Annotated in this window: 52 protein-coding genes and 4 pseudogenes (2 of these 56 cut by a window edge); 31 read left to right on the top strand and 25 right to left on the bottom strand. The window is 49.2% G+C overall.

All coding sequences use genetic code 11. The features are described 5' to 3' along the window. Window positions 1–288 carry the 3' portion of a carbonic anhydrase gene (locus Q4491_RS09495; protein ID WP_303456920.1) on the top strand. 462 nt of this gene lie to the left of the window's left edge, so the window shows 288 of its 750 coding nt (coding positions 463–750); its start codon lies beyond the left edge, outside the window; its stop codon occupies window positions 286–288. 103 nt (window positions 289–391) lie between these two features. Here the strand turns inward: Q4491_RS09495 and Q4491_RS09490 are convergent, their stop codons facing one another. After that, complete coding sequence (locus Q4491_RS09490) at window positions 392–877, bottom strand: heme-binding protein (RefSeq protein ID WP_303456917.1); 486 nt, start codon at window positions 875–877, stop codon at window positions 392–394. A 155-nt stretch (window positions 878–1032) separates the two neighbouring features. Between Q4491_RS09490 and Q4491_RS09485 the strand changes: the two genes are divergently transcribed. Beyond that, window positions 1033–1710: a response regulator transcription factor gene (locus Q4491_RS09485; protein ID WP_218384940.1), complete on the top strand. Its 678-nt coding sequence runs from the start codon at window positions 1033–1035 to the stop codon at window positions 1708–1710. Continuing rightward, the gene (locus tag Q4491_RS09480) at window positions 1688–3136 is read left to right on the top strand and encodes a sensor histidine kinase KdpD (RefSeq protein ID WP_303456914.1); all 1449 of its coding nucleotides are present in this window, start codon (window positions 1688–1690) and stop codon (window positions 3134–3136) included. The genes Q4491_RS09485 and Q4491_RS09480 overlap by 23 nt, the downstream gene beginning before the upstream one ends. 73 nt (window positions 3137–3209) lie before the next feature. Here Q4491_RS09480 and Q4491_RS09475 read toward each other — a convergent pair. The 4 genes and pseudogenes from Q4491_RS09475 to Q4491_RS09460 form a co-directional block, all read right to left on the bottom strand. Beyond that, a pseudogene (locus tag Q4491_RS09475) lies at window positions 3210–3329 on the bottom strand (site-specific integrase); the annotation flags it as partial. Window positions 3330–3512: 183 nt separating this feature from the next. Next, window positions 3513–4478: a TDT family transporter gene (locus Q4491_RS09470; protein ID WP_192017285.1), complete on the bottom strand. Its 966-nt coding sequence runs from the start codon at window positions 4476–4478 to the stop codon at window positions 3513–3515. A gap of 833 nt (window positions 4479–5311) precedes the next feature. Further along, on the bottom strand, window positions 5312–5644 hold the full coding sequence (locus Q4491_RS09465) for a YegP family protein (protein WP_218384934.1): 333 nt from the start codon (window positions 5642–5644) through the stop codon (window positions 5312–5314). A gap of 219 nt (window positions 5645–5863) precedes the next feature. Then, complete coding sequence (locus Q4491_RS09460; RefSeq protein ID WP_303456907.1) at window positions 5864–6262, bottom strand: hypothetical protein; 399 nt, start codon at window positions 6260–6262, stop codon at window positions 5864–5866. Window positions 6263–6878: 616 nt separating this feature from the next. Here Q4491_RS09460 and Q4491_RS09455 point away from each other — a divergent pair. From Q4491_RS09455 to Q4491_RS09430, 6 genes are all read left to right on the top strand, one after another. Beyond that, window positions 6879–7580, top strand: coding sequence for a dienelactone hydrolase family protein (locus Q4491_RS09455; RefSeq protein WP_303457035.1), 702 nt, complete (start codon window positions 6879–6881; stop codon window positions 7578–7580). A 78-nt stretch (window positions 7581–7658) separates the two neighbouring features. Beyond that, a complete protein-coding gene (locus Q4491_RS09450) occupies window positions 7659–7973 on the top strand; it encodes a YbjQ family protein (RefSeq protein WP_046221044.1) in 315 nt (104 codons plus the stop codon). Between the two features lie 127 nt (window positions 7974–8100). Then, entirely contained in the window at window positions 8101–9507 is a 1407-nt protein-coding gene (locus Q4491_RS09445; RefSeq protein WP_303456893.1) for a DNA-3-methyladenine glycosylase 2 family protein, read from the top strand. Next, a complete protein-coding gene (locus Q4491_RS09440) occupies window positions 9504–9995 on the top strand; it encodes a methylated-DNA--[protein]-cysteine S-methyltransferase (protein ID WP_218384836.1) in 492 nt (163 codons plus the stop codon). Before Q4491_RS09445 ends, Q4491_RS09440 begins: the two co-directional genes overlap by 4 nt. A gap of 33 nt (window positions 9996–10028) precedes the next feature. Continuing rightward, the gene (locus tag Q4491_RS09435; RefSeq protein WP_303456889.1) at window positions 10029–10367 is read left to right on the top strand and encodes a hypothetical protein; all 339 of its coding nucleotides are present in this window, start codon (window positions 10029–10031) and stop codon (window positions 10365–10367) included. Between the two features lie 237 nt (window positions 10368–10604). Continuing rightward, window positions 10605–11231 (top strand): hypothetical protein, encoded by a 627-nt coding sequence (locus Q4491_RS09430; protein WP_303456885.1) that lies wholly within the window; start codon window positions 10605–10607, stop codon window positions 11229–11231. 514 nt (window positions 11232–11745) lie between these two features. Here the strand turns inward: Q4491_RS09430 and Q4491_RS09425 are convergent. Beyond that, the gene (locus Q4491_RS09425; protein WP_303456882.1) at window positions 11746–13329 is read right to left on the bottom strand and encodes a DHA2 family efflux MFS transporter permease subunit; all 1584 of its coding nucleotides are present in this window, start codon (window positions 13327–13329) and stop codon (window positions 11746–11748) included. Further along, window positions 13322–14416: an HlyD family secretion protein gene (locus Q4491_RS09420; protein WP_303456880.1), complete on the bottom strand. Its 1095-nt coding sequence runs from the start codon at window positions 14414–14416 to the stop codon at window positions 13322–13324. Before Q4491_RS09420 ends, Q4491_RS09425 begins: the two co-directional genes overlap by 8 nt. A 163-nt stretch (window positions 14417–14579) precedes the next feature. Here Q4491_RS09420 and Q4491_RS09415 point away from each other — a divergent pair, with 163 nt between their 5' ends. Further along, window positions 14580–15491: a LysR family transcriptional regulator gene (locus Q4491_RS09415; protein ID WP_303456877.1), complete on the top strand. Its 912-nt coding sequence runs from the start codon at window positions 14580–14582 to the stop codon at window positions 15489–15491. Here Q4491_RS09415 and Q4491_RS09410 read toward each other — a convergent pair. Next, complete coding sequence (locus Q4491_RS09410; RefSeq protein ID WP_192017227.1) at window positions 15463–16440, bottom strand: DUF3187 family protein; 978 nt, start codon at window positions 16438–16440, stop codon at window positions 15463–15465. The genes Q4491_RS09415 and Q4491_RS09410 overlap by 29 nt on opposite strands. A 404-nt stretch (window positions 16441–16844) precedes the next feature. Between Q4491_RS09410 and rimK the strand changes: the two genes are divergently transcribed. The 11 genes from rimK to Q4491_RS09355 all read left to right on the top strand — a co-directional run bounded on the left by rimK (window position 16845) and on the right by Q4491_RS09355 (window position 26481). Further along, window positions 16845–17750 (top strand): 30S ribosomal protein S6--L-glutamate ligase, encoded by a 906-nt coding sequence (gene rimK, locus Q4491_RS09405; RefSeq protein ID WP_192017226.1) that lies wholly within the window; start codon window positions 16845–16847, stop codon window positions 17748–17750. Beyond that, window positions 17737–18780 carry a succinylglutamate desuccinylase/aspartoacylase family protein gene (locus Q4491_RS09400; protein WP_192017225.1) on the top strand — a complete coding sequence of 348 codons (1044 nt, stop codon included), beginning with the start codon at window positions 17737–17739 and terminating at the stop codon, window positions 18778–18780. The genes rimK and Q4491_RS09400 overlap by 14 nt, the downstream gene beginning before the upstream one ends. Window positions 18781–18830: 50 nt before the next feature. Further along, a complete protein-coding gene (locus Q4491_RS09395) occupies window positions 18831–19787 on the top strand; it encodes a CorA family divalent cation transporter (protein ID WP_192017224.1) in 957 nt (318 codons plus the stop codon). Next, window positions 19787–20383: a mechanosensitive ion channel family protein gene (locus Q4491_RS09390; RefSeq protein ID WP_192017223.1), complete on the top strand. Its 597-nt coding sequence runs from the start codon at window positions 19787–19789 to the stop codon at window positions 20381–20383. The genes Q4491_RS09395 and Q4491_RS09390 overlap by 1 nt, the downstream gene beginning before the upstream one ends. 17 nt (window positions 20384–20400) lie before the next feature. Next, on the top strand, window positions 20401–21783 hold the full coding sequence (locus Q4491_RS09385; RefSeq protein ID WP_303456866.1) for a magnesium transporter: 1383 nt from the start codon (window positions 20401–20403) through the stop codon (window positions 21781–21783). Between the two features lie 158 nt (window positions 21784–21941). After that, on the top strand, window positions 21942–22337 hold the full coding sequence (locus Q4491_RS09380) for a DUF2391 family protein (RefSeq protein WP_237795693.1): 396 nt from the start codon (window positions 21942–21944) through the stop codon (window positions 22335–22337). Between the two features lie 184 nt (window positions 22338–22521). Beyond that, window positions 22522–22854 carry a DUF3332 family protein gene (locus tag Q4491_RS09375; RefSeq protein WP_218387053.1) on the top strand — a complete coding sequence of 111 codons (333 nt, stop codon included), beginning with the start codon at window positions 22522–22524 and terminating at the stop codon, window positions 22852–22854. 115 nt (window positions 22855–22969) lie between these two features. After that, window positions 22970–23410 (top strand): NUDIX hydrolase, encoded by a 441-nt coding sequence (locus tag Q4491_RS09370; protein WP_303456862.1) that lies wholly within the window; start codon window positions 22970–22972, stop codon window positions 23408–23410. A gap of 147 nt (window positions 23411–23557) precedes the next feature. Next, the gene (locus Q4491_RS09365; RefSeq protein ID WP_303456857.1) at window positions 23558–25162 is read left to right on the top strand and encodes a mechanosensitive ion channel family protein; all 1605 of its coding nucleotides are present in this window, start codon (window positions 23558–23560) and stop codon (window positions 25160–25162) included. Between the two features lie 88 nt (window positions 25163–25250). After that, window positions 25251–25544 carry an antibiotic biosynthesis monooxygenase gene (locus Q4491_RS09360; RefSeq protein WP_192017217.1) on the top strand — a complete coding sequence of 98 codons (294 nt, stop codon included), beginning with the start codon at window positions 25251–25253 and terminating at the stop codon, window positions 25542–25544. 280 nt (window positions 25545–25824) lie between these two features. Beyond that, a complete protein-coding gene (locus Q4491_RS09355; protein WP_218387069.1) occupies window positions 25825–26481 on the top strand; it encodes a Qnr family pentapeptide repeat protein in 657 nt (218 codons plus the stop codon). 141 nt (window positions 26482–26622) lie between these two features. Here Q4491_RS09355 and Q4491_RS09350 read toward each other — a convergent pair whose 3' ends face one another. From Q4491_RS09350 to Q4491_RS09340, 3 genes are all read right to left on the bottom strand, one after another. Beyond that, a complete protein-coding gene (locus Q4491_RS09350; protein ID WP_237795697.1) occupies window positions 26623–26835 on the bottom strand; it encodes a hypothetical protein in 213 nt (70 codons plus the stop codon). A gap of 60 nt (window positions 26836–26895) precedes the next feature. Then, window positions 26896–27363 (bottom strand): hypothetical protein, encoded by a 468-nt coding sequence (locus Q4491_RS09345; protein WP_303456853.1) that lies wholly within the window; start codon window positions 27361–27363, stop codon window positions 26896–26898. A 426-nt stretch (window positions 27364–27789) separates the two neighbouring features. After that, window positions 27790–28956, bottom strand: a complete 1167-nt coding sequence (locus Q4491_RS09340) for a glutathionylspermidine synthase family protein (protein WP_192017214.1) — start codon at window positions 28954–28956, stop codon at window positions 27790–27792. 170 nt (window positions 28957–29126) lie between these two features. Here Q4491_RS09340 and Q4491_RS09335 point away from each other — a divergent pair, with 170 nt between their 5' ends. From Q4491_RS09335 to Q4491_RS09315, 5 genes are all read left to right on the top strand, one after another. Further along, on the top strand, window positions 29127–29339 hold the full coding sequence (locus tag Q4491_RS09335) for a ParD-like family protein (RefSeq protein WP_027251232.1): 213 nt from the start codon (window positions 29127–29129) through the stop codon (window positions 29337–29339). 28 nt (window positions 29340–29367) lie between these two features. Further along, entirely contained in the window at window positions 29368–30099 is a 732-nt protein-coding gene (map, locus tag Q4491_RS09330) for a type I methionyl aminopeptidase (RefSeq protein ID WP_237795752.1), read from the top strand. 115 nt (window positions 30100–30214) lie between these two features. Beyond that, window positions 30215–30724, top strand: a complete 510-nt coding sequence (locus tag Q4491_RS09325; protein WP_303456842.1) for a GNAT family N-acetyltransferase — start codon at window positions 30215–30217, stop codon at window positions 30722–30724. 31 nt (window positions 30725–30755) lie between these two features. Continuing rightward, window positions 30756–31337, top strand: coding sequence for a sugar O-acetyltransferase (locus Q4491_RS09320; RefSeq protein WP_161442600.1), 582 nt, complete (start codon window positions 30756–30758; stop codon window positions 31335–31337). Between the two features lie 15 nt (window positions 31338–31352). After that, window positions 31353–31742: a VOC family protein gene (locus tag Q4491_RS09315; protein ID WP_303456838.1), complete on the top strand. Its 390-nt coding sequence runs from the start codon at window positions 31353–31355 to the stop codon at window positions 31740–31742. 77 nt (window positions 31743–31819) lie between these two features. Here the strand turns inward: Q4491_RS09315 and Q4491_RS09310 are convergent, their stop codons facing one another. Continuing rightward, window positions 31820–32206, bottom strand: a complete 387-nt coding sequence (locus tag Q4491_RS09310) for an alkyl sulfatase C-terminal domain-containing protein (RefSeq protein WP_303456835.1) — start codon at window positions 32204–32206, stop codon at window positions 31820–31822. Between the two features lie 46 nt (window positions 32207–32252). Next, window positions 32253–33899 (bottom strand): GMC family oxidoreductase, encoded by a 1647-nt coding sequence (locus Q4491_RS09305; RefSeq protein WP_303456832.1) that lies wholly within the window; start codon window positions 33897–33899, stop codon window positions 32253–32255. 262 nt (window positions 33900–34161) lie between these two features. On the opposite strand from Q4491_RS09305, the gene Q4491_RS09300 reads away from it, so the two are divergent. Then, window positions 34162–34434, top strand: a complete 273-nt coding sequence (locus tag Q4491_RS09300) for a hypothetical protein (RefSeq protein ID WP_303456829.1) — start codon at window positions 34162–34164, stop codon at window positions 34432–34434. Window positions 34435–34546: 112 nt separating this feature from the next. Here the strand turns inward: Q4491_RS09300 and choV are convergent, their stop codons facing one another. The 6 genes from choV to betI all read right to left on the bottom strand — a co-directional run bounded on the left by choV (window position 34547) and on the right by betI (window position 41663). Next, the gene (choV, locus tag Q4491_RS09295) at window positions 34547–35755 is read right to left on the bottom strand and encodes a choline ABC transporter ATP-binding protein (RefSeq protein WP_303456826.1); all 1209 of its coding nucleotides are present in this window, start codon (window positions 35753–35755) and stop codon (window positions 34547–34549) included. A gap of 2 nt (window positions 35756–35757) precedes the next feature. After that, window positions 35758–36606, bottom strand: coding sequence for a choline ABC transporter permease subunit (gene choW / locus Q4491_RS09290; RefSeq protein WP_192017205.1), 849 nt, complete (start codon window positions 36604–36606; stop codon window positions 35758–35760). Window positions 36607–36674: 68 nt separating this feature from the next. Further along, window positions 36675–37619, bottom strand: a complete 945-nt coding sequence (locus Q4491_RS09285) for a choline ABC transporter substrate-binding protein (RefSeq protein WP_237795704.1) — start codon at window positions 37617–37619, stop codon at window positions 36675–36677. 156 nt (window positions 37620–37775) lie between these two features. Continuing rightward, on the bottom strand, window positions 37776–39470 hold the full coding sequence (gene betA, locus Q4491_RS09280) for a choline dehydrogenase (protein ID WP_303456822.1): 1695 nt from the start codon (window positions 39468–39470) through the stop codon (window positions 37776–37778). A 56-nt stretch (window positions 39471–39526) separates the two neighbouring features. Then, window positions 39527–40987: a betaine-aldehyde dehydrogenase gene (gene betB / locus Q4491_RS09275; RefSeq protein WP_303456819.1), complete on the bottom strand. Its 1461-nt coding sequence runs from the start codon at window positions 40985–40987 to the stop codon at window positions 39527–39529. 85 nt (window positions 40988–41072) lie between these two features. After that, window positions 41073–41663, bottom strand: coding sequence for a transcriptional regulator BetI (gene betI / locus Q4491_RS09270; protein ID WP_192017201.1), 591 nt, complete (start codon window positions 41661–41663; stop codon window positions 41073–41075). A 748-nt stretch (window positions 41664–42411) separates the two neighbouring features. Between betI and Q4491_RS09265 the strand changes: the two genes are divergently transcribed. Then, a complete protein-coding gene (locus Q4491_RS09265; RefSeq protein ID WP_237795707.1) occupies window positions 42412–43725 on the top strand; it encodes a cytochrome c peroxidase in 1314 nt (437 codons plus the stop codon). Window positions 43726–43751: 26 nt separating this feature from the next. Here Q4491_RS09265 and Q4491_RS09260 read toward each other — a convergent pair whose 3' ends face one another. From Q4491_RS09260 to Q4491_RS09240, 5 genes are all read right to left on the bottom strand, one after another. Continuing rightward, window positions 43752–44375, bottom strand: coding sequence for a site-specific integrase (locus tag Q4491_RS09260; protein ID WP_218387011.1), 624 nt, complete (start codon window positions 44373–44375; stop codon window positions 43752–43754). 98 nt (window positions 44376–44473) lie between these two features. After that, window positions 44474–46201 carry an aldehyde dehydrogenase family protein gene (locus Q4491_RS09255; RefSeq protein ID WP_218387009.1) on the bottom strand — a complete coding sequence of 576 codons (1728 nt, stop codon included), beginning with the start codon at window positions 46199–46201 and terminating at the stop codon, window positions 44474–44476. Between the two features lie 13 nt (window positions 46202–46214). After that, the gene (locus Q4491_RS09250; protein ID WP_303456805.1) at window positions 46215–47111 is read right to left on the bottom strand and encodes an SDR family oxidoreductase; all 897 of its coding nucleotides are present in this window, start codon (window positions 47109–47111) and stop codon (window positions 46215–46217) included. A gap of 1 nt (window position 47112) precedes the next feature. Further along, window positions 47113–48315 carry an FAD-dependent monooxygenase gene (locus Q4491_RS09245; RefSeq protein ID WP_303456802.1) on the bottom strand — a complete coding sequence of 401 codons (1203 nt, stop codon included), beginning with the start codon at window positions 48313–48315 and terminating at the stop codon, window positions 47113–47115. Next, window positions 48312–55475, bottom strand: coding sequence for a non-ribosomal peptide synthetase (locus Q4491_RS09240; RefSeq protein ID WP_303456799.1), 7164 nt, complete (start codon window positions 55473–55475; stop codon window positions 48312–48314). Before Q4491_RS09240 ends, Q4491_RS09245 begins: the two co-directional genes overlap by 4 nt. Before the next feature lie 302 nt (window positions 55476–55777). On the opposite strand from Q4491_RS09240, the gene Q4491_RS09235 reads away from it, so the two are divergent. From Q4491_RS09235 to Q4491_RS09225, 3 genes and pseudogenes are all read left to right on the top strand, one after another. After that, the gene (locus Q4491_RS09235; protein ID WP_237795713.1) at window positions 55778–56458 is read left to right on the top strand and encodes a TetR/AcrR family transcriptional regulator; all 681 of its coding nucleotides are present in this window, start codon (window positions 55778–55780) and stop codon (window positions 56456–56458) included. 99 nt (window positions 56459–56557) lie between these two features. Further along, a pseudogene (locus Q4491_RS09230) lies at window positions 56558–57254 on the top strand (IS4 family transposase); the annotation flags it as partial. Continuing rightward, window positions 57236–57505 (top strand): annotated as a pseudogene (locus tag Q4491_RS09225) (transposase); the annotation flags it as partial. The pseudogenes Q4491_RS09230 and Q4491_RS09225, both read left to right, overlap by 19 nt. Before the next feature lie 52 nt (window positions 57506–57557). On the opposite strand, the pseudogene Q4491_RS09220 reads toward Q4491_RS09225, so the two are convergent. Next, window positions 57558–57671: pseudogene (locus Q4491_RS09220) on the bottom strand (IS3 family transposase) (it continues 1118 nt past the right edge of the window).

Genomic DNA, 57671 nt, shown 5'->3' with positions numbered 1-57671 from the left:
AATCACGCACTGGCTTCGATCTGGCCGCACATTCCGGCACAGGTTGGGGCAACGGCGGCGCTGAAACAGCCAGTCGATGCCAGCCAGCTTCTTCCCGCACAACAGGATTATTATCGCTTCAGCGGCTCGCTGACCACACCGCCCTGCTCGGAAGGGGTGCGCTGGCTGGTGATGAAAGCGCCTCAGTCACTATCGGCCAGTCAGATAACCGAGCTGATGAAAATCATGAAGCACAGCAATAACCGTCCTGTGCAGCCGCTGAATGGCCGTGTGGTGGTGGCTTCATAAATTAGCATTTCTGGTCTCGTTACAGATAAAAGTGACAATAACCGGCCAGATGAACCGGTTATTGTCAGAGGTAAATCGTTATCGGCAGGGCTTTTTACTGTGATTATTTGAGTACAGCTTTGATCGCCGCTTCGGCGCAGGCTACATCCAGGTGACCACCAGGCGCGCCACCTACTCCAATGGCCGCGACGACCTGATTATTGATATTAACGGGCAGGCCGCCAGCCAGGAACAGTAAATTGTCATCCATGTCTTTCAGCGGTGCCATCAGCGGCTTATCGTTCACCAGCGTCATCAGGTTCGCCGTCGGTTGCTTCATGCTGACCGCAGTGAAGGCTTTCTTGCGCGAGCTGTCCAGGGTGTGCGGTCCGGCATTATTCTGGCGCAGTTGTGCCAATACCCGGCCTGAGCGGTCAACCACAGTGGCAGTGACGGCATAGTTATCTTTGGCGCACTGCGCAACAGCGGCTTGTGCCAGTTCAAAAGCGGTGCCGGACTCAAGCTGGGTCTCGGCAACTGTGGTTGCTGCGGATGCAGACGCGGCGAAGACAGAGAATGCCAGGCAAAGCTGAGGTGCGAGAGTTTTCATGTCATATCCTTTGATGGGATGGGGGAATGACGCTACTTTACTGGGTCTCAATTGCCGCAGACTTGCCCGAAGATTACCAAACTGTAATCATCAGGCCATGATCCGTCATGGTATTATCTGTGGTTTGGCTAACACGGGCGCACTCAGGAATAAGCATGCATATCTTGGTGATAGAAGACGAACCCTCTATTCGTGAGTTTGTACGGCAGGGGCTGGAAGAACTGGATTTTCAGGTCACAGTGTGCGCCGATGGCAAGCTGGGGTATCAGCTTGCCAGCCAGGAAAGTTATGATTTGATCATTCTTGATTTGATGCTGCCCGTCATGGATGGCATGGCGATTTTGCGGCAATTACGGGGCGAAGGGCATTCAACTCCGGTGCTTATTCTCAGTGCCCGTCATTCGGTCGATGAACGGGTGCTGGGGTTACAGTCCGGTGCCGATGATTATCTGGTCAAGCCATTCGCGTTTGCCGAGCTGGCGGCTCGCTGTCAGACTTTGCTCAGGCGTCAGAGCGCGGCTTCAGGTACGGATGTCCTCAGTTATCAGGGGCTGACGCTGGACTTATTGTCGCGGGAAGCCCGGCGGGACGGCGTGCTGATTGCATTGAAACCCAGGGAGTTTTCTTTGCTGAAATTGCTGATGACCCAGCCGGGGCGGGTGCTATCAAAAACCGTGATTCTGGAGCAGGTCTGGGGCTTTCAGTTTGACCCGCAGACCAATGTGGTGGATGTACTTATCTGCCGTCTGCGCAGAAAAATCGACAAAGGCTATGCGACGCCGCTGCTGCACACAATTCGCGGAGTGGGTTATGTGCTCAGACATCAGGGCTGAACAGGCTACACGTGGTGCCCAGCGTGCACTGTTCCGCCGTTTTTTGCTGACATTGTTGGTCTGCTTTTTGCTGATAGTGACTGTGATGGCGCTGGTGCTGACTTGTCAGCTGGATTATCAGGAAAGGAAGCTGCTCGAATCGTACGGGCAGGAATACCAGCGCATCCTCACTTTTGAGTCAGATACTAAATTCGAGCACGTGGTGGTCAGTAATCCCAACCGACTGATTGAAAACGCCGTCAGTGTATCAAAAGAGACGATTACGGGTCAGCTTGAATGGGTCAGCGGCGCAGAGCTGACAGTATTGCCAGACGGCCCCTCGGCCTACCGGTTAGCGAATCGTTTGTGGTATCACTTATTCAGTGATGCCCCTTATCTTACTCTTGAACTCAGCGGTAAACCGGCCCGCTACTGGCTGGTGATGGATGGTGGCCCGCGGCGCAGTCAGTTACTCAGGCAGGGCAGTTGGCTGATTGTGGCGCTGGCTGTTATGGTTGCTGTGATGTCACTGGTGGTCTGGCAGTTACTGAGCCGCACACTCTTGCCTTTGCATAATCTGGCCAAAAGCGTGGATCAGATCAGCAACGGCTCTTTGGATGCCATGCTGGATACTGATCTGCCGCCTCCTGAAGCCAAAGGGCAGTTCGGGCAGCTCAGCCGGAGCGTGCAGCAGGTGATGAATCGTCTGAAGGAGGCCGTCCGGGGAATGGATAATACCGTGGATGCGATTGCTCATGATGTCAGAACACCGCTATCCCGTATCATACTGACCACAGAAGCCGCGCTCAGCGAACACAGCGGCAAACAGGAGAGTGAGCAGTCACAACATAAACTGGCCGCCGCGTTATCAGACTGTGCGGAATCAGCACAAAAAGCCAGTCAGATGCTCACTACCCTGATGCGTATTCATGATGAGCAGGTCGGCCGTCATCCCTGCCAGTTGGCGTCGGTTAATCTGGCATCGTTACTGACCGAAGTCGCCGCATGGTATGAGGAAGTGGCCGAAGATGCCGGTATGACGCTGAATGCGTCGGCCCTTCAGCCAGTGCTACTGCAGTCCGATCCTAAACGCCTGACACAAATCGCCGTTAACTTGCTGGATAACAGTCTGAAATACAGCCAGCCCGGCGGTGAAATCACTCTGCTGTGCGGCGAAGAGGATGATGAGGTGTGGTTCAGTGTCCGGGATCAGGGGATCGGGATTGCACCAGCGCATCAGAGTCTGATTTTTCAGCGTCTGTACCGGGTGGAAGCGAGCCGTCATCAGCCCGGCTACGGTCTGGGTTTGCCGTTCGTAGCGGCTATGGTTAAGACCTTGCAGGGACATATCACACTGGATTCAGCGCCGGGCAAAGGCAGCCGCTTTACCGTCCGGCTGCCCAAAGCGCTGGCAGCTGGAGCTATCAGTCCCGCTCAGCGTCAGTGAATTTGCTTCGCAATAGTCTTCGAGAGACAGAGCTTTTCTGCAATAAGACCCAGAAACGTTCAGGTTTCGGTGCTGTCACCTGTGCCATATCCTCAATACTGTAGCCCCTCTCAAACAAGTGGCTTGCACCTTCCCGTCGTAAGTCGTGGTAACGCCAATCCTCAATCCCGAAGCTGTTCCTGACACGCTGAAAGCAGCGAGGACTTTAAGGGATTACCTAAACGATTTTTTGCTTGGGGAGTGACGATCCCCAGGGCCTAATCCAAAAGCAGTCATATTAAAACCCGTGGCCACAATGTGGACGCACACTAGTTTTAGTCAAGTTAAAACAGCAGCTTACGTTTAAAAACAAGGCCCATTATGGGCCTTTACGCGTTTAGTGGCTGGCTTTTGATGGCTCTCTGAAATAGGAATTCCAGTAATACAGCGCATAGTTAGCACCAACCCAGCACATCAGCAGGGTCGCGACGCTGATTTCGATCACGCCTGCCAGGTTGAGGTATTTTGACAACGCATGATCATCCGGCAGCCACTCTGTCAGTCGGTGCATAGCCACGGCGCTGATCACCGAAGGAAAGGTAATCGCTGCCATAGAAGGCTGGAACCTGTATTTGAGGATGTCGATATAGCACAGGTAGACAAAGATCGTCATCGTGATGCCAATGCCTGCCAGCGCACCGGTAAGAATAGGATCGGGGCTTGCCAGATTCGTCAGGTACGCCGTCAGCGACAGGTTCACCGGGGCGGCCATAATGGTCAGAGTGGGGCGAGCGACCCGGGGCAGGCGACCGGCAAAGCACAAGCGGTACAGCACCACGGGTAGCATAAAGAAGTAAATTGCCACACAGACATTGGTCATAAAAATGGAAAATTCAGCGTGACCGAGTTGTGAGCCTGCCAGCGTGCCACTGATAGCGCCAACGGGATAAAGGAACCAGCTCGGATACAAATGTATCATGCGGAATTTATTAATCTGAAAACTGAAAAACAACATCATCATGGTGAGGTGCAATACCAGTGCCGGATACCACAGAATACGGGCGCTGGCAGGGTGAACACCTGCCAGATAATCGGCCAGCACCAGCATTGTCATCGACATAGGCGCCATCAGGCTGCCGTACAGCGGATGGTGCAAATCTGAAAAGAACAGCTTGGGATTGAGCAGGTATTTCATCACCACAGGAATGAGCAGGCAGGCGCCGATCAGCGCACAAACAGAGCGGACTTGGATACCAAATTCAGGATAAAACAGTGACCAGGCAAGCCCGGTGCCTGTAATGGCTAACGCCAGAGCTGCCTGGGCGGTGGGGACCTGAATAAATGCTTTGCCGAGTGCCACAATTTCTCCTCTTTTTCTGTCCTGCTAGCAGGTGTTGACCCTGAAGTTAAGCGGAGGATTCTACACTATATAGTGAAAAAAGGATGCTGCTTGCTGACTGTTATTGAGCGGTTTGCCAGTCGTTTGGGCTGCCTGTGAAAAGCGGATACTTGTCAGGAAAATTTATCCGAAAATTGCTGCAAAAGTTGCGAAATACAGGATTTGATCCCATAGTAATAGTGAAGCGTGTGAAGTGAGAGAGTTTCATGCTCTAGCTTCTGGAGGATTAAGCTGTTCTTCGATACTCTCATGTTCCTGCTTCTTGGTTGTTTCCGGCTTCAGAGGACGCAACCGCTAAAGCACCAAGACACTAAGACGGTGAAAACTTAGTGTTACAATTTGGAATGCAACAACACAAGACAATTAGTACTTCTTCGCCAAATAACCAGAATGCTCGATTGAAATGAATGACGATTATCGAGTACGGCATACTCAACGTAATGAGTGGCGAAGCCCGCGTTAAGAAAGGCCCTCAGTGTGCTGAGTAGGTAGACTGAAGGTAGTAAAAGAGTACACAAGCCGCACGCAACGTGCGGCTTTTCTTTTGCGCGTTATGGCTGGAAATTGCCATCAAATCCCTGTTTTCACTTGTCTTCAAACAAGATCACAATGAGTCGCGCGGGCCATGCGCACTATAGGCGAGAAATCGCAGTTCTTGAAATGTCACGATGCTGGTGGCAGCAGGCGCGGGCGAACAGAAAAAAATGAAAAAGTGTCGTGCCAAAGCCATGAAAAGGGTCATCTCCATTCGCACCCGCCAATGGAGATGACGGAGTGAAGTCCCAGATCTTCGGGGTTCAGACAGTGAGATCTTTGATCTTGTCGCTTGGCCCATTCTTCTGTACCGACTTTATACCGTTGTCAGCACCGGACTTGGATTTGTACATCTCACTGCTGCCAATAACCTGGTGGTTTTTGGCCTTGAGATTGAAGTGGAATTGACCGTTTGCGGCTTCTTTTAGTTCGTACTGCTCAGCATTGGGAGAATTCGTCTGAACAGACTTGATCCCGTTATTGGCTGCCGCCTTGGTGGTATACATTTCACTTTTGAGGATAACCTCGCCATTCGCCGCCTTCAGTACAAAATAAATCTGATCATTTTTTGCTTTTTTCAGCTCATAACTGCCCATGTCCAACTCCTTGTTGTGTCGTGAATTTAGATAAAGATTAGTCCTGTTTTCACAAAAAAGAGTGATATTTGTCGTAGAGTGGCAGTTACTCGACTGTTCGCGGTTGTAAACACCGAAAAAGCAGAAAGGAAAAGTTGTCAGACAGCTTTACACCATCTGCAAAGAAGCGTGTTGGAAGGATGGTTCATGCGACAAACCATCCTTAATTAGTATTCAGCATTACAGTGCAGATTGGATCATCAGAACCAGAGGCCCGCCGGTTTCAGTAACGCCAGGCTCAATCAGACATTGCAGCAGGTTCGGCGTAGTCAGAATGATTTCTTCTATGACTCGGCTACCAAGAAAAAGCCCCTCTGTGACAGTCGCATTGACAGTGTAGGTTTGCGTACTCAAAGTCGTGGTGATGATGACATCATCACTGGACCAGCTCATGATGCTGTATTGGCCATTATCCCAGTCAATTCTCTGAGAGCCTGCTGTCTCTTCACCAATTAAGGTCAGGCAAGATGCCTCGCTGATTGCAGAACCTACCGTGATACCTGATGTGATGTTATGGCTGTTAGGCAAACAGGTACTGTAACGATCAATCCAGGATAGTTGAACTTCTTGTGGTGTCATTAGTAAGCCTGGACTGTAACTAGTCTCTGCTGTCCCGATACAGGAAAGAAACGGGGTTTCTGCCTGGCTCGCTGCAGTGAAAAAGATACTCAAAATTGAAAAGAGCACAGGTAGTAAATATTTGGTGGGAAGGAAGAGTGAGGGTTTCATTGATATCTCCTTGTGTATGAGGATGCAGGCATCGATGTTAATAATTTTAGGTGTGATTTGATGTGTTGGATGAGTTTGTGCCTTTTCATTTCAGGCGGTTTCGTTTTTCACGCATCGCGGCGCGCTAGATCAGGACATTCTCCGGCAAAAAAAGATTCATAATTTTGACGTAAAAGGCATTTGCATTTTTTAAACGACTGTTTTGGAAAGAAGAAAAAAGTTTATCCACAAAAACAGTGGGTAACTTTGGGGATGACGGGTGCCGTAGTCGGCGATTATTTCATCGGTTGAGTGAGGGTATTGAGGGTAAGCGTAATATTGGCTTTTCCGGTTCTCTAAGTGTATCGATTAGCGGGTTTTTATACTTGTCCTACACTTGTAATCAGTCGTTTTTCAACAAGATGAGGATAATCGCATGAAAGTAACGGCAGTGCTGGGAACCGCAGCGATACTGGCAGGTGCACTGATGGCACCGGTTGTGGTTGCCGATGAAGGCAAAGCAGTGCGTTATAAAGTAGATGGCGCTGAGTACGAGGGTTACTACATTTCACCGGCCAAAGATGCGCCGCTGGTATTGATGATTCATGATTGGGATGGCCTGACCGATTATGAAGTTAAACGGGCGCAGATGCTGGCAGATAAAGGGTATGCGGTGTTCGCGGCTGACTTGTTTGGTGCCGGTGTTCGTCCGGAGAAAGTGGAAGACCGGAGGAAGCTGACCGGCGAGCTATATCAGAACCGCGATAAAATGCGCAGTCTGATGCAAGGGGCGATGGCACAAGCCAGGCAGATTGGCGGCAATACCGCAAATGCGGTGGCAATGGGATATTGTTTCGGTGGCGCCGCAGTATTAGAGCTGGCCCGCTCCGGGGCAGACATGAAAGGCTTTGTCAGTTTCCACGGTGGCCTCGATACACCGGAAGGCCAGAATTACAGCCAGACGAAAGGCAATGTACTGGTGTTCCATGGCGCGGCCGACACCTCGGTGACTATGGAGGATTTTGTCAATTTGAATAAAACGCTCGAAGGCGCAGGCATTGACAATGAGATGATAGTTTACAGCGGAGCACCTCATGCTTTCACTGTTTTCGGATCGGAACGTTACCGTGAAGACGCCGATAAAAAATCCTGGCAACGTTTTCTGGAATACCTGAGTGAACAGCGGTAACTTATTGCTCTTAAATTAATTTCTGTGAAATAACAATAATGGGGCAGAATATTCTGCCCCGCCGATTGAGGGCTTTCTATGTTATGTGTAACAACACCGGATGTGGCACATCGTCCCATTAAAGAAGTACTGGGGACTGTCAGTGGCAGCGTAGTGCAATCCAAGCATGTCGGCCGCGATATTATGGCGGGCTTCAAATCCATTTTTGGTGGGGAAATCCGTGGTTATACTCAAATGCTGGTGGAAGCCCGTGAAGAAGCCATGCACAGAGCCATCGCTGAGGCTGAACATATGGGAGCGGATGCCATTGTGAATATGCGCTTTACAACCAGCACTATCATGCAAGGGGCATCTGAGATTCTGGTGTACGGCACAGCGGTCAGGCTGAGCTGATCTCGTTTTACCTTCCTATTGAGTTCCGATTCTGGCTAGTTTTGCCCGGCCAGAGGCGTACACTTAGCGCATGGATGAAGAGTGGCGTGATTTACGAAATTGCGTCTGCGTAATACAGGCTGAGTGTATGAGTTTATCGCCAACCCAGTGTCAGCAGGCCAGACTGGCCAAAGATCCCCGTTATGACGGGCTGTTTTTTACTGCGGTGAAAACCACCGGCATATACTGCCGTTCGGTATGCCCGGCGCCTGCACCAAAAGAAGTGAATGTGGAATACTACCGCACCGCCATTGAAGCGGCTCAGGCTGGCTACCGCCCTTGCCTGCGCTGCCGTCCGGACAGTGCTCCTGGTTCCCCGGCATGGCTGGGAACCGGGGCGACAGTGCAGCGTGCTTTGTCACTGCTGGATGAAGGGGCATTGATGTCTCAGTCCACCGAGCATCTTGCGGCTCGCCTGGGCGTGACCGACCGTTATCTGCGTCAGTTGGTGACTCAGGCCACAGGGCTTTCTCCCAAAGCTTACAGCCTGTATCAGCAATGCCTGATGGCAAAAAAACTCCTGCATGAAACCCGGTTGCCCGTCACAGAAGTGGCGTTTGCCAGTGGTTTTCACAGCGTGCGCCGGTTCAACGACTGTTTTCAGAAGCAGTTTTCGCTTTCACCTTCCCAATTGCGTAAACAGGGTAGAGCCGAACAAGGGGCGGGGCAGGGCATTCGTCTGCAACTGGCCTACCGGCCGCCTTATGACTGGCGACAAGTGCAGGGCTTTTATGCCGCCCGGCTTATTCCAGGGCTGGAGTGGCAAACAGAAAACAGCTACGGCCGCACTTTTTATTCGCGTACAGGTGATGCGACTAGACATTATCAGGGACACTTTACTGCAACTCACTGCCCTGAAAAATGCTGTTTCGATGTAGATATTCAGATTGATAACCTCAGTGGGCTGATACCTGTGATCCGAAACATCCGTCGCTGCCTGGACCTGGATGCAGACAGTGAGCGTATCGCAAACGCGATTTGTCAGGCGACCCTGTCCATGCCTGCCTCACAACCGGATGCAGGAATACGCCTACCCGGTATCTGGAGTCCGTTTGAAGCCGGTATGCGTGCGGTATTGGGGCAACAGGTATCGGTGAAAGCGGCGCGGAACCTGGTGGAAAAACTGGTCGCGCTGAATCCGGACAGCGGCGAGGATCTCAAGTATTTCCCCACGCCAGCTCAGGTGCTTGAGATGGATTTACAACAACTTGGTATGCCACAGAAACGCAGGGAAACCCTGAAAAATCTGGCCGGTTTTGCCCAGACACACCCGCTCGGTATGGATGCCCCTGAGAAAGAAATGCTGGCGCTGCCCGGGATTGGCCCCTGGACGGTACATTACATGCGTATGCGGGGTCACAGCGACCCGGATATCTTTCTTTCAGGTGATTTAGGTGTGAAGAAAGCGCTGGCGGCACTGGATAATCCGGTTGATGAAACCGCCGCCGCCCCCTGGCGCAGTTACCTCACTTTGTATTTATGGAGTTTGTTATGACCTCAACCACGACGCGCACTATCCAGCGATTCCGGCAACGGATTGATACACCGATTGGCTGGCTGGCCGTGGTCGCCGATCATCAGGCCATCACGACCATTGAGTTCGATGCACAGCCCGCCCCTGACGATGTCAGTAACGCCGTCACCGAGTTGGGTGTGCAGCAACTGAACGAGTATTTCGCCGGTCAGCGCAAGCACTTTGACTTACCTCTTTCCATGCCGGGCACCGCTTTTCAGCGCGAGGTCTGGCAGGCACTCACGGATGTGCCTTTTGGTGTCACCTGCTCTTATTCAGATGTTGCGCTGCAAATCGCCCGGCCTAAAGCCGTCCGGGCCGTGGGCGCCGCAAATGGCAAGAATCCAATCCCTATCGTGGTGCCTTGCCACCGGATTATCGGCCGCTCCGGCACCCTGACCGGCTATGCTGGCGGGCTGGATAAAAAACGCTGGCTGCTTGAGCATGAAGGATTAAGTATCAAGGCGTAATTTACAATGTAAATGGGGCGGTGCTCGCCCCTTATGTTGTCTTTGCGCGGCTTTTTATTCAATGAACTGCATGTCTGGTTCAAAAAACGAGAAAATTTTCCAACTTCTTGGCAAGTCTGGTCTTGCCAATCCGGTAACATACTGATTTATAAAGCGCTGGTTATTGGCGCGAAAATTGCTGGAATCCCTGAATTAAACAGCATTCAATCAAGACGAGCGTCAGTATGGCAGATCCCAAGTTTCCTTACCCACCCCGGCATTCCATGTTCTGGGATGACCACCAATACACCTACGATGAAGCAAAAGCCTTGTATGAACAGGGAACAGTTGCCCGTTTCTGTACCAGAGAGTCGTATTTTCATAGAAGGTTAAAGAGAAATGGAACAGGTTAGCAGGCCAGGGCGAGAGCACGAGTTAATAAATTGTAAAATCACTACTTAAATAGCATGTGTGGAGCTATAAGAAGAGTGATTTTTAGCCATCTACCACAGGTTCTAAACATATGAGTTGTTCAATAATTGTTCGGATGTTTCGAGAGAATTTATTAGTGGGCAAAAAGTGAGCATACGTGCTCTCACCCTGGTTAGCAGGCCATTAACGAAAGTTCAGGTGCCAACAGAAGAAGAAGTCCAGGAACTGTATAACAAGATAAAGTCTGATCCGGATAAGATTGAGTGGGAAGTTATAACTTCTGATCAAGCTTATCCAAGTCGGCGAAAATATTATATTGCTTGTACAACGGTATTGTTTGTTTTATTAATGTTTATGATTAATCTATTCGTATCATCATTTGATGTAGTTGAGACTATAACGCATCCTCTCACGTGGATGATGTCAGGTGCTGCAGTATTTGCAAATCTCACCATTGGAAGAATAACAATGTTTCCATTGTTTCGGTATCATTACATCTTAAGCCGGTATGGTCTGATTACTGAAGATCATGTTCATTCATCAAAAACAGGAAACGTTATTCTAAGACAGTTGCTGGCTGTTGCCGCTGTTGCCGCTGTTGGCTCACTGGCGGCGGTGTTTATCATTGGTCCGTCGGCGTTAGCGGGTTTTGCGGGACTGGGGGTGACCTGGCTGGTATTGAGTGGAACGAACTTAGACAAGTATATGCTGTCGCAGCAGGGTGAGAGCACGTATGCTCACTTTTTGCTCACTAATAAATTCTCTCGAAACATCCGAACAATTATTGAACAACTCATATGTTTAGAACCTGTGGTAGATGGCTAAAAATCACTCTTCTTATAGCTCCACACATGCTATTTAAGTAGTGATTTTACAATTTATTAACTCGTGCTCTCGCCCTGGCTGTCGCAGCGGGTCAGTAAGCATGAAGATATTTTTTTCTTACGGGAACACAATGATTATGACGAGCCAAGAGATTATTTTTTGATTCATCATAGGTATTGCAGTTTTAATGAAACAGAAGAGAGTGAAATTGAATTAATTGAGTATGACTTTTTTGCAACGAGTATATTTTATGAAAAAGGAAAGAATTCATCATTAATAAACTTAATGAATTTCATCCCTATGGGAAAATACCTTCTGAGAAAATAGATTTATTCTCGGGGGCAGTTAGGTTTTTCCCACCAGAAGACGTTATTGAATTAGAAGCACAAACCTCACCGCATCGTGATGATGCTGAGCAATGCAGTTAATCGTTTTCTTCATTGAAAAGCGCCCTGTCAGTGAACAAATTGACAAGGCGCACATGATACCAACATGTTGTCTCAGCTTTAATGGATCAACCCTTAACCGGCTCTGCATCCGGTAAAGACAGCACCAAAATGGCGGCAAAGACCAGGAAGCCTGTCATCATCATGAACACATCGTTATACGCCATGATGTAGGCGTCGGTTTGCATGCTTTGTGCCAGGCTGGCTTTGGCTTTCAGCATCGCGGTTGTTGGATCTGTACCCTGTTGCAGATAATGCCCGGCTTGCTGTGCCAGTTGATGCCACGCGTCATTACTGACGCTGGGTAAGCTTGCCTTGATGTGAGCCAGATGTTCCCGCGCTTTGTTGTCCAGCATGGTGGCTATCAGTGCGATGCTGAAAGCGCCGCCCAGGTTACGTAACACATTGGTGATGGTCGAGGCATCCGGTGTCTGGTGCTTTTGTATGGTCTGCATCGCGACCAGCGACAGCGGCACAATGATAAAGGGGCTGCCAATGGCTCTCAGTAACATCGACAGTATCATCTGCTGTCCGCCAAAATCCTGATTCATATGGGTATTCACATAACAGCTGATGCCGAACATGATGAAACCAAATGCCACCAGAAACTTGGGCTTAACAACTTGCGTCAGTTTGGGGATCAGAGGGAAAAGCAATAATTGAGGAAACCCCATCCACATCAGTACTTTCCCGATCTCCAGCGCGTTGTACTGATGGATCTGCGTCAGATACATGGGCAGAACAAAAATGGAACCCAGCAGTGCCATGCCCAGGATCAGATAAGCCAGCCCTGACATTGCAAAGTGCGGATTAGTGAGCAACCTCAGGTTCACCAGGGGTCTGGGATGCCGCAGTTCATTGATAACGAACGCCACTAAGCTCAGAACGGCGATAACGGTTAGCCCTATGATAAAGTGCGAACTGAACCACTCTTCCCGGTTTCCTTCTTCCAGCATGACTTCCAGACAGCCTAAGCCGACCGCCATGGTCGCGATGCCAGCCCAGTCGGCATTTTTCAGGCTGCTGATATTCATTGGCTGATCATCCAGACCATAGCGAAGCATGGCCAGCATCAGTAAAGCCGGAGGCAGGTTGATGTAAAAAATGTAATGCCACGACAGATGCTCTGTCAGCCAGCCACCCAGAGTCGGGCCGATAGACGGCGCGAAAGTGGCCGTGACGCCGAACATCGCCATACCTATGGCCCGTTTATGAACCGGTAACAGCTGGACCACCAGTGAAAATGCCATCGGAATCAGCGCGCCGCCACTGAAGCCCTGCATGGCGCGAAAGGCAATCATTGAGCTCATACTCCAGGCGATGGAGCACAGCAGCGAGGACACAGTGAAAATCACCGTTGTGCCAATCAGGTAGCGTCGAGCCCCCAATGCCGTTGATAACCATCCGCTCAGGGGAATCGCGATCATTTCTGCCACCAGATACGAGGTGGAAATCCACGAACTTTCATCCAGGGTGGCGGACAGCGCGCCCTGAATATCTTTCAGGGATGAGTTGGTGATCTGAATATCAAGGATCGCCATAAACGCGCCCAGCATTCCGCCCAGCAGGGCAATCCAGTGCCGGAGCGGGACGTCATTCTCGGAGCGCTGATCAAGGGCTGGATTTGTCTGAGGCAGGGCCTGTTCACTCATGAGCGACCTCAACACTTGCCAGTGTTTCAGTTCCCTGCGCTGACTGTGAGCGGGTATCTATGGTCGCAACCACAGACAGGCCCGGCAGTAGCTGACCGGCGAGCTGCTCAGGGTGTGGGATCACAATTTTGACCGGCACCCGCTGAACAATTTTGGTGAAGTTGCCTGTGGCATTCTCGGGCGGCAGTAACGCAAACTTTGCCCCGGTGGCGGGCGAAAAGCTGTCGACAACACCGTCCAGAGTCTGGCCCGGATAGGCATCCAGCTCAAATTCCACATGTTGTCCCTGATGAATACTGGCAAGCTGAGTTTCTTTAAAATTGGCTTCAATCCAGACTTCCCGGGTAGGCACCAGACTGAGCAGCGGCATGCCCGGCTGGACATACAGTCCGATTCTCAGGCTGCGTTTGCCGACAATGCCGTCAACCGGGGCATAAATACGGGTGTAACTGAGATCGAGCTCCGCCTGTTTGACCTGCACCATGGCTTCCTGTATCGAAGCTTCCGCCTGACCTTTCTGGCTGTTCAGGACCAGAAGCTGATCTTTTGCCGCCTGCAGGCTGGCCTTTGCGGCTTCTAGTTCGGCAGCACTGACTTTCAGGTGTGAGCTGGCATCGTCGACTTCATCCTGAGACGAATAGTTTTTTGCCAGCAGGGAACGGGCGCGGCTGTCTTGCTGCGTTGCACGTTCCAGCTCTGCCTGCGCCGAGCTGACCTGGCTGGCCGACTGGCGAATCACGGTTTTCTGCAGCGCAAACTGGGCATTAAGGTGGGCGACTGCAGCTTGTGTCACAACCAGGTTGGCCTTGGCCTTTTCCAGCGCGGCCTGATAGTCACGATCGTCAATGGTGGCCAGCAGTTGCCCTGCTTCGACTCTGTCGTTATCGCTGACATAGGTTGCCTGGATATAGCCGGCCACTTTGGGGCTGATGTTGGTGATCTCACCCTGTAAATAGGCATTGTCTGTGGTTTCAAAATAGCGGCCGTAGCCGTACCAGTAGCTTCCCACCGACACGGCGATAAGACCCAGCGTCAGCGTTGCAATAAGAGGAAGGCGTGTAGATGTTTTAGAAGCTTGCTCGGTCATGAGAATTCGTATTGTTGTGATTTATGTTTGGGCATGAATTGTAAAAAATTATGAATTGGTTTATTAGATAGGAAAAATCGAAAACACTGTTGCGGATTTTTCACTAATGGTGGTGTTGCTTGTGGTTTTCGTGCAGGTTGCTTTCTGATGAATGGATGGTGGAATGGATTTAAATGCAATGGTGATGTTCGCTCAGGTGGTTGAGTGCGGGAGTTTTACGCAGGCCGCTGAGGCAATGGATATGACTAAGTCGACGATCAGCAGGAAAATTGCGGATCTGGAGAAAGATTTGGCGGTACGCCTGCTGACCCGCAGCACCCGCAATCTGGTGCTGACCCATGAAGGGGAAGCGTTTTATCAGTCGTGCCGTCAGGTGGTTGAAATTGCGAACCAGGCTGAGCTTGAAGTCACGGCAAATCAGGATTTGATCAGAGGCAGGCTGAATGTGGTGATGCCAGTCGAGGTCGGGCAGAAAGTGTTCGGTAAGAGTATCAACGCATTTTTGAAACAGTACCCGCATGTCAGCCTGCACCTTGAGTTAAGCAACCGGGAAGTTGATCTGATTGCTGAAGGGGTCGATCTGTATGTGCAGGTGGGCGACATTAACGATTCCGGTATGGTGGCAAGACCGTTTCATTCGTCGCGGCGGATCCTGGTTGCCAGCCCTGACTATCTCGCGTTGAACGGAAACATTGAGTCGCCGGCGGATTTGGCTGCGCCTCACCATCAGATCAAAATCTATAATGCCGTGAAGATACCGAATTGGGCGCTGGAAAAAGACGGACATCAGGTACAGATTGAACTGCCGTACCGTTTCAGGGTAAACACTATCACCTCGGCAATGTCTGCCTGCCTGGACGGACTGGGTATTGCCTTGTTGCCGGAGTTTATCTGTCGGGAACACATTGACCGTGGTGAACTGATACAGATACTGCCAGGCTGGGTGTCGCCGGTTGTGCCGATCAGCTTTGTTTACCCGCAGCGGGATTTGATACCGAACCGGCTTCGTCTGTTTATTGATTACTTGCTTGAGCGCTTTGAGGTGATCACCAGCGTTGCCGATAGCCAAGAGTAATCGCCACATCCGGGCTGTTATCCATATTGAATACATTTTCAGTGAGGACCAGCTCCAGCACGCTGGTGGGAAAATGGTAGCGGTATCCTGCCAGAATCTCGTTTGAGGCTTGTGACAGGGCCGAGGTGGCTTCTGACACACCTTCGTAAAAATGGTATTCCAGCAACACTCTGTGAGGGCCATTGAACTGATACTGCCAGCCTGCAGCTGCAGCATAGGTCAGCGTGTTATAAGGAATAAGTGCCGCCGGATTATGGCGATAAACTCCGCCAAACATGGCGTGAAAGCGATGGCGGTCCAGGTGATAGCTGTAGTTAAGCTGTAAGGCCTGCTCCAGGTTATGGTTATGGAACGGGCCGGAGTCTACATAGTTGTAATACAGGGAGGCGCCGATAGACAGCGCTTCCCTTGGGCGATCCAGTATCTGCCAGCCGCTGTACAGGGTCAGTGTTCGTGTCAGCGTTTCGCCTTTGAAATCTGAATACTCTACCCCGTATTCAGGGATAGAAATATCAAAGCTGTGCCTGGGCACATCCTCACGGCCGTTCAGGCTTATGCCGAACAGGTTATGAAAACCAAACGTCAGGTTATCTAAGTGGCTGTCCAGAGCAATTCGCCAGCTGGCGTCCAGCTCCAGTTGCCAGCCGGCTGTGACTTGCCACATTAATCCGGTGCTGAACGTCGACTGATAGTAGTCGGCCCGGTACTCAGGGGTTTCTGCCCAGATACTGGCCGTGGCCGCCGTGGCGTAAAATTCCAGTGACTCTTCGGGTAACGCAAAGCCGCTCCTGAGCTGCGGGCTCAGGCTGTTGGACTGGAGGGGCGATTGGGCATAGGTTTTCAGCGGCCCGAAATCCTGCGGACTTGGCGGCGCTGCGAAGGCTGTGTGCCAAATAGACAAGCCAATGACGAGAGTGCCTGTTACTGCCGGATACTGAAAGCATATCATTCATTTCTCCGGGTGCCGGATAATCCGTTTTTTATCGTGCCTGATTGCTATCGTATACCGCTAAGCTGTTGTGCAATATAACCAATCTGTCACTATAGTCATGGGATAAATTTAGTCATGAGATAGATACAGTCATCAGATAAAGTCAGGATTAAATTTACTTGCGATAAGAGCAGTATAAGTTAAGTCTTGTGTGCAATTTGCCTCACAATTGCAACCCTCAGGCGGAGAACGCTGAACGCTATCTGATTGACTACACTGAGACTATAGAAGCAGGCACTCAGTCATGAGTGTTTTTCGAGTTTTTGAGCAGCATGCTAGTGTACCGGTTGGCACTCTAAGTTGTTGTCCCGGTTGTTCCATTCTGACGTGCAATACCTGTTTATGCATTTTTTGGAGTGACAATGAAAATTGGTATCCTTTCCCGTAATTCAAAGCTGTACTCAACCCGTCGTCTGATTGAAGCCTGCCGTGAGCGTGGGCACGAGGCACAGGTTATCGATGCGTTACGCTGCTACATGAACATCAATTCCGACCAGCCTTCCATCCATTCCAAAGGTCAGGATTTATCTGGTTTGGATGCGATTATTCCGCGCATCGGCGCCTCGGTCACTTTCTATGGCTGTGCGGTATTGCGCCAGTTTGAAATGATGGGCGTTTTTCCGGTCAATGAATCTGTGGCGATTACCCGCTCCCGGGATAAATTACGTTCACTGCAATTGCTGTCGCGCAAAGGGGTCGGGATGCCTATAACCGGCTTTGCCAGTAAACCGGACGACATTGGCGATTTGCTTGAAATGGTGGGCGGCGCACCTGTGGTGATCAAACTGCTGGAAGGGACGCAAGGGATAGGTGTGGTACTGGCCGAAACCCGCAAGGCGGCAGAAAGTGTGATTGAAGCTTTTCTGGGCCTGAAAGCGAACATTATGGTGCAGGAATACATCAAAGAAGCCGGCGGCGCGGATATCCGCTGTTTCGTGATCGGCGATAAAGTGATCGCCGCGATGAAGCGCCAGGGCGCTGAAGGGGAGTTCAGATCGAATTTACACCGGGGCGGTTCGGCGTCATTGATCAGGATTACTCCGGAAGAACGTAAGACGGCAGTGCTTGCCGCTAAGGTGATGGGGCTGCGCGTAGCCGGTGTGGATTTGCTGCGTTCTCAGCGCGGGCCGCTGGTGATGGAAGTGAACTCCTCCCCAGGTTTGGAAGGGATTGAACAAGCGACTGGTAAGGATATCGCGGGTATGATAATCAAATACATAGAATCAACCGCAAAACCGCAGAGGACGCGCACCAGTGGCAAAGGCTAGATTAAACAAAGTCATCGAATTTATTGGCACCGAAGTGCCGCCAGGACAATCAGCCACCATAGATTTAGAAGCTGCTCAGCTATATACCCATTCACCTCTGCACATTCCGGTTCATGTGGTGAACGGGCGCTATCAGGGGCCCGTATTGCTGGTCAGCGCTGCTATTCATGGTGATGAGCTCAATGGTGTGGAAGCGGTCAGGCAACTGCTGAATAAAGTGGATCCGTTGAAATTGCACGGTACTTTAGTGGCTGTTCCCGTTGTTAATGTGTTCGGATTTATTCATAAATCACGCTATTTACCTGACCGACGCGATCTCAACCGGTGTTTTCCCGGCTCTGAACGTGGATCAACGGCCGCCCGTATGGCCTACCAGTTCAGTGAACACGTCGTTAAAAAGTGTACGCATATTATTGACTTGCATACAGGGGCGATTCACAGAGGGAATCTGCCCCAGGTGCGGGCAAATCTTGACGATGAAGCAAGTGCCGAAATGGCGCATGCTTTCGGCACCCCTGTGATTCTGGATGCCGCTATTCGTGATGGCTCACTACGGGCGGTAGCGGATGCGGCAGGTATCCCGGTTATCACCTACGAAGGCGGGGAAGCGTTGCGGTTTGAGCCGCTTGTGATTGCTGCGGCGGTGAAAGGGATAGTGAGTGTCATGCGGATGCTGGGAATGATACGCCGGGTAAGCCGGAAAAAAGAGCAGGCGTCGCCTTTTATCGCCCGCTCCAGCAGCTGGGTGAGGGCTGAGCAGAACGGAATAGTGCGCTGTGTGGTGGCACTCGGTGAGCGGGTAACCAAAGGGCAGGTGCTTGCCTATATCAGTGCCCCGCTCGGCCATGGTGAAGACACTATGGCTGCACCCAGAGACGGCATCGTTATCGGCCAGCAAATGCTGCCGTTGGTCAATGAAGGGGACGCGGTTTTTCACCTTGCTTATTTCAATAAAGGGGCAAGTTCAGAAGTCGAGCAACAAATTGAATCGTTTCTTGATGAAGTCAGCGATGAAGTTGATATCACCTGATGGGATGTTGAGCTAACCACTCTTATTTTTGCGCACGGGAGGCGCACCTTATGGTCAATTCGGAAACCGCTACAGATTGGTTTATTGATGGTTGGCAGTTAGGGGATACACCGCGTCAACTGACGCTTGAAGATTGCGAGACGCTGGAGAAAGACTGCTGGTATCACTGCCAGCGTGATGCCACCGGGCTGAAGCACTGGTTGTCCAAAGTGGGCGTGCCACCGTCACTGACTTCAGCTTTACTGGCGGATGATACACGTCCGCGCTTCGAGCTGTTGGGGGAGGAGACTTTCCTTCTGATACTGCGAGGCATTAATCTGAATGAAGGGAATAACCCGGACGACATGCTAAGTATCCGGTTTCTCTATTTTAAAGGTTGCCTGATCTCTACCCGTAAATACCCGTCACGGGCAATTGCTGAGGCGCGGCGTCAGTGTGAAGAAGGCAACAGTCCGCCGAGCTTGTTGGCCATGCTGGCAACCATTGTTGATAAACTGAACCGGAATATTGAAACCTTTCTCGACCCGATTGAAGAAGATATTGAATATTACGCAGAGCATCAGGATGAAGCTGATAGCCAGTCACTGGCTCACCTGAACAAACGCTTGCTGAAAATTCGCCGCTTTCTGACTCCCCAGCGCTATGCACTGGATGATTTGCTGCATTCGGAAATGGCGAGTTTGGAATCGTTGCGTATGCCCTTGCTGAACTGCCGTGATCTTGTGGTACGGATTAACGAGTCGATTAACTTTTATATCGACCAGATCCAGGTCATCAATCAGCACCTGGGCCAGATGCAGTCTGAGAAGGTAAACCGAAACACGTATCTTATTTCGATGATCTCTATTATTTTCCTGCCTATCAGTTTTCTTACCGGCTTGCTGGGCGTTAATATTGGCGGCATGCCTGGTGTGGATTCATCCACGGCATTCTGGCTGTTTTGTATCGCTTTAATAGTGGTTACCGTGTTTGAGATTATTTTGTTCAGAAGGATGAAATTTATTTAATGATAGAAGCCGTTCTACAAAGTCGGTTGGCTTATAACCTGTTTATTATTCTGGCTTTTCTGATTGTTTACGCGATTGCAAAACGTGTCATCAACTTGTGGCTGACCAGGCTGGGTAAGACCAAGATGGTGAGTGAAGCCAGAGTGCGGTTTATCTCTCGTGTTTTATCGTCCGTGGTGTTTTTCGTGTTGTTCAGTGTGGCGGTGATCAGCCTGGGGCTGGGATACAGTGACATTTCACTGTTTTTCTCTTCGGCCTTTGCCGTGCTGGGTGTCGCCCTGTTCGCGCAATGGTCCATGCTGAGCAACGTGACGGCGAGTGTGTTGATCTTTTTTGTGTTTCCGTACCGTATTGGCGATCGGGTCAAAGTAGTGGATAAAGACGATGATATCAGTGGGGTGATCAATGATATCACCATGTTTCATGTGATTATTGAGCGCACAGATGGCAGCCTGGTCACTTATCCCAATAACATCATTTTGCAAAAACCAGTGATTAAGCTGACTCAGCTGGTGGTAAACCCTAAGCCGGACAATGAGCAGCCTGAGGCAGTTGATACACCACAGGCAAGCACGCAGCAGCCAATGCAGCAGTAACCAATGTAAGAAAAACTATGAATGAAGAACAAGACAAAGCAGCGGTGAAAGATCTTCTGCCACAACAGGAACTTAGTCAGTGGGTTGAAGATCTTAACCGGGTTCATGACGAAGAGCAGGAAAGGGTATTCTCAGAAGCCTCGGAAGTGCTGGAAACGTCTGAGCTGGGTTTATTGCTGGAATCTTTGCCTCTTGATGAGCGTCTGGCTCTCTGGCAGACCGTTGCGCCGGAAGAGCGGGTAGAAGTCCTGGTTGCCATGCGATCCGATGCGCGGGGTGTGCTGATCGACAATCTCAGCATGCCGGATTTGCGGGCTATGCTGCACGGGCTGGATGCTGAAGATCTGATCGAACTGTCGCAGAGTCTGTCAGATAAGCTGGTGGATTTTGCGCTGGCGAAGATGAGCCAGGATCAGAAGTCCTGGTATGAACAGAGCCAGCAGTATGACGAAGAACAGATTGGCCGCTATGTGGATCACAGCCTGGTGATGTTAACGCCGAATACCCGTGTTTTCGAAGCCTTGCGTGCGGTGCGACGTGCCGATCATCCTATGCTGGATCGCGTTTATGTTGTTGACAAAAAAGGGTTGTATAAAGGCGAGGTGTCATTACCTGTCCTGCTGGCGGCCGATGGCCAGGCCAGAGTGGACAGCCTGGAAGATGATATTGCCTCTCCCCTGAAAGCGGAAATGGACGTTTATGATGCTTCAGAACGTCTTGAACACTCGGACCAGGCGGCGATGGCGGTGGTAGATGAATCCGGCCGCTTTGTCGGGCGCGCTACGCTCCGGCTGGCGATGGAGATTACCCGGGAAACCTATGAAGCCAGACTGATGGCACGGGCGGGTCTGAATGAAGACACCGACCTGTTTGCCCCCGTCTGGCTCAGTGCAAAACGTCGTGCTTTGTGGCTGGGCATTAACCTGCTTACTGCATTTCTGGCGTCCTGGACTATCGGGTTGTTCGAAGCCACGCTCAGCCAGGTGGTGGCACTGGCGGTCCTGATGCCTGTGGTGGCGTCAATGGGGGGCATTGCCGGCAGCCAGACCTTAACCCTGATTATCCGCGGTCTGGCGATGGGGCAAATCACTTTTGGTAACGTGTGGTCGCTGGCCAAAAAAGAGTTGCTGGTCGCCTGCCTGAACGGCGTGCTCTGGGCGGTCGTTATCGCCATTGTGGCGGCTGTCTGGTTCAGCAGTGTGGGGATTGGTGGAGTGATAGCCGCTGCTATCACCATTAATATTGTGGTTGCAGCAATTGCCGGTGTTGTTATTCCGGTGATCCTGGATAAATACGAGATTGATCCTGCCCTGTCCGGGTCTGTCATACTCACTACAGTCACAGATGTGGTGGGCTTTTTTACCTTTCTCGGTCTTGGCAGCCTGTTTTTGCTGGGCTGAACCACGAAGATTCCCTCCCCTTGGCAAGGGGAGGGTCAGGGTGGGGTTCGTGAAGCGGGCACGGGTTTGATGATTATGCCTTGTAACCCCCTCCTAACCTCCCCCTTGAAAAGGGGGAGGGATAGTCAAAAGCAAAATAAACAGAACCGGAGTGGTCAATGGACTGGAAATTCAACGCTGAAGATTTGGGCCAGATTGTGATCGGCGCCTTTGCCCTGGGCGTCCCCATTTCCTTTTCTGAAGAAGCCTGGCAACTGAGTGAATCTCTTCCACTGCTGAATTTGTCTGTCCTTGTTGTGCTCACCTTGGTTTTTATGGGGCTATACGCTTACCAGTCCATGTTTGGTCAGAATATCCGTAAACGCGTGCCTGTTTTTCTGGTCAGGGTACTTGGGGCCTATCTGATCACTTATCTGGTGGTTTGCCTGATCCTGTTTTCGCTTAACCAGTTCCCACTCATCGATAATTGGGTCGTTGCTGTTAAACGTGCATTGATCATTGCCATGCCCGCTTCTATGGGAGCGATTATTGTGGACAGTTTCGATAAAGAATAAAGGCACTCTCTCAACATACATTCAGCCGGCCAAATCTGATTATGGCAATTATTTGCTAATGTAATTGAACGATGTTTTTTACCTGAATGTATCCTGAATTAGTATCAGATTTAACAAGCTGCTGGTTTAAATCGAGAAGGGTATGATTACAATTAAACCCTGTTTTATTTACGGGTATTGAACAATGAAAAAAATGGCTTTTGTAGCGGTCTCTCTGGTGACTTTATTAACGGGGTGTGCGGGCCAGATGGCAGCAACCAATGCAACCATGAAATTCAATATGGATGTGGTGGATAACCGTTATGCACGTGGCGGTCTGACCATTGCGATGGCGCCGGTTTATGCTGTGACCACAGTGGCAGATTACATGGTGCTAAACCCTATCGAGTTCTGGACCGGCGAAAATGCGGTAACTCAGAAACAGTCTATCTATGACGTTAAAGGTGAAGATTACATCAAGATTAATGATCAGCTTGATGACGATCTTAAAACGGCGCCCATCAAGCCTCTGAACTGAATGATTCGTACTCCTTAACCTGCCGCTCTGCGCTAACGGCTATGGCCCGGCAGGTACTTTCTGCGTAAAACATGCGATATCATGGGCTTCCTGAAACAGAATTCGGAAGCCCGGTATGCCCCATCCGCACAGCACGTTTTCATCACCTAAAGTGGCGGTTCTCGCTGTCACCTACAAAGACGATCAACTCATTCTGGTTCAACGCAAAAATGAACCGCAGAAAGATGGCTGGGGCTTTCCCGGCGGCTCCGTCTGGCCGGGTGAAACCCTGCGTGATGCGGCTGTGCGGGAATTGAAAGAAGAAACCAGTGTGTTAGCGGTAGCAGAACAACTATTGGAAGTGGTTGAAGTCAATGAATTCGATGGTGACAACTGTCACCATCACTTTATTCTGGTGCCTGTACTTTGCCGCTATGTGGCAGGAGAGCTGCAGCCGGGTGATGACGCCAGTGACTGTTGCTGGATGTCAGTGGCCGACATTGTCAGCAACCAGTCGGATCTCATCGAAAAAGTGGCCGATGTGGCGCTGAAGGCTCAGCAGACGTTGTCAGAATAGTACCCAGCCAGCGTGATGGTGATGCGGCGAACTCACTTGTATTCTGTGCCTTTGAGAGTCAGTGCAGTTAGTGCATAACAATGTCTGGCCTCTGAAAGCAGTCGCTTATAAAATCGCATCAGCTTTGGATATTCAGACGGACATCAGATGATGCAAACCTTGTTCAGAACCTTTCTGCTTTGCTGCTTTTTTGTGTCGCTCATTGCAACAGCGGCCCCCAATATACTGCTGGGCAATCCGGCAGACCCGGCAACCACAGCAGCAGGGCAAGCGGTGAATGCGGCCTATGATTACAAAGATTCCCTGAACCGCGATACTCCCAGAGGTGCGCTGAAAGGTTTTCTGGAAGCGATTTACGAGCAGGACTACACGAAAGCGGCGAAATACCTGGACTTGCGTTACATGCCTAAAGGAATGAGCGCCAGAAATGGAGAAGACTACGCCAGAAAACTGCATGCCATCATTGAGCGGAATCTGTGGATTAATCTTCAGGACATTGATGATACCCCGGCAGGGGATCTGGATGATCTGTTGCCTGACTATCGGGAGTCGTTCGGCAATATTAATGTTAAAAACACGGAAGTGTCACTCCTGTTGCAGCAAGTTCCAAGCAAAAAGCTGGGCAAAATCTGGAAGATCTCCAATGCCACAGTCGCACTGGTCCCGAGTTTGTATGAAGAACTGGGCTACAGCCCGCTGACAGAATGGTTCATCCAGAATGTGCCGGACGGCTATCTGTTCAAACTCAGCCTCTGGGAAATGACGTTTCTTTTTACCTGTTTGTTAGCCTCATTTGCGATCGTGACGCCAGTCTGTCTGATTACAGCCTGGTTGGTCCGGAAAACAGACATCAAGATGAAAGACGATTTGGCAGGTTTAATCGCCAAGCCTTTGCTGTTTTTTACCGCACTGGGTCTGGATCATCTGTTGCTGTCGAATGCGACACTGACGGCCAATGCCAGAGCCTTGCTCAATAATGGGTATCTTCTGTTGGGTGCCAGCCTGTGGCTTGGCTGGTCTGCGATTGGGCTTTTTCAGTACATTCTTCGTGAGCGTTTAATTAACAACGGCAATAAACAAGGGGCGGCCATGGTTCGTCCCTTCCTGACATTTATCCGTATCATTTTGCTGATCTTTGCTGTGTTGTCCTGGATGGAATACCAGGGTTTCAATGCGACAGCCTTGCTGGCCGGAATGGGCGTGGGTGGTGTTGCCCTGGCTTTGGCTTCCAAACAAACACTGGAAAACTTCATTGGTACCATGATGCTCTATTCTGCGGCACCGGTAAAAGTGGGTAATTTGTGCAATTTCGGTGGGATCCGGGGCACGGTAGAAGAAATTGGCCTGCGTTGTACCCGCATCAGAACCATAGACAGAACCGTTATCCATGTGCCGAATGCCAAGCTATCGGAAATGGAAATTGAAAATATTTCGATGCGGGAAAAGATCCGGTTTAAATCGGATATTCGTCTGGATTACAGCACATCGACCACGCAATTAAAGCAGATTATTGATGAAATAAAACTGCTGCTGGAAAATCATGAAAAAGTCGATAAAAAGCCCCTGCGTGTGACGTTTCGAGGTTTTGGTGCGCACGGATTAGAAATCAATGTATTTGCGTATATTGGCACCAAAAGCCTGCCGGTTTATCAGGTGGCCGCCCAGGAAATCCATTTAGGCATTATGGAAATCGTCGAAAAGCAGGGCTCCAGAATCGTACCAGCTACTTTTGATGCCCAGCTTCTGTCGTAATGATATACCGACTTCCGGGCTGTGGCCCGTATCGGCACCTCAGAAGGTTCGGACACGAATGTTCAGATGAAAAGCAAAGGAGAGATAAATGTTTGCAGTGATTTTCAAGGCGACAACAGGTGAGCAGGACAGCCAGTATACCGAGATGGTCAAAGTGATGCGGGATCTGGCATTTGAAAAATATGGGTGCCTGGACTTTATCGCTGTGACAGAAGGGGATCAGGAAATTGCGATTTCCTACTGGAACGCCGAAGAGGATATCCAAAACTGGCACAAAGACAGCCAGCATTCACTGGCCCAGCAATTTGGCCGTGAAAAGTGGTACGCCTCCTACACTGTGCAGGTTGTGGAAGTGAAGCGGCAGTACAGTTTTAATAAGTAATTCTATCAGGTTGAATTCATCTGTGCTGTTAACGATTTCTTGCAGCACAGTTTGATACATCTACCCAGGGAAAATCATCTCCCTGCGCCCTCCTACGCAGGTAAACTTTTTTCTTTGCCCGCGGTGTCGATGAGTTGGATTTGCGCTTCACTACAAGCTGGTTTGGTGCCTTAAAATGGCAAAATAAGGGTGTTTTAAATTATTGTTTTTTAATGGTTTGTTTTTCTTACTCTCAAACATTCTAAATGCTAGACTCTGAATCAAATTAGTGGAGGCGATGATGTATAAAGAGAATGAACTATTTAATCAGGTTAGTTTTTCCCGCCAGGATTTATCAGAAGCTGTATTCAAACGCTGTCAGTTTTACCGTTGTGACTTTAGCCGAGCAAATTTAAGGGATGCAGTTTTTGAAAACTGTAAGTTTATTGAGCCGGGGGCTATCGAAGGCTGTCATTTTGACTATTGCGATTTGCGTGATGCGAGTTTTAAAAACTGTCAGTTAGCTTTAGCAAACTTTAAAGGTGCAAATTGCTTTGGTATTGAATTGCGGGATAGTGATTTGAAAGGTGCCAATTTTATTCAGGCGAGTTTTGTGAATCAAATCAGTCATCAGATGTATTTTTGCTCTGCTTTTATTACCGGCTGTAATTTAAGCTATGCCAATTTTGAAAGTCAGTGCCTTGAGAAATGCGATCTATTTGAAAATAAATGGTATGGGACGAACTTACGGGGGGCATCTTTGAAAGGGTCGGACTTATGCAGAAGTGTTTTCTCTGAAGACTGCTGGGTACAATTTTCTTTCCAGGGTGCAGATCTTAGCTATTCAGAACTTGATGGTCTCGATCCCCGAACAGTCGATTTAACGGGTGTGAAAATCTGCGATTGGCAGCAAGAGCAATTGCTGGAGCCTCTCGGTATTGTCGTTCTGCCGGGTTGATGCGTTTTTAAAGCTGTGAAACGACGCCGTTAGCCAAGGCTAGCGGCGTACGTGAAGAATCCACGGAGACGGAAAGATTAACTTATTAATTCACATTGAAAAGCCATCAAACCAGCAGTGCTGATACTTCAGGGATAAGGTTTATTCAGCAGTGCTCGAACTAAAATGGACAGACTTAATATCAACCCATTGATTGTTGCCGGTGTAATCGTTTTGATTATCCTGTAAAGAAAGGATAGGTTGCTGAGTAAAGATACCAGGCTCAGGGACATAGTCACTGCTCGCGTCAGTCAGACCATCGGTGAGTGCCACATTCATCGGTGTATTGGCATCAATCAATCTCAGTTGCTGCATGAGTTGATCTAATTGTGGCAACGAACCGGACAGGCTTCTATTCGTGCGTAAGATGATTTTCTACTCGGTTAATTGATCGTTCACTAAATGTTGGTGCGTTTTCACACCACCGAGTTTACTGACATAATTTGTATTGGATGAACCAATAATGACCCCGCTCATTTCGCGGAATGTGATCATGGTATTGCTGCTGTTTAACTGAACTAAATAATCAGCGCTATAAGCCCATGAACTGATGATATCTGTAAAACTACCAGATGCATTCCCTGCGATAATTCGAATATCTCCATCATCAAAAAGGCCATTTTGATTGACATCAAAAGTCATTTCTATGTTTGATTGATGAATCGGCTCTTGAAGTGGGTGGTAAAGTCCAATTTCGATATCAAACCAATCTGTAATCTCCTTCGAATAACCTTCGGCAGTTTTTGTCAAACTATCACTTACATTTCCCAGGTTTTCTGTCGAAGAACCCCCACAACCCATTAATGTGACCAAAGAAAGGGCTGATAACAGCTTTATTTTCACGATATTTTCCTTACTCGTTTTTATTTTAAAAAGAGCGACTGACCAGCCTTGAAGGCATAAGGCGCATTATGCCTTTCGACCCATTCCTGAATGGTGTGCAAGCAGACCAGAGCGCGAAACATTTTGGTAAGCATTTCAAGCGAGCTAGTATCTATGCAAATTTTATTTAACACAAGCCATTGATCTATATATATTCAATTGGTTGATATTAAATCAGTGTTATTGCGATAAAGTAACCTTTCAGTCTGTTTATTGTGCAATGTGTCTTCCTGAAAAGGATCAGGAAATTCATCTCTTTCAAGATTAATATCAAGTCTGAATAGATGTCGCGAGAAGGAGTGGTTTCAAGCCTGGTTGTTTTGTCGTCTGAAGTGACTGGTTTGAACAAAACGGCGGGTTCAACCGCCGTACAATATGACAACTTTTTTAATCCAGAATGATATGAGGAATAAACATCGAGGTATCTTTGGTGATGTAACCTGTATCTTCCCGGATCGTCAGTCCGGCGGGTTCGTCATTGATTAACCAGCTGCCGATGAGCATATGGTTGTTACCAAAACGGGGTAAATGGGTATATTGCTGGACTATATAGCCTTCGTCGCCGTACGGCCCCGGCTCATGTTGCAGTATTTCACCGGCACGATGCACGCTGATGTTGGCACCTTCGCGACTGAAAATCGGTTTTTTCACAAAATCCGTCAGGCTTGCGGCTTTGGGATCATCAGAAAAGTAGGCGGGCAACAGGTTCGGGTGGTGAGGAAACATTTCCCACATCAGCGGCAGAATGGCCTTATTTGAACTGATGCTTTTCCACATAGGTTCCAGCCAGTTGACATTGGCGGTGTGCAGATACGCGGCATACTCTTCCCGGAACATGAACTCCCACGGATAGAGCTTGAACATCCAGCGAATGGGGTTGTCGTCCAGATCGGTAAACTCACCGTCCTGATTGATACCTATGTCTTCAACGTACACAAACGCGATTTTCAGTCCGGCTTCTCTGGCGCAGTCTTCAAGATACTGCACTGTATCTCTGTCTTCCACGCTGTCACGGCAGCAGGCAAAATGCAGTGTTTGGCCCGGCTGATAGCTGCCTAATGCCGCCATGCGCTGAATCATCAGCTCCTGAATCAAATTGTACTGATCGGCGCGCCTTGGCAGTTTGCCGGCATTGACCTGATCTTCAAGCCACAACCATTGCCAAAAGCTGGCTTCGTAAAGTGACGTTGGTGTGTCGCTGTTAAATTCGAGCAGTTTTGCCGGGTGACGGCCGTCGTAGGCAAAATCCAGTCGCCCATACAAACTGGGTGCTTTTTGTTTCCACGAGCTGGCGATCAGATCCCACATGTTTTCCGGGATCTGAAACTTTTTCAGTAAGGCTTCATCGCGGATGACTTTATCGACGGCTTCCAGGCTCATTTGATGGAGTTCGGCGGTAGGTGCTTCCAGTTCACTTTCAATCTGCTGCAAACTGAACTGAAAGTAGCGGTCTTCGACCCAATACGGTTCGCCTTCCAGGGTATGAAAACGAAATCCAAATTCATCTGCCAGCATTTTCCAGTTGGGGCGGGGGGTAATAGGAACCTGAATCATAGTGCTGCTCGAATGGTCAATCAGGCCGACATTATCATGGGGGACGGATGAGAAAGTAAAGATTCCCTGTGTATGAAAAGTCCGACTTGGATCATGATCGCATAACATTGATGAGAATATACGTTTCGTATACACTTCGTTTATTCAATGTATATCATTCAGGGCACCCTATGGGGATTGTAAAAATATCGGATGAACTTCATGAGGAAATCCGCAAAGCCAGCAGCACGATGTCGCGTTCCATTAATGCTCAGGCCGAGTTTTGGATAAAGATGGGTCTGCTGGCCGAAATGAACCCGACACTGACGTATAACGAACTGATTCGCAAACTGTTACTCAGTGACGCGGGATCAGTACAGGAATTAATGAGTGAACAAAATTAATATTAAAACCGCGCAAGAAATTGAATTGATGCGGGAATCTGGCCGTTTGTTAGCCTCGGTATTTTCGATGCTGGATAACTTCGTGGCTGCCGGTGTATCGACCATGGCGATTAACGATAAGGTCGACGCTTTTATTACCGACGCATTGTCTGCCCGACCAGCCAGTAAAGGCCAGTATGATTATCCGTATGTCCTGAATGCGTCGATCAATGAAGTTATCTGTCACGGTATGCCGGATGAAAACCGTGTGCTGAAAGATGGCGATATTATCAATCTCGACATCACACTGGAGAAAAATGGCTTCATTGCCGATTCCAGTAAAATGTATTGCATAGGTAAAGTTCAGCCACGTGCGTCCCGGCTGGTAAAAGCAACCTACGAAGCCATGTGGCAGGGTATCGCGCAGGTGAAGCCAGGGGCGACACTGGGTGATATCGGTTATGCGATTCAAAAACATGCGGAAAGTCATGGTTATTCTGTGGTCCGGGAATATTGCGGCCACGGCATAGGCCGGGAAATGCATGAAGAACCCCAGGTGCTACACCATGGGCTGAAAGGACGCGGGTTGCGACTGCAGCCGGGCATGACATTCACCATTGAACCCATGATCAATGAAGGCACATACAAAACCAAAACCAAGAAAGACGGCTGGACCGTGGTGACGAAAGATAAAAAACTGTCGGCGCAATGGGAGCATACAATACTGGTGACAGAAACCGGTTATGAAGTACTGACGCTGAGAGAAGAAGAAAAGCACTGACGGGTAATGCCGGCTAAACAGAGACCCCAGTACGTCTGACTGGCTGTTTGATGGCATTGGAACCCTTGCCAGATAGCCGACTCTTCATAGTTACATCAATATCGGAATAACTAGCATGGTAGCAATCACCACGGAACGTCTGACGATCAGGCCGCTAACGGCGGCAGATGTCGATTTCATTTTTGAACTGTATAACACCCCGGGCTTTAAACGTTTTGTCGGCGATAAACAGCTCCATACTCGTGAGGATGCGCTGAATTATCTCGAAGCATCGCTTATCAGTATGTGCCAGACAAAAGGGCTGGGACTCCAGCGCGTTGCATTGAAAAGCGATGATACACCTATTGGCATCTGCGGCCTGATCAAGCGTGATTCTCTGGAAGACATTGATTTAGGGTACGGCTATTTACCCGGTTTTGAGGGAAAGGGATATGCTTTTGAAGCCGCCCGGAGCACACTGTGCTTTGCTCGCGATGAGCTCTCTTTGACCCGCTTGGTTGCTATAACCGATTCAGAGAACCGCAGATGCATTGATTTGCTGACCAGGTTGGGTTTCCATTACGAGACGAACCATGAAACCTTGCCTGACGGCGGGTTGCTTGTGCTGTATGGCATTGAGCTGTGAATAAATAAAGGAGTACACAGTGTCTGAATCAATGACAGAGAAAGAAAAGATGCTCGCGGGTCTGGCATACAGTGGCAGAGATGCCGAGCTGGTCAATGACCGTCAAGAAGCCAAAGTCATGTGTCACCGTTTTAATCTGGCCGATCCGCGCGATTCGCAAGCCAGAATGGCGATTCTGGCAGAAAGGGTACAATTTTCCGGCGATGCCCATATGGAACCGTCTTTTTACTGCGACTATGGTTATAACATTGTGCTGGGCGCTAATTTTTATTCGAACCATAACCTGACCATACTGGATGTCTGCAAAGTGACTATCGGTGAGAATGCGTTTATTGGCCCTAATGTCATGATTTCCGCAGCCTCTCACCCTATCGATCCCGTTGAACGGCTGCATGGGGAAGACGGTGCGCCGGTGTGGATAGGTGACAATGTCTGGCTGGGAGGCAATGTGGCCGTTTTGCCTGGCGTGCGTATTGGGCATAACTGTGTGATTGGCGCCGGCAGTGTTGTCACCAGAGATATTCCGGATAACAGCGTTGCAGTGGGTAACCCATGCCGTGTTGTCAGAGAGATCACACCGTCTGAGCCATCAGCTGTGATGGCCGGTGGCTAATCAGGGAGAAATATTGTGCCGCAAGCAATTCTGACTCATCTGATGTTTGAAGGGGATGCCGAAGAGGCGATGAATTTCTATATCAGCCTGTTTGCCGGATCTGAAATTCGTCACATTGAGCGTTACCCGGATGGCGAGTCGAAAGGCATGGTCAGGCAGGCCCGTTTTGTGCTTGCAGGCCGGGAATTCATCGCTATCGATTCGTTCATTTCGCACCATTTTACGTTTACGCCTGCGATGTCTGTCTTTGTTGACTGTGAATCGGCAACCGAGTTTGAGCGGGTTTACGCCTCGCTCACCGAAGGAGGTAATGCCCTGATGCCTGCCGATAATTACGGTTTCAGCCAGCGTTTCGGCTGGGTGACGGATCGTTTTGGGGTGTCCTGGCAGATTAACCTGCCTTGAGCCGGATGGAACCGGAAAATGAAAAAAGCCGCTGAATGTCAGCGGCTTTGCAGAATGAAACACAGAGTAGCCTGCGATTAAGGCGTGGCAATCTTAAACCAGAACGGGAATTCGTCCATCATGCCCATCAGCTGACCAAAGGCCTGAACATTGCCTTGGGTTGTGACCTTACCGTCTTGCAATAGTTGCTGGAAGCTTTGCTGTTTAATCAGCATGTTGTCCATATCGCTGCGGTTAATGGTGATGGTGACATCGGCGTTATCGCTTTGCTGGCCTTTGATGTTGTTCAGGTGGCTGTTTTCCAGCTCCAGCAGATAGCGTTCATCACGATCCGGGAACACAAAGTTAAGTGTGAGTTTTTTCCCTTCCGCTTTTTCTGCGTTCGGAAGAAACGCCGGGCCGCTACCGCAATCAACTCTCTGAGCAAATCCGGTAGCGTATTCATCGCCTCGCTGCAGGAACAACCGGCTGAGTTTCGCAGCCGGTTTTTAAATGCGGATGTGTTGCGCATTAAGCAGTGATGCTGTCTGTGTGATGTTGCTGCTGGTGGCTGGCTGGTCTGTTGAGTATCAGCTCAGCGGCTTTTTCTGCAATCGCGATAGTCGGCGCATTGGTATTACCGCTGATCAGGGTTGGCATCACAGAAGCGTCCACCACGCGCAAGCCTTTCACGCCATACACTTTGAGTTCGGTATCTACTACGGCCATCGCGTCATGACCCATTTTGCAGGTGCCAACCGGGTGATAGACCAAACCTATGTGCTGTTTGATCTTGTCAAAGATTGCCTCATCGGTGTCTGCTTCAATGCCCGGATTCAGTTCTTCAGCCCGGTAGCCATCGAAAGCCGGCGCCGCCAGAATCTTACGTAACTGCCGAATGCCGTCGACCAGCACTTTTTTATCTTCCTCATGGGCGAAAAAGTTAAAATCAATGTCTGGTGCCATAGCAGGGTCTGCCGAACGGAGTTTTACCGTCCCGCTGCTTTTCGGGCGCAGTACACAGACGTGGCAGGAATAACCATGCTGAGCCATCAGTTTCAAATCGCGGCCGCTGTCGTCAAACAGCAACGGCAACATATGCAGCTGGATATCAGGGCGATCCAAATCCTCCCGGGATTTGATAAATCCGCCCGCTTCAGTGATGGAATTTGACAGCTTGCCTTCCTTTTTCAGCACATATTTCAGTGTATCGGGAGTCATACGCAACAGGCCGCCGAGTGAAGCGGTGAAGCCGTCTTTTTTCTTACTTTTAACCAGTATGCAGGCATCGACATGCTCTTGCAGGTTTTCGCCGACGCCCGGTAAGTGGTGCTGGCAGTCAATGCCATGCGCTGCGAGGTGATCCTGGTCGCCGATACCCGACAGCATCAGCAGCTGTGGTGAATTGATGGCACCGCCACTGAGGATAACTTCCTGATCAGCATGGAAAGTGAGCTCCTGCCCTTTATAGGCGAAGCTGACACCAATGGCCTTTTTATCTTCAATAACGACTTTTTTTACTGTGGCTTCCGTCAGTACGGTCAGGTTTTTCCGTTCCATGGCCGGGTGCAGATAACCACGGGCAGCACCGCAGCGCTGGCCATTTTTAATCGTGCATTGGTAATAACCCACGCCTTCCTGAGCAGCGCCGTTGAAATCTGGATTGAATTTGAATCCGGCCTGCTGGCTGGCCTGAATAAAAGCCTCTGTGAGCGGATACTGGGCCTGACGGTCACTGACATGCAGCGGGCCACTGTCACCATGAAAGGCATCGGCCCCGCGCTCATTGCATTCGGATTTCTTGAAGTAAGGCAACAGATCATCAAAGCCCCAGCCGGAATTGCCCAGTGCAGACCAATGGTCGTAATCCTCTTTTTGACCACGGACATAGAGCATAGCGTTCACGGAAGAACTGCCGCCCAGCACTTTGCCTCGCGGTACGAAAACCGGTTGTCCGTTACGCAGTGCAGGATTGGACGTTGCGTTGTAGGCCCAGTTATATTTCCTGGAAAACATGAAATACGCGAAGGCACCAGGGGTACTGACAACGGGCGTTTTATCCGATGGGCCGGCTTCCAGCACCAGCACTGAGTATTTTCCATCGGCTGTTAAGCGGTTTGCCAGTACGCAGCCAGCAGAACCGGCACCGACAACAATATAATCATAACGAGATTTCATAGTGCCTCCTTGCAAGCAACTGCTGATATTTTATCAAACTGTTAACATTTTGCTTTTTGCTGAGGACGCCAAATCATTATCATCTGGTCGTTTTTATAAATTATGTCAAATTAATGAAAATTTATTACTTAAAAATCATTACTTTATAAGCAATCGCTTGCCTCTGGTACAGGATCACATTTCATAACATTTCCTGGCAATCAAAAGTGCAACATAGTGCATTAGCGATTAGGATCTTACTATCTGGTAAGCGGATTACCCTGTGGATAAGGATGTCACTGTGCTGAAAGCTGTCTCTGGGCTGATTGCTCTTTCGATGTGGATAATGCTCGCTGTTACCCCTGCGATGTTTGGTTTGTTACTCGCCGGGCCGGTTTGTTTGGTGCTGGGGGAAGTCAATGGGGCAGTGGTGATGAGTTTCACTGCCATTGGCTTGATTGTCGGTGCGGTATGGGCGGAGAGAATCCGTTCTGGTGAAGGCCTGTCAGTATTTTGGAGTAAGCTGGTGGCTAGCCCTGAGTTGGATAGGTATTAGTGTACGAAGTTGCGAAGGTATGGCTGGCAGGGAAAGGGAGTGATGGGGAGAATAATAGTAAGAAAAAGCACGCTACGCAGCGTGCTTTTGACTGAAAGGGCTTGAGCCGATATTACGCCAATTTCGCCTCAAAGTGTTTCCCCAATAAGGCGTGGTAGAAGTCCTGATCGGACAGCACGCCCACCAATTTATTTTTGTTACCCTCTTTCTGCTCGGTCAGTAGCACAGGTTGTCCGGTACGGTAGCGGATTTCCAGCGCATCGCGCATTGAGATGTCCGGGCTGGTGGTCACTATGTGCGTCTGAGTCAGGCTGTCAAGGTCATCGCCCTGGTGCCAGCTTTGCAGCGCCAGATCCTGATCCTGACGACGTGCCGCCAGTACTTCACCATCATCATTGGTATTGAGCCGGGTGCCTTCGTGACGGTTGAGGATCAGCATGTCTTCCAGGTTTTCCAGCGCGCTGGTCGGTGTCATCAGCGAGCGGCCACGCAGTACGTTAAGCGGGTTAGTGTGGGCGACGAAATCTTTGACATACTGAGTGTTAGGCTTCAGAACAATCTCTTCCGGCTTGCCGTGCTGGATCAGTTCACCGGATTCCATGATCGCGATGTTATTGCCGATTTTCAGCGCTTCATCCAGATCGTGGCTGACAAAGACGATGGTCTTATTCAGTTTGCGTTGCAGATCGAGCAACTCGTCTTGCAACTGACTGCGGATCAGCGGGTCCAGCGCCGAAAACGGTTCGTCCATCAGCAGAATATCGCTGTCCATGGTAAAGGCACGGGCCAGGCCGACACGTTGCTGCATCCCGCCTGACAGTTCGTGCGGCAGCTTGTCTTTCCATTCAGCCAGCCCTACCATTTCCAGTTTTTCCATCGCCCGGCGGCGGCGTTCAGATTTACTGATGCCCTGCATTTCCAGACCAAATGCTGCGTTATCCAGCACAGATAACCAGGGCATCAGGGCAAATTTCTGAAACACCATGGAAATACGCTCGGTTCGCATGTGGCGCAGGCTAGTGGCATCGCAGCTGGCCAGATCGACCATGCCATCGCCGTCCTGTACTTCCAGCTTACCGCGCGAAACCGGGTTCAGGCCGTTGATGGCCCGTAGCAGACTGGATTTACCTGAGCCGGACAGGCCCATCAGGACACAAATCTCGCCTTGCTGTACGTTAAGACTGACGTTATTCACGCCGACCACATCGCCGGTTTCATCAATAATTTCCTGACGGCTTTTGCCCTGATCCAGCAGTGCCAGTGACTGCTCGGTATTTTTACCGAAGATGACGTCTAAGTTTTCAATTCGAATGGCAGTCATGTTCAGCCCTCCTGATTTTTGCTGGCCGGGGTTTTACACAGGCGGTCGAGAATAATAGCGACCAGTACAATCGCCAGACCTGCTTCAAAGCCCTGCGAAATGTTCACGGTATTCAGTGCGCGGATCACGGGTTTACCCAGACCATCGGCACCCACCAGCGCGGCAATCACCACCATAGACAGAGACAGCATGATACATTGGGTAATACCCGCCATGATGTTTGGCATTGCCGCCGGCAGTTCTACTTTGAACAGCAGCTTGGAACGTGTCGCACCGAAGGCCTGACCTGCTTCGAGCAGTTCTTCCGGTACGCGGCTGATCCCCAGGTAGGTCAGTCGAATCGGAGCAGCAATGGCAAAAATAATGGTGGAAATTAAGCCCGGCACCACACCCAGACCGAACAGCACCAGGGTTGGGATCAGATATACAAAAGTCGGGATAGTCTGCATCAGATCAAGAATCGGCCGCATCAGGGTATAAAGCCACGGCCGGTGCGCTGCCATAATGCCGATGGGCACGCCAACCAGCACTGAAATTGAAGTGGCGGTCAGCACCAGTACAAAGGTTTCCAGCATTTCCTGCCAGTAGCCCAGATTGAGGATCAACAAGAGCGCGACCACCACAAAAGCGACCAGCGAAATACTGCGGTGCAGCGCCCAGGCCAGCAGCGCGGTGATCAGAATCGGCGCGGCAGGCGGCATCCATTTAAACACATCCACCAGCATCATGATCAGAGATTCCAGGCTGTAGGAGATGGCGTCGAAAAAGCCGGCCGCATTAAAAGTCAGCCAGTCGACCAGATTTGCCATCCATTCGCCCAGTGGGATCTTATGATCGGTAATAAAATTCACATTAACTCCTTAAAAGGGGTACAACAAAAGCGGCCGCAGGCGCAAGGTTCAGCACCTGCGGCAAATTATTAAATGTTCAGGTAATTCTTCACGGCGTCAGTGCCCTTGCTGCCGTCGAGAGCAGTCACGTCTTTCAGCCATTTATCCAGCACGGCCGGGTTGTCTTTCAGCCAGGCTTTCGCCGCAGCTGCTGGTTTTTTCTGATCGTTGAGAATGTCACCCATCAGGGTGTTTTCCATCTCCAGGCTGAATGTCAGGTTTTGCAGCAACTGGCCAACGTTCGGACAGGTTTGCAGGTAGTCTTTGCGAACATTGGTAAACACGCTGGCGCCGCCGTAGTTAGGGCCGAAGAAATCATCCCCGCCGTCCAGGTATTTCAGTTCGAAATTGTTGTTCATCGGGTGCGGCGCCCAGCCCAGGAAAACCACCCACTGATCACGGTTTACGGCACGTTTGACCTGAGAAACCATGCCTGCTTCGCTGGATTCCACCAGACGGAAGTCTTCCAGTCCGAAGGCGTTCTGGTCGATCATGTCCTGAATCAGGCGGTTGCCGTCGTTACCCGGTTCAATGCCGTAGATCCGGCCGCGGAATTTGTCTTCGAACTTCGCCAGATCGGCAAAGCTGTGCACGCCGGCATCGTAAACGTATTTCGGCACGGCCAGGGTGTATTTAGCGCCTTCGAGGTTGGCGCGAACAGTTTCAACGGTGCCATTGTCGCGGTATTTGGCAATGTCACCTTCCATGGTTGGCATCCAGTTGCCGAGGAAGATATCTATGTCACCATTGGCCATGGAAGAATATGTCACAGGTACAGACAGCAGCTGTGTTTTGGTGCTGTAACCCAGACCTTTCAGTACTTCGCTGGTCACGGCTGTGGTGGCAGTGATGTCGGTCCAGCCCACATCAGAGAAGCGCACCGTGTCGCACTGCGCAGCCATAACAGGCTGGGTACCGGCAGCAAAAAGTGTCGCAAATGCAGTGTACTTGATGGTTTTCTTGATTGTCGTCATGACGTGTCCTTTATCCATTTCGTTGCTGTTATTTAGCCTCGTGTTCGGCTGAGGCGTGAGTGGCAGGCCCGCCTGCTGACTGAAAACAGGCATGCAGTGGCCCTGTGGTGGTGGGTTTCACCACCACTAAAAGGTGCTGTTGTTCAACGTTGAGCGTTAGTTCGCGTCAGCAGCTTCAGGTTCTTTGCTGCGTTGCTGATCCTGCCAGTTGTCCGCAATCCAGACCGGCACATGCGCCGCGGGCAGGGCAGGTTTGCCCAGAATCTTATCGGCGGCTTTTTCTGCCACCATGATGGTTGGCGCGTTGAGGTTGCCGTTGGGAATAGTTGGGAAGACAGAGGAGTCGACCACTCGCAAACTGTCGATGCCACGCACCTGGCAGTCACTGTTCAATACCGCCATGGCATCCTCATCGCTGCCCATTTTGCAGGTGCAGGACGGGTGATAGGCACTTTCGACATTTTCACGAACCCAGGCATCAATGGCTTCATCACTCTGGATATTTTCGCCAGGCTGGATCTCCTGTCCTCGGTACGCCGACATTGCCGGTTGGGTCAGAATTTCACGGGTCAGGCGGATAGTATCGCGCCAGTCTTGCTTGTCCTGCTCGGTACTGATGTAGTTGAACTCAATACCCGGCTTGGCTTTCGGATCAGCCGATGTCACCCAGATCCGGCCGCGGCTCTCTGGCTTGTTCGGGCCGACATGGACCTGAAAACCGTGACCGTCGAAAGCGGCCTGACCGTCGTAACGCATCGCGGCTGGCAGGAAGTGGTACTGCACATTGGGCCATTTCAGACCGGCCCGCGAGCGGATGAAGGCGCAGGACTCAAAGTGGTTGGTGGCACCCAGTCCGTCTTTGAACAGGATCCAGCGGGTGCCGATCATCCCTTTGCTGATCAGGCCCAGCTTGCTGTTCAGGGTCACCGGCTCTTTACATGCGTACTGGAAATAGACTTCCAGGTGATCCTGCAGGTTTTCACCCACGCCCGGCAGGTCGTGTTTCACCTCAATACCAGCCTCTTCCAGCACGGCTTTCGGACCAATGCCCGACAGCTGCAGCAATTGCGGTGAGCCGACCGAACCGGCCGACAGAATCACTTCTTTTCTCGCCGTCGCTGTTTGCACCATACCGCTGCGTTCAAACTCAATACCGGTGGCTGTTTTGCCTTCCAGTACCACTTTGCGGCTTAACACACCCGTCAGTACGGTCAGATTGCCGCGTTTCATTGCCCGGCGCAGGTAAGCGTTCGAGGTAGAGGCCCGCACCCCCTGATCCACCGTCATGTGCATAGGGCCGAAACCTTCCTGCTGATAACCGTTGTAATCGTCCGTTGCCGGATAACCTGCCTGCTGACCGGCATCAATAAAGGCCTGATACAACGGATTGAGCGCCATATCATTACCGTTACAGGTGGCGACCGGGCCGTCTCCGCCGCGGTAGGCATCTTCACCGTCTTTCCATTTTTCAGCACGGCGGAAGTAGGGCAGACACTCACGGTAGCTCCAGCCTGCCGCGCCGTGTGCTTCCCATTCGTCGAAGTCGCAGGCGTGACCACGGACATACACCATGCCGTTGATCGATGAGCTGCCACCCAGCACTTTACCGCGCGGGCAGTGCAGCTGACGGCCATCCAGGCCAAATTCCGGCTGAGTCTCGAACTGCCAGGCATATTTATCGCTGTTCATCGGGTACGACAGCGCCGTTGGCATCTGAATAAAAATACTCTTGTCGCTGCCACCGGCTTCCAGCAGCAGCACCTGATGCTTGCCGCTTTCGGTCAGGCGGTCTGCCAGCACACAACCTGCTGAACCGGCACCGACAATGATGTAATCAAATTCTTGCTTCATGGCGTTCCCTTTACGTCTGTTCACTTTGGCTTGGCGTGTTTTTTCCACATACGTGGTTACTGGTAAGGGCATTCAAGATCACCCAGTTCAATCAGCACACTCTTGGTCTGGGTGTAATGATTCAGGGTGTCCGGACCGTTTTCGCGCCCGACACCAGAGTGCTTGTAACCGCCGACCGGCATTTCTGCCGGAGAACCGCCCCAGGTGTTGATCCAGCAGATACCGGCTTCAATGCGAGCGATCAGACGATGAGCGCGCGACAGATTCTGGGTAAAAATACCGGCTGCCAGGCCATAATCTGTATCGTTGGCACGGCGAATCACTTCGTCTTCATCACTGAAACGCAGCACAGACATTACAGGGCCAAAAATTTCTTCTTTGACCTGGGGCATGTCGTCGGTGCAGTCGGCGAAGATCGTCGGTGCAACAAAGTTACCTTTGTCCAGACCATTTGCTGTGACGCGTTCACCCCCCGCCAGCAGGCGGGCGCCGGACTGCTTGCCAGCTTCAATAAAGCCCAGCACTTTTTCCAGATGATCAGCAGAAATCAGGGCGCCAATCTGGGTATTGATATCGCTCGGGTCGCCGATTTTCAGCTTGGCGGTGCGCGCTGCCAGACGAGTCAGGAACTCGTCGTAAACCGCATCGTGAACAAACACTCGGGTGCCGTGCGTACACACTTCGCCCTGGGTGTAGAAGTTCGCCATCATGGCGGCTGACACAGCGTTATCCAGTTGGGCATCGTCAAACACGATCAGCGGTGATTTACCACCCAGTTCCATAGTGACGTCTTTCAGGGTGCCGGCGGCATCGGCCATGACTTTTTTGCCCGTGCCACATTCACCGGTGAAGGACACTTTGGCGATTTCCGGGTGGCGTGACAGCATCTGGCCGACGCGATAATCACCCTGAACCACGTTGAACACACCGTCAGGGACACCGGCCAGGGTATAGATTTCAGCCAGCTTGAGTGCCGTCAGCGGGGTTTCTTCAGACGGCTTGAAAATCATGGCGTTACCTGCCGCCAGCGCAGGGGCAGACTTCCACATAGCAATCTGGATGGGATAGTTCCAGGCACCGATACCGGCACAAATGCCCAGCGGTTCGCGCCGGGTATAGAAGAACTGGCCGTGACCGAGATCCTGCTGCTGTCCGGCTAAGCTGGCTGCCAGACCGGCGTAGTATTCGATCACATCGGCACCTGTCGCAATATCAACTTCCAGCGCTTCCTGCAACGGTTTACCTGTGTCCTGAACTTCCAGTGCCGCCAGTTCGTCGTTACGTTCACGCAGCAGCGCGACCGCTTTCATCAGAATACGACCCCGTTCGGCACCACTCATGGCAGACCACTTGGCAAAGCCAGCTTTGGCAGATTCAATTGCACGCGCCATATCGGCTTCAGAGGCCTGGCCGATTTCAGCGATCACTTCACCGGTGGCCGGATTTCGGGTTGTGAAGTGTTCACCAGAAGTGGCTTGAATGGCTTGGCCGTGAATGTACAGGGATGTCTTGGTCATACTGTTTCTCTGCTCCTGAGTCGTGACTGATGGGGTTGCATCAGTCCCGAACAATGATGAGTGTCTGCTTGCTGGCACACTGTGATTAAAGATACGGTGCCAGTTGCTTTTCGAGGTAATCGGTAATAATGGACTGCGCCTGAGTCGGGCTGATACCGCCCGGTGTTAATGCTCCCCGCAACCAGATACCGTCAATCAATGCTGCTGTGCCCTGGGCGACAAACAAGGCTTTGTCAGCAGGCAGCACTTGCTTTAATTCATGGCGAAGGTGAGACAGCAGGCGCTTTTCGTTAACCCGCTGCAGGCGGTGAAGTTGCGGGTCGTGCATGGCCTGCGCCCAGAAGGACAGCCAGGTTTTGACGACTTTGTTGTCGACCTGATAGCTGTCGAAATTACCGGCGACAATGGCTTTGATCCGGCCCGGGACATCTTTCTTGTCAACGCTCGCCAGGTGTTCCATCACAGTATGCGAAAGCTGGCGCAGTACCGAACGCATGGTTTCTTCCAGCAGACCGTGTTTACCGCCAAAGTAGTGGTTGATGATACCCGGTGACACACCGGCTTTTCTGCTGATCAGTGCCACACTGGCCCCTGCCAGCCCCACTTCATCTATGGCTGCCATAGTGGCTTCCACCAGTTGTGGTTTTCGGATTTCCGGCATTCCTACTTTGGGCATGATCAGTCACCAATATTTTTAATTGAACGATTAATTAAAAATAAAATGACACATCGAATGATCTAAGTCAAAAAAATGTTTAGTGTTGTAATGTTTAGTTGTGTGATTATTTTGAAGGGTTGCTTGCTTGTGGGTGACTGTAAGAATGAAGGTTTCTGGCTGTTATGCAGTAAAACGGACACTTGAAAGATTGTCCGTTTTGTTCTGTTTTAAGGGTGAAATATGAGCAGAAATAGCCTTAAATTATTAGACTTCTGAGTTATGTGGTTGCCATGGCAGCCTGCCAGAACTCAGCGGTTTTGAACCGCTGTGACGAGAAATTGAATATCATGCATTGGAAACCTCCAGTAGCGAACCTTGGCCGATGAGCCAATGGTGGTGAAGACCGCAGATGTTGTTGAGAGGATTGTGGTGAATAATCCGCTGTATCTGGTTGGGGGGCACAGGCTGCGATGGTATTCAGGATTTTCTGTTCCATTTCTTCGCCAAGATGGGTGGTTGCTTCATCCAGGATCAGGATTGGCTTGCCTGTCCCGTCTGAGAAAGAAAAGCACTTGGACAGCATTGTCAAAAAAGTGATGTCTGACTGCAAAATACTTCAAGTACCGCGAAAACTACGGGACTTTGCGTCTTACTATTCAGAAACCCTTCCGCCATCTCAACTGCTACTGTTTTCATTAGGCGGGACCTACACCGCCAGATCCTCGATGAATAACAACAAATGCAGTGGTTAGGCAGAGGTGTAACCATGAAGTACTCACATGTCTTTTTGCTGGCTGTGGCAATAACAGCACTCGCGGGATGTAATGATGATGATGAACCGACAAGCGGGGATAACTCACCCTCTGTTGTGGCTCCCGGTGACTCAGGCGGCGACGGTACACCTGGCAGTCCTGATGATGGCCCGGGCGATGGCCAGTCTCCGGGCGATGGTGATCCTGATCCGGAACCCAGGGTGGATATCGATGGACTGCCATTACCCGATACCCAGTCCAGCCCGGATTATGAAACGTATGTGGCTGGCCAGCCTGGTTACTACACCAGTTTGTCCAGTACCGAATTTAATAACATTCGCTTTACCAGCGTGGCGACGGAAGACAATACGCCCAATGATAACGAATTGAACAATCCGGTAGCGAAACTGGGTCGGATTCTGTTTTATGATGTCCGTTTATCGGCCAATAACACTGTCTCATGTGCTTCCTGCCATCAACAGGAGCATGGTTTCACCGACCCGGCGCAACTGAGCACAGGGTTTGATGGCGGGCACACAGGGCGCCATTCTATGGGGCTGACCAATTCCCGCTATTACGATCCCGGCCGTTTCTTCTGGGATGAACGGGCTGCAACGCTTGAGGAACAGTCGGTAATGCCGATTCAGGATCCGGTAGAGATGGGCATGAACTTGTTTGATCTCGAAACCAAGCTGGGGCAGACCAGTTTTTATGGTCAGTTGTTTACCGAGGCTTTCGGCGATGAAGCCATCACCAGCCAGCGGATAGCCCTTGCGATGTCCCAGTTTATGCGGGCCATGGTGAGTTATGAGTCCAGGTTTGATCAGGCGGTTCAGGCAGAACTGAATAATGATCCAACGCCTGTGCTATCTGCTCAGGAACTCAGAGGGCTGGACTTGTTTGATTCTCTGAACTGCATTGATTGCCACACTACCACCGCCTTTGTGCTGGACAGAAATCACAACAATGGCTCAGTCAGCAATAATGACCCGGATCAGGGCGTAGGCGGCAATCTGGCCGGATTCTTCAAAACGGGATCCCTGCGCAATATCTCCGTTGGTGCCCCCTACTTCCACGATGGGCACTTGCCTGATTTGATGTCAGTGATTGAGTTCTACAACAGCGGTATCAATAACCACGCTAACCTCAGCCCCGATTTGAGAGACCGCACCGGACGACCCGTCAGAATGGGATTAAGCCAGGCGGACAAAGAAGCGCTGGTGGCTTTCCTTGAAACCCTGACCGATGACAGCTTCCTGAGTAATCCTATATTCAGTGATCCTTTCCCGCCAGAGGAAGCAGAGGAAAACAATCAATCGGGACCTTGATGTTTATCATTTCATGGGAATAAAGTTTAACTGAGAGTGATCTCCGAAATTTGCTTCATATTAAGCGGCTTACTTGAGAGAAGGCGGTTTGTCGTAGCAATATCTTTGTTACCTAAAAGATTGTGAATGACTTTTTTATCGACCTGATATTTAAGTTTGAGTGCTAATGTTCGTCGGCCAGAATCAATACTTGGAGATTGGATTCCTGCATCTTTAAGAATCACTTTGATTAATTGATTCAATGTCGGACAACTGAGGCTGATATGACCACGGCTCGTCTTTCGTGCAGATAGTTGAAAAGTGGTGCCGTTCGAACGAAGGAAGAAGGGCGCAGTAGGAGAAAAACAGCGGAAACAATTTCTATGATAGCCGTCTTTACGACGATTATTTACATAATTGACAATAAGTGTTTTGAGTTTTGGGTTTGTCAGGTAAATTTCTCGCTCAGCATTGCCTCTGACGATCATCTTCTCATGGATTTGGCCGGAAATTTCAATAATGTCTTGTACTTGAATTTGACAAATTTCGATAGTTCTCATTCCTGTACTTAAAAAGAACCCCATGAGGCATTGTGCCAAGGCTGGCTCATTGGAATGGCTTGCTGAGAGAAAAATTGCCTCAGTATTGGTGAGTTCAAGAGGGAGAGGCATCGCGTTTACACTCCTTATAATTACTATTGTTGGGTAGGAAAAATGATTGTTAAAAACAGGATGCCTGACCCTGTTTTAAGTCAGATTTACGGGGCATGCTAATAGGTTTGTCGCCGGGTTTCTGTCAGCCTGAATCGTGAGGAATAAAAGCTTGGCTCCCCATAGCCGGTATTTGCTGATGGATTTACACTACCACCATGAATATCAGTGAAGACTTCAGATTGACTCAGGAAATAGCTCCCTGAAAAGTTCACAGAAAGAATCGCTCCAATATCTGCAGCCATGTCAGTCATACTTTTCTCAATGTAAGGATCAGATGTGTAGAGCCCAACAGACAGGCATCCTGTCGTGGAAGCGAGAGCGCGGATACCTGTGTTTGCTTCAACTAATGTTTTTCCGAGTGCGATGAGCGTGATGGGGCCATCCGGAGGAAGCTTGGCTTGCTCCAGAGCAAGCTCTGTCGAAATCAATGCTGGGCTCCATATCTGTGCGTGATGATAAACCGGATGTGACATCCGACGTGCCTGACGTATAACTCTGCCGAATTCACCGTTGTTCGCTTTCGACAGTGCCGTTTCGCCATCATGGATGACAAGTGCGCCGAGAATATCTCCAGGCGTATCGGCTTGCTGTAGAATGATATCCATCATCTCGGAAAGATCTTGAATAAACGTTTCAGGAGGATGTTTTCCTTCAGGTGTCTGGATGCCGTCTGAGGGTATCCAGAGTACTCGTGGTGAAGTACATAACTGGGCTGAATATGAGCAAAGACCAAATGCAATATTGCGCAACATGCCTTTGTAATTGTTTGAAGAATGTAGAATTACGGGAGTAATTCCACTTTTTTGAAGAAATAACCGGGCATGTCTGGCATTCACTTCAAGCCACTGCCCCATATTTTCTCGCCCGGTGTAATCAATAATTCTTACCTCTGGGTTCATTGCCAACTCTTTAGCTATTTTGGCTTGCTGGCTGTCCGGTGTCAGGGTAATGATTGAAATGGGCAAACCGACTTCAGATAAAACTTCTCGCAGAATCTTTACGGTCAGAGCAAGTGGTAAAATAGCATCCGGGTGCGGTTTTACCAGAACCGGGTTGCCTGCCATCAAGGAAGCAAAGATTGCTGGGTAAGCATTCCAAGTGGGAACAATCCTGCCGCAGATCACTAGGCTGAGTCCGAGTGGACGAGTCATGAAGGTTCGTTGAAATCCCATCTCAGGTTCGTTACCAATATTGATCTTCCAGCAATTACTGGTTTCCAGTAGTTCCATTTCTCGAAACATGCGAGCAATAGATTCAATAGCTCGATACTGTGCATGGAGTGCATTTGCATGAAATCCCATTAAATAACTGTGGCCACTGGTATGGACTCCAGCCTCTGCGAAAATAAAACTGGCCTGATGAAGTCTGGCTACTGTTTCGAGTAATATTGCTGCCCGTTGCTTGACGGGAATATTGCCCCAAACGGATAAAGTTTCAGATGCATAGGTACACGCGACTTCTGGACGGATCACCGGATAGGCAATGTTCAGCGCAGGTCCGTAAGGTGAGCGTGTTTCAGTTACCCATTCTGAGATGTGTTCATGCATGGGGAGCTGAAAACGAGAGTTCAGCATGGATTCAAAAGAGAGCCTGCCATGTTCCTTTAGTTCTGGTAAGTAGTCTGCCAGATTATCTGAAAATGGTTGCCAGTGGATACCGTCGGCAATCGCTGCCAACGTGTCTTGAAGAAGTGAGTGGTGGGCTTGCCACCACTGATTTACGACTTCCTCTTTTAGCTTACCGGTCTCCCGGTAAGCTTTTTCATTCCTTTGAGATTGAGTCATGTATTCCCCGAACTCAGTTCATCAGTTCATCATGAAATTCTTGATGTCTCGGCATTGCAGCTGATAATTCTTCATCAAGCTCACGATCTTCTTGCGACCGAGCTTTGATTCGGAAATTTGTCGCATCCTCACCAACTGCATAACGGGTGTGGGGGTGTTCATCCGTTAAGGCTTTGTAGATGACATGTGCAAAATCTTCGGCAGTGGTCGGGCTTTGTTGAGCATGTACCGGGCTTGCCGCAAGAAACTCGTGGAATGAGCGACTGTAGATAAGTTTAAGTTGTTTCGGTGCTTGCTGGACAATGTCTTCACCGACGGCCTGAAACTTATCCCAGATAGGTGTATTGATAGCACCTGGTTGCACAATAATGACATCAATACCTGAATGATGAAGTTCGCGTCGAAGCGCATCACTAAAAGCTTCTTTTGCGAATTGGGCAATTGAATAGGCACCGAGGTAAGGTAAAGCAAGATTGCCTAAACCAGAGGTAATATTAATGACTCGCCCTTGGGTTTTCCGTAGCAAAGGCAGCACCTTCTGAGTCACGAGTAATTGACCGACGACATTCGTTTCCAACTGATTGCGAAGGTTATCAACCGGTAGCATTTCTAATGGAGATGGAACGCAGATTCCTGCGTTATTGACAACAGCCCAGAGGCGAGCTCCTTGCACAGACGAAATTTGAGAAACAGCGCACTCAATACTTTCAGCGCAAGTGACGTCCAGTTCTACATAATGCATGTTGGTATATGGTGATGGCGAAACCTTGGCTGTATCCCGTACTCCCGCAAATACGATGAATCCCTTATTTGCTAAATAATCAGCAGCCTGTGCACCCAGTCCGGTTGATGCACCAGTAACTAGGACGATTTTATCAGCGAACGTTTGGTTTAAAGTATGCGTTATCATATTACCCCCGGGTTTGTTCTGGTGTATTTGAGTTCAATTGACCCATACTGCCGGCTTTGAAAATCAGCGAGTTTTCTAAACTTCGTTTTAAGCTGGCTGATGGCGCAAATTGCAAAGAAAGATCCCTTTTCAGGCAGTGGAAAAAACGGTCATCTTGTTCTACTTCACTCAGTGTTCGAGAGGCGTTCACCAACATTTCAGCTCTCGGAATCCGAAGTGCTTCATATTGCCGTAGTGCTTGAACCGGATCTGAGTTTATGCTGAGGCTATGGCCCAGCACTGCGGCATCTTCAATGGCCATTCCTGCACCTTGCCCCAGACTGGTCAGCATTGGGTGGGCTGCATCTCCCAACAGAGTGATTCGACCTTTTCCCCAGTTTGCAGAAAATTGCCGGTCCTGAGCTGCAACGGAAATAATGTCTTCAACTGGCGTTTGAGAAATGATATCTCCAACAATTGCAGGCCAGCCATTATAAAAAGACATGATATCTTCAGTGTTACCGGTCCAGTTCCTTGCTTGTTCATTTTTCATATTGGCGGTTCCCCACCAATATACTTCGCCGTCTCCAACATCGATCAAACCGATACGCTTACCAGCCCCCCAGTAATGGCCAACATAGCCCGGTGTAATTTGCGGATGCTGATAACGGGTAATCGCTAACCAGCAAATATAATCTGCGGTTCTTACTGGTTGAGGGCCTTGAATGTATTCCCTGACAAAAGAATAAATGCCATCTGCTCCAACGAGCAGGTCGCATTGCTCAGTTCGGCCATCATCGAAGGAAATACTGACACTGTCAGTACCTTCATGGATTGCTGATACTCGGGCACCGACGTGGATACATCGTTCATCTAATTGTTGCAGCAGTGCCTGCTGCAACGCTTTTCGGGAGATACAGACACTGTCCGCACCATTGGCTGAAGAAATTTCAGGCAAAGGGAGCCTGCGGATCAACCGATCCCGGGTGCTTCTGATTTCAAAATGGCGGATGGGAGCACCGAAGTGCTCCAGATTCAGATTAATGCCTAAGGTTGACATGGCAACTGAGGCATTTGACATCACGGACAGGCCCGAACCTGCAGTTCTGAGAGCTGGTGCCTGCTCGTAAACTTCCACATTACAGCCAATTCTGCGCAGCGCAACTGCGGTGCTGAGGCCGCCGATTCCGGCTCCGATAATGATGACTTTTAATGGACGGTTCATGCTTCCTCCAGTTCATTTGCTACCAGTTTGCTGGCCGATTTTTCCATTTCACTCAAAATGACTTTCGCGACTTCTTCCACGTAAGGTTCCTCCATGATTTCCAAGTGATCGCCTGGAACATCAATGACATTCAGTTCACCGGTAGTTTTGTTTTCCCAGCCATTTTTTGGGTCACGGTATTCACTGCGGATAGCATCATGCATGGAGCGCAATACTTCCGGTAATGGGCGAGTGGCATGCAGTAAAGTCATGTCTACATCTGCGGTATATACTGCGTAGTCCGTGGCTGCTTTCCAGTTGGTTCTGTAAACCTCGAACAAACGCTGAACGACGGCCCGGGAACTTCCATGAGGAATAGCGCCTGTTGAAATCGCGTGTTCGGTGATGTATTCAAACCGTTCTTGCAGTGTGGTGATATGTTCAGGCACAAATTGCTCTGGCAGAGTGGCACCTTCATTGAGCCACAATAGTTCCCAGAAGAACCATCGCAGTAGGGCATCATCATTCGCACGACCTTGAGACTCAGTGTTCAAAGCGACAGTATCTAGGACGAACAGATCGTTGACTTCTTCGCCTTGCTCTCTGAGTTGTCGAGCCATTTCGAAAGACACAAATCCGCCATAAGACCATCCACCGATAGAATACGGGCCGTGAGGTTGAATTTCACGAATGGTTTTCAGGTAATTTTCTGCCTGTTCTTTGACGCTTGTCAGCGGAACAGAACCCGCATCCACACCATAAGCCTGCAAGGCGTAAAATGGCTGATCTTGCGGGAAATATTTCACAAGCCGCAGGTATGAAAGAACATTTCCTCCCATTGGGTGGACGAAAAATAGTGGACGTTTGTTCCCGGTCGTTCTCATTGGTACGAGCGGGCTGAACGTTGGCTGCGCATCTTTTTCCCGAACTCGGATAGCCAGTTGAGCAATCGTAGGATCACTGACAAATACAGACAGTGGAATATTAACGCCGAAATGTTTTTCAACCAGAACGACAAGACGCATTGCGGTCAGAGAGGTTCCGCCAATGTCAAACAGGTTCTGATGGACTGACAGTGAAGGAACCTTTAACAGCTCGGCTGCCATCTCACACAATGTACGTTCATAATTGTCACGGGGAGGTGTCTCTTCCACTGTTGTTGACTGGTGAAGTGACCGCATGTTTCTCAGAGCAGCATCATCTCGTTTACCGCTTGGTGTTTTGGGTAATTCTGATAGCCACTCAATCTGAGCAGGGATCATGTATTTGGGCAGTACTTCAGCTAAGTGTTGCTGAACACAAGCTTTCATTGTGTCATTGGGTTCGCCGACAAGAAATGCAGCCAAATAGTGGTCGTGATCTCCGCGTTGTTGTACTACAACGGCCACATCGCGAATCAGCTCTTCAGAATCAGGCGTATCTGCAATCGCCAGTTCAACTTCAGCTAGCTCCACCCGATAGCCACGAACCTTGATTTGTGCATCTTTTCGACCCAGGCAAATAATATTGCCATCAGTAAGCTCGACACCTAAATCACCGGTACGGTACAGCACGCTGTCATCCCCTGAAATCGCAACAAAACGTTCTGCGGTCAGAGCTTCCTGGCCGTAATAGCCAGCTGCCAATGGTGCGCCTCGCGCATAGATTTCACCGGTCTGACCCGGAGCAACTTCCTGAAGGTTGTCATTGAGAATGACAACATCACAATGCGCAATTGCTTGTCCGATTGGTGGTAGTGCTGGGAAATCTTTCGCCTCACCTGTCATGCTGTAAGAAGTAATGACATGGGTCTCAGTTGGGCCATATTGATTTTCAAGAATTCCGCCTTTTAATTGACCGATAAAAGCGCGGATATCTTCGGTAACTCTGAGTTGTTCACCAGAAGAAATTACGACTTTCAGGGCGTTTGGATACAGATTTAGTGCAACCGCAGTTTCTGAAAGCTGCTGAAGTGCAACATACGGGAGATAAATACGTTCCACCGAGAATTGTTCAATCTTACGAAGTAGCTGAACTGGATCACGGCGCTCCGCCTCGCTAATCAGGATGAGTTCCCCTCCAGACGTCAGGGTGGCAAAAATTTCCTGGAAAGATACGTCAAAGCTCAGTGGCGCATATTGAAGTGTTGAATGAACGCCTTGCCCTGTCATGCTTTTATTCTGCCAGGCAACGAGGTTTGCCAGACTTCGGTGAGGCATTGCAACACCTTTGGGCTGGCCGGTCGAACCAGAAGTAAACAGTAGGTATGCCAGTTGTGTTGGCTTGATGTTCGAATCTTCGAAAGTCGACTCGACATTACAAAGTTCTCGGACACTGATGACTTTTGACTGCTCAGCGGCAGCGGGTTGTTCTGCGGAGTCTTCGATAATCACAACAGATGGCTTCGCTTGTGTCAGCATAGCTTCAATGCGATGTGGCGGATAACTCAGGTCCAGTGGTAAACAACCTGCACCTGCTCTCATGATTCCGAGTAGAGTTGCAATCATTTGAGGCGAGCGTTCCAGAGCTACAGCAACGGGACGATTCGGTTGTGTGCCGTGAGCAGTAAGACCCGCTGCAATTTGCCCTGATTTTTTCCATAGCTGCTCATAGGTCCAATGCTGATCCTGGTAACTTAAAGCAATAGCATCAGGGTTTGAACGCATTTGATGAGCAATGTCTGACACCACTGAAGCAAAGGCCGGTGATGCCTCATCAATGGTTGCTGGCTCTAATGCACGGCTTAACGTAGCTGGCTGATTCAGATCAGATACGATGTGATTCAGGATAGCCAAGTAGGCTTTCATGTAAGTTTCTGCCTGAAGGCGGGAGAATACAGATCCATCAAAATCACAACGCAGCTGTGTGCGTTCCGTTGTGAAATCCTTCATCACATTTAAAAGAAGCTCAAAGTTAGTTTCTTCCCATGGGTCAAAAGATTCTAGTGACAAAGCATCTGTATTCAATACATCTTTGAGAACATGAAAGTGAATGTAGTTAAATGCAGTGCTGATTTTAGCACCTTCACCTGCGATGGACTGAATTGTACTGAGTGGATAGCGCCGGAATGGTGCATGATCCTGCTCAGCTTGGAATACAGTATGGATACACTCTTTCCATGTTTTTCCTTTGGCCGAAAAGCGAACAGGTAATGTATTGAGGAACAATCCCAGCATATTTTCGGAGCCATCTACATCCGGCCGCCCGTGAGTCACTAACCCGGTCGCAATGCTGTCTTGCCCAGAGATCATTTCTATCGTTAGGCAATGTGCTGCAAAATATATCGATTTTGCAGAAATATTCTCTTGTTTCACAATGTTTTTCAGGTTGTTTTCAGTTGTCTCAGGAACCCAAAGTTTCTGCGTGAAGATACCGTCTACCGGGTAGCTTTCGTACATTCTGAGGTTTGGTAACTGGGTTCTTGACTGGCCATCAAATCTGGATTTCCAGAAAGTATGGCTTTCGGCATGCTGCATGGTTGCTATTTCATCTCGGACATATAGTGCCGGAGAAGGCAGTAATTCCTCAGGGTATAGCCCATCATTCTGATACCGTGAGAAGAGTTCTTTCAGAAGATTTGCTACGCTGCCGCCATCCAAAACTGCATGATGGAAGCTAAGCACCATTTCAATAGCCTCAGCTGTCCGGAATAGACCGATGTGATAAAGCGGTGCTTGATCAAATTTGTAGTCAAACCGGGTTTTCTTACGCATATATGAACAGATCATTTGTTCGACTTCATGGGGATCGAATATGCGTAGATCGCTGATATCCAGCACGTCATCTATATTGACTTCATGACGAATCACCTGCAAGGGGGCACTGAAATCAGCCAGATTAAAGTGAGAACGCAGTGCAGGATGCTTTTGGATGACTGATGCCAGACATTGACGGAAGAGCGCAGGCTCCCAGGTTCCCTTCAATGTGTAGCGAAATACATCTTTATATGTTGCTGAGTTCCGGCTTTGCTGACTGTGGAAGATCAAGCCAAGCTGAAGCTGAGTCGCGGGGAATGCATCTTCATATTCTGTAAGGCGTGCGCGCTCTTCTTCCCGAATGAGTTCGAAAGGGCGAAGCGCCATAGAAATGGAAGTGCGTTCATTTTGATCTAAATGCTTTGCCAATGCTGCAATCGTGAGATGCTGTGAAAGTTCAGTCAGACTGGTTGGCATGCCAGCTTTTTCTAACTCGGAACGGACTTTCAGCATCAGGATTGAATCTCCGCCGAGGGCGTAGAAGTTATCATTTGTGCTGGGGGCTGGCAGCTTCAGGATGTTTTGCCAAATATTCGCTAACTGACTTTCAGTTGCTGTTTTTGGCGTTTGATGATGCTCAGCTTTATTTGCAATCGCCATCGCACTTAGTGCGCGCCGATCCGCTTTTCCGTTCGGTGTCACTGGAATATGGGAAACGGCGATAAACTTCGAAGGCACCATAAATTCTGGCAAAAAGCCTTCTAAATGTGTCCGTAGATCATTGTCTTCAAATGTTTGACCATCGGTGACGTAATAAGCACATAGATGGAAATTGTCACTTGCATTTTTTTCCGGGATGACTTCGGCTGAAGAAATGCCCTCGATCTGCGTCAGTGTGTTTTGGATTTCTCCAAGCTCAATCCGATTGCCTCGAATTTTAACTTGGTTGTCAATACGGCCTAAATATTCAATGCTGCCATCAGACATCCAGCGAGCAAGATCCCCGGTTTTGTACCAGCGCTTACCTTCATCAGAAATGAATTTTTCTGCGGTCAGTTCGGGCTTATTGTGGTACCCCCGGGCAAGACCAATGCCTCCGATTTGGAGTTCACCTGCCACACCAACAGGCTGACGCATACCATGGTGCGATATAATACGTAACTGTGTATTCTGTATTGGATAACCAATTGGCACACAATCGACTCTGTCGTTTTGCGTTTCGGGCAAGAATTCAAAATAAGAAACATCAACGGTAGCTTCAGTTGGACCATAAAGATTAATTAATGCTGGTGCCTGGTTTCCTAATGCGCTAAAAACCTGACGGAATTGATTTACGCGAGCAGGTGGTAACGCTTCACCGCTGGTAAATACGCGACGTAAACTAGATAGCTCTGAAATTAATTCAGGTTTTGCTTCAAGTATTTCCAGGAATGGCTGCAACATTGAGGGGACGAAATGAAGGGTCGTTACCTTCTGCGTTCGGATTGCGTTGATGATTTCTTTCGGATCTTTGTGTGCGCCAGGAGGCAGCAATGCAACAGATGCTCCAGTAATTGACCACCAGAATAATTCCCAAACTGAAACATCAAAGGAAATTGGTGTTTTTTGCAAAATAACGTCAGTTTCATCCAGAGGATAACGTTCTTGCATCCACTCAATTCGGTTGATTACGGAACGATGTTCGATCATGACACCTTTCGGTTGGCCGGTTGAGCCAGAGGTATAAATCATATACGCCAGACTGTCAGGGTTTAATGAGGTTTCGGCTGATGAATCAGGTGTATCGGTTAAGTTGTTTCCATTGATAATGGTAAAGTTTCCAGAAACCTTATTGATATAATCTGTGTCGGCAATGATGACATTGACACCACTGTCTTGCAGCATGAATTCAATTCGCTCTGCTGGATATCCTGGATCGATTGGTAAGTAAGCTGCGCCTGCTTTTTGCGTACCAAATATTGCAGTCAGCATATCAGGGCTTCTGTCCATTAAAATGGCGACCATATCGCCTTTACGGACTTGATGATGAACAAGTACTGAGGTCATTGCTTGAACACGATTTTGGTAGTCTTTGTACGTCAGACCAGGATGATTACCTATCGAATGGACAGCGATTGCATCTCCATTTTTTCGAGCCTGCATGTCAAATAGAGATGGCAGTGTTTCATTAGATGAAAATGAAATTTCTGGCCCTTGTTCAAAATTGAATAATTGATTTTGCTCACTTTCTGTGAAGACATTGGTGCCAGAGATTTTTTGTTCTGGTTTTTTGATCACCTCATCCACAAGCCGGCATAATGACTGTGTCATTTTTTCGAATGTGTAATCCTGATCGAAAATATCAACAGATGCACTTATATCAACAACAACATCGTCGTATTCTCCGTACGTGTTCATATGGATTGCAATAGCATCATTGTCATGTGCGATAGCGAAGTTATTGGTATTTTCTATGTTATTTTTGAACAGCTTACCGGCCGGTAAGCGATTGTATGAGACTGTGACGTCAAAACGCTTGCGGATATCAGAACCTAAAGCATTCAGTAATTGACTGAGCGGAATATGTTCATACTTCTTCAATGTTGTTGTATCTGTTTTGATTCGTGCTGCAAGATCACGGAAGGTGTCATCAGCACCTGCCGAGATCGCAAGAGGAAGCGTGTTTGCCCATTGGCCTACAGTATTAAGGCGATTTTTACGGTTATTGAAAGGTACACCGACAGTAAATTGCTCCTGATTATGCACTCTGGAAAGTAGCACTACTACAGCAGACATTACGACTTGGTAAGGCGTCATTCCTTGTCTTAAAGCATCTGTAATGTCCTGCTTCTTTAGAATATGACGGAAGCGTAATCGATCGGTTGTTGGCTCTGTTGAATGTTTGCGATTAAACAGAATGGGATCGCATTTGTTCACGATTTCTGCAAGTTCAGATGTTTGAGTACCAACAACAGCGGATGATAATTCTTTCTGGCTTGCTGTCACTGCTGAGATATATTCAGCAGTATTATCAAAACTGGTTTCTTTTTCGGTGGATTGTTGCAAGAAACGCTGAATGATTTTGTCAGCAATTAAATTAATTCCTGAACCATCACAAACAATATGATGCCCCCGAAGTAACAGACCCATTTGACCTTGTGGCAAACCGGTCAATACGGCTGCTTCAATGTACGGGCCATCTTTTAAATCAAAAACCTGTTTCGACCATGTGTCGAAACAGGATGTCATTGAGTTTCCTTCGGCATTCAGTTCCTGCAAGTGAACGTTACCCTTGGGAAGAATCTGCTGATAGAGCTCTCCACCAGCCTCAACGATACTTAACCTGCTTGTCAAATCCTGCTGAATAACATCATAAATACTCGTTTTCAGAAGCGAACTGTCAAAATTTTCCGGCAGCATTTTTGCGACTGCAAGCGTGAACTGATTACTTAGCGGGCTTTTCTGTGATTCGAAATAAATGTCCCTTTGGTAACGTGTTAAAGGGATCACCTTGTTTTCACCGTTCATTTCCTTTCCTTAGTATCAATTAATTCAATCACTTGCATTGCAATTTGTTGCAACTCAAGGCGTAAAAAGTTATAAAAACCTTTTTTATCAGGTAATTAAACTGATTGTCATAGTGAACTTATTGTTCCGTCTCACTACAGAGCGGTTTCATATGATGCTAGAAAGATGTCATCTCGTGACACTTTTTGTCAAGTGACTTTTTTCGTTTTTATACTTCTATCTCCTATTACACTTTTTATTCATGTGACATAATTAGCCTGGAAGTAAGATTTAGGGGGATTGCCCTTAATAAGGAAATGTCTATGGCTGATGAAAAGAAAATGTCTGTAGTGCAAGACATCACTGAAGAAATAGCTCCAGCGCCACTTGGGCGACGTGAAAGAAAAAAGCAACAAATGCGTGATTCTTTGATCAAGGCTGCATATGAACTTTTTGAGTCAAAAGGATTTGATGACACTCGAATTGAAGATATTACTGAACAGGTTGATGTCTCTGTCAGAACGTTTTTTCGTTACTTTTCTTCAAAGGAAGATGTCTTACTTGATTATCAGGAAGAAGAGCATAGGGAGCTTCTCTCACAACTGCAGGCCAGACCTGAACATGAGCCTGCGATAACTGCTCTGAAGCATGCAGCTGTACAGGCCGTGAGAGGGTGTGAAAATTGTGCGTACGGTTTTGATGCGGATAGGTTTATTAACTTGCAGAACCTGCTGCGCAATAATCCAGTGGTGAGAGCACATAACCTGGCAAAAGGTCAGGATAGAACGAAAGATATTACTAAGCTTTTAGCGGACAGGATGGGAAATGACCCTGATTTGGATATTCGTCCGGCCATCGCCGCTAATTCTCTTGAACTGGCTTATCACAGTGCCTATCAGCTTTGGAAAAAGAGAAAGTACTGTGATAAACCATATTCAGAACTATTATCAGAAGTTTTTACTATTATTGAGGAGGGTGTTAACTTTCCTTCGAAGAAGTCATAACAAAAAACACATAGGTATGCAATGCCGATCGTTTTAAGTCATTGAACGATCCTGCGTAGGCTTCATAATCGGTCTCAACTTTGTTGAGGCCGATTTTTTATGTCTGAATTTTCTAAAGAACTGCATTTCACCGCTGAGTTCTGCCAGGACCACCATATCAATACTTTTGCTAAGCGCATTCCCTAGAATGGGTAGAAGAAGCGGTTCAACAGACAGGGCGGGCTTCTGTTCGTAAACGACGTTTCCCTGCCGAACAGGCTGTGTGGCTGATGTTGGGGATTGGATTACTTAGAAACCGCTCGATTCAGAACTCTTGCGACAAACTTGAACTCGCCTTTCCGGACTCGAAAGGAGAGCTACCGCCTTTAGCGACAAGCAGTATCATCAAGGGAAAAGAAAAACTCGGAGCCAAGCCAATGCAGTATTTATTCAAACACACTGCCGCACAATGGGAAAAGCAGTGTGAATTTGACCAAGTCTGCGGGCTTAAAGTGCTCAGTGTAGATGGCACCTATTTTAAGACCTATGAGACACCGAGCAATCAGGTGTTTGGGTATGCTCAAAAGTCGGCCTCCTTCCCCTCAGTCCTGGCTGTAACATTGATGTCGACCAGAAACCACATACTGTCAGATGCGGCCTTTGGTCCTGTAACCAATAGTGAAATTTCCTACGCACAACAACTTATCGGCTCGGCACCAGAAGATGCACTCACGTTATTTGACCGGGGGTTTATGTCAGCAGAGCTCTTTATGAGCTGCCAGGGAACCGGCCAAACACGCACTGGCTAACTCCCATAAACTTCTCGGGCATTATATTCGTCAGCATTGGCGCATAGAGAACAGGCAGAATTATGTGTTAGATGTTGTTTTCAAAGAAGATAGCTCACGAGTAACCCTGGATGGTGCGGTTGAAAATATAGCGCTGTTCAGGCGTTTTGTGATGAACATACTAAAACAGTGTGACTGTGGCGCCCCAAACCAGAAAATAAAACTGAAAAAGGCAGCTTGGAGCGATGATTATCGGACAAGAGTTTTCTTCGGGTTATGAAAGTGAGTAAGGTATGCTCCATCTTGCATAAAGTGTATTAGTTCTGTAGTGGTCAAGTAATATTGGCCACAGGTTTGTAGCTATTCCAGTACCGCTTTTCCGATTCATTTGGTGTCAATCCACCATTGTATGAATGCGGTCTTAGCCGGCTGTAATAACCAAGAAT

It is taken from the genome of Photobacterium sp. 2_MG-2023 (genome assembly GCF_030547675.1).
In the GTDB taxonomy this organism is placed as follows: domain Bacteria; phylum Pseudomonadota; class Gammaproteobacteria; order Enterobacterales; family Vibrionaceae; genus Photobacterium; species Photobacterium arenosum.
Note: the sequence above shows the minus strand (reverse complement) of the source record. Positions and strands in the feature narration are given on the sequence as shown.

Excerpts from the sequence above, each read along its gene's own strand:
- Q4491_RS09370 (WP_303456862.1), top strand. The coding sequence starts at position 22,970 with ATGCCCCATCCGCACAGCACGTTTTCATCACCTAAAGTGGCGGTTCTC.
- Q4491_RS09285 (WP_237795704.1), bottom strand. The coding sequence starts at position 37,619 with ATGACGACAATCAAGAAAACCATCAAGTACACTGCATTTGCGACACTT.
- Q4491_RS09235 (WP_237795713.1), top strand. The coding sequence starts at position 55,778 with ATGGCTGATGAAAAGAAAATGTCTGTAGTGCAAGACATCACTGAAGAA.
- Q4491_RS09380 (WP_237795693.1), top strand. The coding sequence starts at position 21,942 with ATGGACTGGAAATTCAACGCTGAAGATTTGGGCCAGATTGTGATCGGC.
- Q4491_RS09325 (WP_303456842.1), top strand. The coding sequence starts at position 30,215 with ATGGTAGCAATCACCACGGAACGTCTGACGATCAGGCCGCTAACGGCG.
- Q4491_RS09440 (WP_218384836.1), top strand. The coding sequence starts at position 9,504 with ATGACCTCAACCACGACGCGCACTATCCAGCGATTCCGGCAACGGATT.
- Q4491_RS09415 (WP_303456877.1), top strand. The coding sequence starts at position 14,580 with ATGGATTTAAATGCAATGGTGATGTTCGCTCAGGTGGTTGAGTGCGGG.
- Q4491_RS09445 (WP_303456893.1), top strand. The coding sequence starts at position 8,101 with ATGAGTTTATCGCCAACCCAGTGTCAGCAGGCCAGACTGGCCAAAGAT.
- Q4491_RS09455 (WP_303457035.1), top strand. The coding sequence starts at position 6,879 with ATGGCACCGGTTGTGGTTGCCGATGAAGGCAAAGCAGTGCGTTATAAA.
- Q4491_RS09465 (WP_218384934.1), bottom strand. The coding sequence starts at position 5,644 with ATGGGCAGTTATGAGCTGAAAAAAGCAAAAAATGATCAGATTTATTTT.
- betI (WP_192017201.1), bottom strand. The coding sequence starts at position 41,663 with ATGCCCAAAGTAGGAATGCCGGAAATCCGAAAACCACAACTGGTGGAA.
- map (WP_237795752.1), top strand. The coding sequence starts at position 29,368 with ATGCGGGAATCTGGCCGTTTGTTAGCCTCGGTATTTTCGATGCTGGAT.
- betA (WP_303456822.1), bottom strand. The coding sequence starts at position 39,470 with ATGAAGCAAGAATTTGATTACATCATTGTCGGTGCCGGTTCAGCAGGT.
- Q4491_RS09355 (WP_218387069.1), top strand. The coding sequence starts at position 25,825 with ATGTATAAAGAGAATGAACTATTTAATCAGGTTAGTTTTTCCCGCCAG.
- Q4491_RS09305 (WP_303456832.1), bottom strand. The coding sequence starts at position 33,899 with ATGAAATCTCGTTATGATTATATTGTTGTCGGTGCCGGTTCTGCTGGC.
- Q4491_RS09385 (WP_303456866.1), top strand. The coding sequence starts at position 20,401 with ATGAATGAAGAACAAGACAAAGCAGCGGTGAAAGATCTTCTGCCACAA.
- Q4491_RS09395 (WP_192017224.1), top strand. The coding sequence starts at position 18,831 with ATGGTCAATTCGGAAACCGCTACAGATTGGTTTATTGATGGTTGGCAG.
- Q4491_RS09460 (WP_303456907.1), bottom strand. The coding sequence starts at position 6,262 with ATGACACCACAAGAAGTTCAACTATCCTGGATTGATCGTTACAGTACC.
- Q4491_RS09435 (WP_303456889.1), top strand. The coding sequence starts at position 10,029 with ATGTTGTCTTTGCGCGGCTTTTTATTCAATGAACTGCATGTCTGGTTC.
- Q4491_RS09365 (WP_303456857.1), top strand. The coding sequence starts at position 23,558 with ATGATGCAAACCTTGTTCAGAACCTTTCTGCTTTGCTGCTTTTTTGTG.
- Q4491_RS09410 (WP_192017227.1), bottom strand. The coding sequence starts at position 16,440 with ATGATATGCTTTCAGTATCCGGCAGTAACAGGCACTCTCGTCATTGGC.
- Q4491_RS09360 (WP_192017217.1), top strand. The coding sequence starts at position 25,251 with ATGTTTGCAGTGATTTTCAAGGCGACAACAGGTGAGCAGGACAGCCAG.
- Q4491_RS09350 (WP_237795697.1), bottom strand. The coding sequence starts at position 26,835 with ATGCAGCAACTGAGATTGATTGATGCCAATACACCGATGAATGTGGCA.
- Q4491_RS09340 (WP_192017214.1), bottom strand. The coding sequence starts at position 28,956 with ATGATTCAGGTTCCTATTACCCCCCGCCCCAACTGGAAAATGCTGGCA.
- Q4491_RS09250 (WP_303456805.1), bottom strand. The coding sequence starts at position 47,111 with ATGATAACGCATACTTTAAACCAAACGTTCGCTGATAAAATCGTCCTA.
- choV (WP_303456826.1), bottom strand. The coding sequence starts at position 35,755 with ATGACTGCCATTCGAATTGAAAACTTAGACGTCATCTTCGGTAAAAAT.
- Q4491_RS09485 (WP_218384940.1), top strand. The coding sequence starts at position 1,033 with ATGCATATCTTGGTGATAGAAGACGAACCCTCTATTCGTGAGTTTGTA.
- Q4491_RS09255 (WP_218387009.1), bottom strand. The coding sequence starts at position 46,201 with ATGACTCAATCTCAAAGGAATGAAAAAGCTTACCGGGAGACCGGTAAG.
- betB (WP_303456819.1), bottom strand. The coding sequence starts at position 40,987 with ATGACCAAGACATCCCTGTACATTCACGGCCAAGCCATTCAAGCCACT.
- Q4491_RS09425 (WP_303456882.1), bottom strand. The coding sequence starts at position 13,329 with ATGAGTGAACAGGCCCTGCCTCAGACAAATCCAGCCCTTGATCAGCGC.
- Q4491_RS09375 (WP_218387053.1), top strand. The coding sequence starts at position 22,522 with ATGAAAAAAATGGCTTTTGTAGCGGTCTCTCTGGTGACTTTATTAACG.
- Q4491_RS09420 (WP_303456880.1), bottom strand. The coding sequence starts at position 14,416 with ATGACCGAGCAAGCTTCTAAAACATCTACACGCCTTCCTCTTATTGCA.
- Q4491_RS09335 (WP_027251232.1), top strand. The coding sequence starts at position 29,127 with ATGGGGATTGTAAAAATATCGGATGAACTTCATGAGGAAATCCGCAAA.
- Q4491_RS09320 (WP_161442600.1), top strand. The coding sequence starts at position 30,756 with ATGACAGAGAAAGAAAAGATGCTCGCGGGTCTGGCATACAGTGGCAGA.
- Q4491_RS09260 (WP_218387011.1), bottom strand. The coding sequence starts at position 44,375 with ATGCCTCTCCCTCTTGAACTCACCAATACTGAGGCAATTTTTCTCTCA.
- Q4491_RS09245 (WP_303456802.1), bottom strand. The coding sequence starts at position 48,315 with ATGAACCGTCCATTAAAAGTCATCATTATCGGAGCCGGAATCGGCGGC.
- Q4491_RS09480 (WP_303456914.1), top strand. The coding sequence starts at position 1,688 with ATGTGCTCAGACATCAGGGCTGAACAGGCTACACGTGGTGCCCAGCGT.
- Q4491_RS09490 (WP_303456917.1), bottom strand. The coding sequence starts at position 877 with ATGAAAACTCTCGCACCTCAGCTTTGCCTGGCATTCTCTGTCTTCGCC.
- Q4491_RS09240 (WP_303456799.1), bottom strand. The coding sequence starts at position 55,475 with ATGAACGGTGAAAACAAGGTGATCCCTTTAACACGTTACCAAAGGGAC.
- Q4491_RS09265 (WP_237795707.1), top strand. The coding sequence starts at position 42,412 with ATGAAGTACTCACATGTCTTTTTGCTGGCTGTGGCAATAACAGCACTC.
- Q4491_RS09390 (WP_192017223.1), top strand. The coding sequence starts at position 19,787 with ATGATAGAAGCCGTTCTACAAAGTCGGTTGGCTTATAACCTGTTTATT.
- Q4491_RS09450 (WP_046221044.1), top strand. The coding sequence starts at position 7,659 with ATGTTATGTGTAACAACACCGGATGTGGCACATCGTCCCATTAAAGAA.
- rimK (WP_192017226.1), top strand. The coding sequence starts at position 16,845 with ATGAAAATTGGTATCCTTTCCCGTAATTCAAAGCTGTACTCAACCCGT.